This window comes from Chryseobacterium arachidis (assembly GCF_900129245.1).
Lineage (GTDB): Bacteria > Bacteroidota > Bacteroidia > Flavobacteriales > Weeksellaceae > Chryseobacterium > Chryseobacterium arachidis.
The window spans coordinates 1-57142 of record NZ_FQUT01000009.1; the positions used below are offsets into that span (position 1 = coordinate 1).

63 protein-coding genes (1 of these 63 cut by a window edge) are annotated in these 57142 nt (G+C 35.6%); 26 read left to right on the plus strand and 37 right to left on the minus strand.

All coding sequences use genetic code 11. The features are described from left to right. The 8 genes from BUA89_RS23570 to BUA89_RS14940 all read right to left on the minus strand — a co-directional run. Window positions 1-140, minus strand: a 140-nt coding sequence (locus BUA89_RS23570) for an IS1/IS1595 family N-terminal zinc-binding domain-containing protein (RefSeq protein WP_455423254.1), incomplete at its 3' end; no start/stop codon positions are given. A gap of 47 nt (window positions 141-187) precedes the next feature. After that, window positions 188-688, minus strand: coding sequence for a hypothetical protein (locus tag BUA89_RS14910; RefSeq protein WP_072959684.1), 501 nt, complete (start codon window positions 686-688; stop codon window positions 188-190). A gap of 128 nt (window positions 689-816) precedes the next feature. Further along, window positions 817-1371, minus strand: coding sequence for a DUF4256 domain-containing protein (locus BUA89_RS14915; RefSeq protein WP_072960271.1), 555 nt, complete (start codon window positions 1369-1371; stop codon window positions 817-819). Between the two features lie 57 nt (window positions 1372-1428). Further along, the gene (locus BUA89_RS14920) at window positions 1429-2013 is read right to left on the minus strand and encodes a YdeI/OmpD-associated family protein (RefSeq protein ID WP_072959687.1); all 585 of its coding nucleotides are present in this window, start codon (window positions 2011-2013) and stop codon (window positions 1429-1431) included. Window positions 2014-2075: 62 nt separating this feature from the next. Then, window positions 2076-2552 (minus strand): SRPBCC family protein, encoded by a 477-nt coding sequence (locus BUA89_RS14925; RefSeq protein ID WP_072959690.1) that lies wholly within the window; start codon window positions 2550-2552, stop codon window positions 2076-2078. 4 nt (window positions 2553-2556) lie between these two features. Then, window positions 2557-2880 (minus strand): metalloregulator ArsR/SmtB family transcription factor, encoded by a 324-nt coding sequence (locus BUA89_RS14930; protein ID WP_072959693.1) that lies wholly within the window; start codon window positions 2878-2880, stop codon window positions 2557-2559. Window positions 2881-3286: 406 nt separating this feature from the next. Next, window positions 3287-3856 carry a 3'-5' exonuclease gene (locus BUA89_RS14935; protein ID WP_072959697.1) on the minus strand — a complete coding sequence of 190 codons (570 nt, stop codon included), beginning with the start codon at window positions 3854-3856 and terminating at the stop codon, window positions 3287-3289. A 181-nt stretch (window positions 3857-4037) separates the two neighbouring features. Continuing rightward, complete coding sequence (locus BUA89_RS14940; RefSeq protein WP_072959700.1) at window positions 4038-5531, minus strand: BspA family leucine-rich repeat surface protein; 1494 nt, start codon at window positions 5529-5531, stop codon at window positions 4038-4040. Between the two features lie 246 nt (window positions 5532-5777). On the opposite strand from BUA89_RS14940, the gene BUA89_RS14945 reads away from it, so the two are divergent. Next, window positions 5778-6458, plus strand: a complete 681-nt coding sequence (locus BUA89_RS14945; RefSeq protein ID WP_072959703.1) for an XRE family transcriptional regulator — start codon at window positions 5778-5780, stop codon at window positions 6456-6458. A gap of 73 nt (window positions 6459-6531) precedes the next feature. Here the strand turns inward: BUA89_RS14945 and BUA89_RS14950 are convergent, their stop codons facing one another. The 3 genes from BUA89_RS14950 to BUA89_RS23185 all read right to left on the minus strand — a co-directional run bounded on the left by BUA89_RS14950 (window position 6532) and on the right by BUA89_RS23185 (window position 10364). Beyond that, on the minus strand, window positions 6532-8679 hold the full coding sequence (locus tag BUA89_RS14950) for an NHL repeat-containing protein (protein WP_072959705.1): 2148 nt from the start codon (window positions 8677-8679) through the stop codon (window positions 6532-6534). Between the two features lie 159 nt (window positions 8680-8838). Then, window positions 8839-9888, minus strand: a complete 1050-nt coding sequence (locus BUA89_RS14955) for an alpha/beta hydrolase (protein WP_083531692.1) — start codon at window positions 9886-9888, stop codon at window positions 8839-8841. Between the two features lie 191 nt (window positions 9889-10079). Continuing rightward, on the minus strand, window positions 10080-10364 hold the full coding sequence (locus BUA89_RS23185) for a bacteriocin-like protein (RefSeq protein ID WP_072959709.1): 285 nt from the start codon (window positions 10362-10364) through the stop codon (window positions 10080-10082). Between the two features lie 517 nt (window positions 10365-10881). On the opposite strand from BUA89_RS23185, the gene BUA89_RS14965 reads away from it, so the two are divergent. Both BUA89_RS14965 and BUA89_RS22970 read left to right on the plus strand, forming a co-directional pair. Beyond that, the gene (locus BUA89_RS14965) at window positions 10882-11682 is read left to right on the plus strand and encodes a Cof-type HAD-IIB family hydrolase (protein ID WP_072959714.1); all 801 of its coding nucleotides are present in this window, start codon (window positions 10882-10884) and stop codon (window positions 11680-11682) included. Between the two features lie 90 nt (window positions 11683-11772). Beyond that, window positions 11773-11943: a lmo0937 family membrane protein gene (locus BUA89_RS22970; RefSeq protein WP_143152357.1), complete on the plus strand. Its 171-nt coding sequence runs from the start codon at window positions 11773-11775 to the stop codon at window positions 11941-11943. An 88-nt stretch (window positions 11944-12031) separates the two neighbouring features. Here the strand turns inward: BUA89_RS22970 and BUA89_RS14970 are convergent, their stop codons facing one another. Both BUA89_RS14970 and BUA89_RS14975 read right to left on the minus strand, forming a co-directional pair. Beyond that, the gene (locus BUA89_RS14970) at window positions 12032-12604 is read right to left on the minus strand and encodes an OmpH/Skp family outer membrane protein (protein ID WP_072959717.1); all 573 of its coding nucleotides are present in this window, start codon (window positions 12602-12604) and stop codon (window positions 12032-12034) included. Window positions 12605-12951: 347 nt separating this feature from the next. Further along, a complete protein-coding gene (locus BUA89_RS14975; RefSeq protein WP_072959720.1) occupies window positions 12952-13941 on the minus strand; it encodes an aldo/keto reductase in 990 nt (329 codons plus the stop codon). 150 nt (window positions 13942-14091) lie between these two features. On the opposite strand from BUA89_RS14975, the gene BUA89_RS14980 reads away from it, so the two are divergent. Next, window positions 14092-15360 (plus strand): NAD(P)/FAD-dependent oxidoreductase, encoded by a 1269-nt coding sequence (locus BUA89_RS14980; protein ID WP_072959724.1) that lies wholly within the window; start codon window positions 14092-14094, stop codon window positions 15358-15360. Between the two features lie 62 nt (window positions 15361-15422). Here the strand turns inward: BUA89_RS14980 and BUA89_RS14985 are convergent, their stop codons facing one another. From BUA89_RS14985 to BUA89_RS14995, 3 genes are all read right to left on the minus strand, one after another. Continuing rightward, a complete protein-coding gene (locus BUA89_RS14985; RefSeq protein ID WP_072959728.1) occupies window positions 15423-16367 on the minus strand; it encodes an aldo/keto reductase in 945 nt (314 codons plus the stop codon). A gap of 159 nt (window positions 16368-16526) precedes the next feature. Beyond that, window positions 16527-17336: an anti-sigma factor gene (locus tag BUA89_RS14990; RefSeq protein ID WP_072959731.1), complete on the minus strand. Its 810-nt coding sequence runs from the start codon at window positions 17334-17336 to the stop codon at window positions 16527-16529. A 1-nt stretch (window position 17337) separates the two neighbouring features. Next, window positions 17338-17907, minus strand: coding sequence for an RNA polymerase sigma factor (locus tag BUA89_RS14995; protein WP_228420567.1), 570 nt, complete (start codon window positions 17905-17907; stop codon window positions 17338-17340). 274 nt (window positions 17908-18181) lie between these two features. Here BUA89_RS14995 and BUA89_RS15000 point away from each other — a divergent pair, with 274 nt between their 5' ends. From BUA89_RS15000 to BUA89_RS15010, 3 genes are all read left to right on the plus strand, one after another. Further along, entirely contained in the window at window positions 18182-18751 is a 570-nt protein-coding gene (locus BUA89_RS15000) for a fasciclin domain-containing protein (RefSeq protein ID WP_072960280.1), read from the plus strand. A 93-nt stretch (window positions 18752-18844) separates the two neighbouring features. After that, the gene (locus tag BUA89_RS15005) at window positions 18845-19552 is read left to right on the plus strand and encodes a ferritin-like domain-containing protein (RefSeq protein ID WP_072959734.1); all 708 of its coding nucleotides are present in this window, start codon (window positions 18845-18847) and stop codon (window positions 19550-19552) included. 24 nt (window positions 19553-19576) lie between these two features. Next, a complete protein-coding gene (locus BUA89_RS15010; protein ID WP_072959738.1) occupies window positions 19577-20395 on the plus strand; it encodes a ferritin-like domain-containing protein in 819 nt (272 codons plus the stop codon). Between the two features lie 82 nt (window positions 20396-20477). Here the strand turns inward: BUA89_RS15010 and BUA89_RS15015 are convergent, their stop codons facing one another. The 4 genes from BUA89_RS15015 to BUA89_RS15030 all read right to left on the minus strand — a co-directional run bounded on the left by BUA89_RS15015 (window position 20478) and on the right by BUA89_RS15030 (window position 23582). Further along, on the minus strand, window positions 20478-21389 hold the full coding sequence (locus tag BUA89_RS15015) for an oxidoreductase (protein ID WP_072959741.1): 912 nt from the start codon (window positions 21387-21389) through the stop codon (window positions 20478-20480). Window positions 21390-21511: 122 nt separating this feature from the next. After that, on the minus strand, window positions 21512-22264 hold the full coding sequence (locus tag BUA89_RS15020; protein WP_072959744.1) for an SDR family oxidoreductase: 753 nt from the start codon (window positions 22262-22264) through the stop codon (window positions 21512-21514). A gap of 223 nt (window positions 22265-22487) precedes the next feature. Then, window positions 22488-23120, minus strand: a complete 633-nt coding sequence (locus BUA89_RS15025) for an FMN-dependent NADH-azoreductase (protein WP_072959747.1) — start codon at window positions 23118-23120, stop codon at window positions 22488-22490. Between the two features lie 30 nt (window positions 23121-23150). Further along, window positions 23151-23582: a GNAT family N-acetyltransferase gene (locus tag BUA89_RS15030; protein ID WP_072959750.1), complete on the minus strand. Its 432-nt coding sequence runs from the start codon at window positions 23580-23582 to the stop codon at window positions 23151-23153. A 126-nt stretch (window positions 23583-23708) separates the two neighbouring features. Here BUA89_RS15030 and BUA89_RS15035 point away from each other — a divergent pair, with 126 nt between their 5' ends. Continuing rightward, entirely contained in the window at window positions 23709-25169 is a 1461-nt protein-coding gene (locus tag BUA89_RS15035; protein ID WP_072959753.1) for an aminotransferase-like domain-containing protein, read from the plus strand. Between the two features lie 171 nt (window positions 25170-25340). Here the strand turns inward: BUA89_RS15035 and BUA89_RS15040 are convergent, their stop codons facing one another. The 8 genes from BUA89_RS15040 to BUA89_RS15075 all read right to left on the minus strand — a co-directional run bounded on the left by BUA89_RS15040 (window position 25341) and on the right by BUA89_RS15075 (window position 32582). Next, a complete protein-coding gene (locus tag BUA89_RS15040) occupies window positions 25341-26048 on the minus strand; it encodes a DUF421 domain-containing protein (RefSeq protein ID WP_072959757.1) in 708 nt (235 codons plus the stop codon). A gap of 221 nt (window positions 26049-26269) precedes the next feature. After that, window positions 26270-27082, minus strand: coding sequence for an alpha/beta hydrolase (locus BUA89_RS15045; RefSeq protein ID WP_072959761.1), 813 nt, complete (start codon window positions 27080-27082; stop codon window positions 26270-26272). Between the two features lie 129 nt (window positions 27083-27211). Beyond that, a complete protein-coding gene (locus tag BUA89_RS15050) occupies window positions 27212-27748 on the minus strand; it encodes a GNAT family N-acetyltransferase (RefSeq protein WP_072959767.1) in 537 nt (178 codons plus the stop codon). A gap of 52 nt (window positions 27749-27800) precedes the next feature. Next, window positions 27801-29084 carry an adenosylmethionine--8-amino-7-oxononanoate transaminase gene (gene bioA, locus BUA89_RS15055; protein ID WP_072959770.1) on the minus strand — a complete coding sequence of 428 codons (1284 nt, stop codon included), beginning with the start codon at window positions 29082-29084 and terminating at the stop codon, window positions 27801-27803. After that, window positions 29077-30090, minus strand: a complete 1014-nt coding sequence (bioB, locus tag BUA89_RS15060) for a biotin synthase BioB (RefSeq protein ID WP_072959773.1) — start codon at window positions 30088-30090, stop codon at window positions 29077-29079. Before bioB ends, bioA begins: the two co-directional genes overlap by 8 nt. Window positions 30091-30100: 10 nt before the next feature. Continuing rightward, window positions 30101-30736 (minus strand): dethiobiotin synthase, encoded by a 636-nt coding sequence (gene bioD / locus BUA89_RS15065; protein ID WP_072960284.1) that lies wholly within the window; start codon window positions 30734-30736, stop codon window positions 30101-30103. 120 nt (window positions 30737-30856) lie between these two features. Further along, window positions 30857-31966 carry an aminotransferase class I/II-fold pyridoxal phosphate-dependent enzyme gene (locus tag BUA89_RS15070; RefSeq protein ID WP_072959776.1) on the minus strand — a complete coding sequence of 370 codons (1110 nt, stop codon included), beginning with the start codon at window positions 31964-31966 and terminating at the stop codon, window positions 30857-30859. Next, window positions 31956-32582 carry a hypothetical protein gene (locus BUA89_RS15075; RefSeq protein ID WP_072959780.1) on the minus strand — a complete coding sequence of 209 codons (627 nt, stop codon included), beginning with the start codon at window positions 32580-32582 and terminating at the stop codon, window positions 31956-31958. The genes BUA89_RS15070 and BUA89_RS15075 overlap by 11 nt, the downstream gene beginning before the upstream one ends. 65 nt (window positions 32583-32647) lie before the next feature. Between BUA89_RS15075 and BUA89_RS15080 the strand changes: the two genes are divergently transcribed. From BUA89_RS15080 to pdeM, 5 genes are all read left to right on the plus strand, one after another. Next, entirely contained in the window at window positions 32648-34135 is a 1488-nt protein-coding gene (locus tag BUA89_RS15080) for an aminotransferase-like domain-containing protein (protein WP_072959783.1), read from the plus strand. Window positions 34136-34193: 58 nt separating this feature from the next. Further along, window positions 34194-35210, plus strand: coding sequence for a ligase-associated DNA damage response exonuclease (locus tag BUA89_RS15085; protein WP_072959788.1), 1017 nt, complete (start codon window positions 34194-34196; stop codon window positions 35208-35210). 241 nt (window positions 35211-35451) lie between these two features. After that, the gene (locus BUA89_RS15095; protein WP_072959794.1) at window positions 35452-37032 is read left to right on the plus strand and encodes an ATP-dependent DNA ligase; all 1581 of its coding nucleotides are present in this window, start codon (window positions 35452-35454) and stop codon (window positions 37030-37032) included. Between the two features lie 156 nt (window positions 37033-37188). Further along, window positions 37189-39636: a ligase-associated DNA damage response DEXH box helicase gene (locus BUA89_RS15100; RefSeq protein WP_143152358.1), complete on the plus strand. Its 2448-nt coding sequence runs from the start codon at window positions 37189-37191 to the stop codon at window positions 39634-39636. A gap of 161 nt (window positions 39637-39797) precedes the next feature. Continuing rightward, window positions 39798-40442, plus strand: a complete 645-nt coding sequence (gene pdeM / locus BUA89_RS15105; protein WP_072959798.1) for a ligase-associated DNA damage response endonuclease PdeM — start codon at window positions 39798-39800, stop codon at window positions 40440-40442. Window positions 40443-40445: 3 nt separating this feature from the next. On the opposite strand, the gene BUA89_RS15110 is transcribed toward pdeM, so the two are convergent. Genes BUA89_RS15110 through BUA89_RS15125 form a run of 4 tightly spaced genes read right to left on the minus strand, consistent with a single transcriptional unit; the run spans window position 40446 to window position 43509 of the window. Further along, on the minus strand, window positions 40446-40967 hold the full coding sequence (locus BUA89_RS15110) for a GNAT family N-acetyltransferase (protein ID WP_072959801.1): 522 nt from the start codon (window positions 40965-40967) through the stop codon (window positions 40446-40448). 9 nt (window positions 40968-40976) lie between these two features. Further along, entirely contained in the window at window positions 40977-41558 is a 582-nt protein-coding gene (locus tag BUA89_RS15115) for a 5'-methylthioadenosine/S-adenosylhomocysteine nucleosidase family protein (RefSeq protein WP_072959804.1), read from the minus strand. Between the two features lie 12 nt (window positions 41559-41570). Next, on the minus strand, window positions 41571-42269 hold the full coding sequence (locus tag BUA89_RS15120) for a DsbA family oxidoreductase (protein WP_072959807.1): 699 nt from the start codon (window positions 42267-42269) through the stop codon (window positions 41571-41573). Window positions 42270-42324: 55 nt separating this feature from the next. Next, window positions 42325-43509, minus strand: coding sequence for an MFS transporter (locus tag BUA89_RS15125; RefSeq protein WP_072959812.1), 1185 nt, complete (start codon window positions 43507-43509; stop codon window positions 42325-42327). Window positions 43510-43598: 89 nt separating this feature from the next. Between BUA89_RS15125 and BUA89_RS15130 the strand changes: the two genes are divergently transcribed. Further along, window positions 43599-44369, plus strand: coding sequence for an MBL fold metallo-hydrolase (locus tag BUA89_RS15130; protein ID WP_228420569.1), 771 nt, complete (start codon window positions 43599-43601; stop codon window positions 44367-44369). A gap of 12 nt (window positions 44370-44381) precedes the next feature. Here the strand turns inward: BUA89_RS15130 and BUA89_RS15135 are convergent, their stop codons facing one another. The 3 genes from BUA89_RS15135 to BUA89_RS15145 form a co-directional block, all read right to left on the minus strand. Beyond that, complete coding sequence (locus BUA89_RS15135; RefSeq protein ID WP_072959816.1) at window positions 44382-44723, minus strand: helix-turn-helix transcriptional regulator; 342 nt, start codon at window positions 44721-44723, stop codon at window positions 44382-44384. Window positions 44724-45341: 618 nt separating this feature from the next. Further along, window positions 45342-45968, minus strand: coding sequence for a chloramphenicol acetyltransferase (locus tag BUA89_RS15140; protein WP_072959820.1), 627 nt, complete (start codon window positions 45966-45968; stop codon window positions 45342-45344). Between the two features lie 65 nt (window positions 45969-46033). Then, window positions 46034-46873, minus strand: a complete 840-nt coding sequence (locus BUA89_RS15145) for a helix-turn-helix domain-containing protein (protein ID WP_072959823.1) — start codon at window positions 46871-46873, stop codon at window positions 46034-46036. 258 nt (window positions 46874-47131) lie between these two features. On the opposite strand from BUA89_RS15145, the gene BUA89_RS15150 reads away from it, so the two are divergent. From BUA89_RS15150 to BUA89_RS15205, 12 genes are all read left to right on the plus strand, one after another. Continuing rightward, entirely contained in the window at window positions 47132-48115 is a 984-nt protein-coding gene (locus tag BUA89_RS15150) for an aldo/keto reductase (RefSeq protein WP_072959826.1), read from the plus strand. Between the two features lie 99 nt (window positions 48116-48214). Then, entirely contained in the window at window positions 48215-48505 is a 291-nt protein-coding gene (locus BUA89_RS15155; protein ID WP_072959829.1) for a DUF3861 domain-containing protein, read from the plus strand. 50 nt (window positions 48506-48555) lie between these two features. Then, window positions 48556-49404 carry an NAD(P)-dependent oxidoreductase gene (locus tag BUA89_RS15160; RefSeq protein ID WP_072959832.1) on the plus strand — a complete coding sequence of 283 codons (849 nt, stop codon included), beginning with the start codon at window positions 48556-48558 and terminating at the stop codon, window positions 49402-49404. Window positions 49405-49500: 96 nt separating this feature from the next. Next, window positions 49501-49893, plus strand: coding sequence for a MauE/DoxX family redox-associated membrane protein (locus tag BUA89_RS15165; protein WP_072959835.1), 393 nt, complete (start codon window positions 49501-49503; stop codon window positions 49891-49893). 106 nt (window positions 49894-49999) lie between these two features. Then, window positions 50000-50443 (plus strand): nuclear transport factor 2 family protein, encoded by a 444-nt coding sequence (locus BUA89_RS15170; RefSeq protein ID WP_072960295.1) that lies wholly within the window; start codon window positions 50000-50002, stop codon window positions 50441-50443. Window positions 50444-50576: 133 nt separating this feature from the next. Then, window positions 50577-51488: a helix-turn-helix domain-containing protein gene (locus BUA89_RS15175; RefSeq protein WP_072960298.1), complete on the plus strand. Its 912-nt coding sequence runs from the start codon at window positions 50577-50579 to the stop codon at window positions 51486-51488. Between the two features lie 229 nt (window positions 51489-51717). After that, the gene (locus BUA89_RS15180) at window positions 51718-52296 is read left to right on the plus strand and encodes a Crp/Fnr family transcriptional regulator (RefSeq protein ID WP_072959838.1); all 579 of its coding nucleotides are present in this window, start codon (window positions 51718-51720) and stop codon (window positions 52294-52296) included. An 88-nt stretch (window positions 52297-52384) separates the two neighbouring features. Next, window positions 52385-53458 (plus strand): SDR family oxidoreductase, encoded by a 1074-nt coding sequence (locus BUA89_RS15185; RefSeq protein WP_072959841.1) that lies wholly within the window; start codon window positions 52385-52387, stop codon window positions 53456-53458. Between the two features lie 90 nt (window positions 53459-53548). Next, complete coding sequence (locus BUA89_RS15190) at window positions 53549-54139, plus strand: TetR/AcrR family transcriptional regulator (protein ID WP_072959844.1); 591 nt, start codon at window positions 53549-53551, stop codon at window positions 54137-54139. A 69-nt stretch (window positions 54140-54208) separates the two neighbouring features. Continuing rightward, entirely contained in the window at window positions 54209-54670 is a 462-nt protein-coding gene (locus tag BUA89_RS15195) for a hypothetical protein (RefSeq protein WP_228420571.1), read from the plus strand. A gap of 2 nt (window positions 54671-54672) precedes the next feature. Beyond that, entirely contained in the window at window positions 54673-54975 is a 303-nt protein-coding gene (locus BUA89_RS15200) for a DUF3817 domain-containing protein (RefSeq protein ID WP_072959851.1), read from the plus strand. Continuing rightward, a complete protein-coding gene (locus tag BUA89_RS15205; protein WP_072959854.1) occupies window positions 54972-55349 on the plus strand; it encodes a rhodanese-like domain-containing protein in 378 nt (125 codons plus the stop codon). Before BUA89_RS15200 ends, BUA89_RS15205 begins: the two co-directional genes overlap by 4 nt. Before the next feature lie 131 nt (window positions 55350-55480). Here BUA89_RS15205 and BUA89_RS15210 read toward each other — a convergent pair whose 3' ends face one another. Next, the gene (locus BUA89_RS15210) at window positions 55481-56305 is read right to left on the minus strand and encodes a tyrosine-protein phosphatase (RefSeq protein WP_072959857.1); all 825 of its coding nucleotides are present in this window, start codon (window positions 56303-56305) and stop codon (window positions 55481-55483) included. A 9-nt stretch (window positions 56306-56314) separates the two neighbouring features. Beyond that, window positions 56315-57142 carry the final stretch of a TonB-dependent receptor gene (locus BUA89_RS15215; RefSeq protein ID WP_072959860.1) on the minus strand. Its footprint extends 2091 nt past the window's final position, so the window shows 828 of its 2919 coding nt (coding positions 2092-2919); its start codon lies beyond the right edge, outside the window; its stop codon occupies window positions 56315-56317.

Sequence of the window (57142 nt, forward strand, 5' to 3'; positions counted from 1 at the left end):
CTCCTTTGTTCAAGACTTTTTACATCAGATTTACTTTCAACACTAAAATAGCAACCACAATCTTTGCACTTATATCTTTGTAAGCCTCTTGTAAAGCCAGCTTTAACTTTATTCTCTGATTGACATTTATAACATTTCATAAAACTAATTTATGAAATATATTTTAATTTAACAATACCAATTAATTTTATTTTACGGCCTCTGCAACAGTTTTACAGTCAGCTGTTTTCAAAGTTCTTCCTCCGGCATATTTAATCTTTTTATCGTTGGCATATTTGGTTCCGGTTTCTGCATCTCTTTCACCAATTCCTTCTACCAGACCATCCTTTGTCTGAAGAAAATAGATGTCATTTTTATTTCCGGAAACTCCTTCTGATGCAAAATCATAAGTCAGTTTTAGAGTATCACCGGCTTTAAACCCGTTTAAATCTCCCTTATTGCTGTCTTTTTCACTGTTTTTGGTTGCCATTTTTCCCGTTATAGTTCCCAAGTTGTCATCAATAGTTACATACACCGTATCTTTCCCGGTAACTCCCATATAGCAGAAAGATTTTGAGCCCAGCGTATCAATTACTTTTTCGGTTGCAGTAGTATCAACAGAAGTGATTTCTGCAACTGGAGCTTCCGGCTTTTTATTACAGTTCAACAAAAGAACAGGTAATATTCCCAATAAGATTAATTTTTTCATTCCTAATTTATTATATGTATATCAAAATTTCTATAATGCTAAAATAACAATACTATTTTTATATGAAAAGAAAAATATATTTAAATAAAGGATAATTTTTGTATTTAATCGATTCGTAAATTAGATTTTTAAACTTTTAAACAACCTCTGAAACCTCTAGCAGCATAATAAGAATCGGCACCATTGTGATACATAAAAACGGTATCGTATCGGCGGTCGCAAAAAATTGCACCTCCCAACTCTCTGATATTCTCAGGCGTTTTTACCCAGCTTGAAGTTTTCAGATCAAATTTCCCTAGTTCCTGAAGGTTTCTGTATTGTTCTTCCGATAAAAGTTCGATCCCCATTTCTGCGGCTTTGTCGACGACATTACTTTCCGGTTTATTGGCTTTTCTGGCTTCCCAGGCAGGATAATCATAGCATAAACTTCTTCGCTTAGGGCTTTCCTGGGAACAATCGAAGAAAATAAATTCATCTGTTTTTCCATCATAGCCAACAACGTCAGGCTCGCCTTCAGTTGCTTCCATTTCATTTAATGACCACAGCTTTTCCGGGTTTTTCTCTAATTTTACTTGAATTTCTTCCCAAATTAAATCTTTGTGGCGGTTTATATTTTTTTCAAACCTTATTTTAAGAATCTTTAAAAGTTCTTTGGCTTGTTCTGATGTAAGTTTGTTTTTCATATTTATTTCTTTCTGGGATTTATTTTGTGCTTCCATTTTTTGTGATTTTTTAAAATTTTAATCATTTAAGCCTTTTCCATTCAGAATTTCAGGAATATATTTTTCAACTCGTGATTCTCTGGTTTTAGTTTGTTTTGCAGAAGAAAAATAGAGTAAGTAAGCGTGTTGTCTTCCCGGTGTTAAAGCTTCAAAAGCTTTTTTTAATAAAGGGTTTTCATTTAATTTTTGCCGAAACTCTCCAGGCATTTCGAATTCTTTGGTTTTCTTCATTTCAACCTTTGCTCCAGATTCTTCAACTTCAACAGCTTGAAACATATATTCTTTTAAAATCTTTTCTAAATCATTGATTTGCTGAATGTTTGCAAAGCGAATCTGCCTTGCAGCCTGTACATTTTCAGTCTGTTGAATCAGAATGTTTTCGGGATCTTTCATCAAAGCACCTTTAAAAAAGAGTAGTGCACAGTACTCTTTAAATCCATGAATTAAGAAAATATTTTTCCCTTCATACGTATAACAAGGACATCCCCATTTCAAATTTTCTACAAGTTCGGTCTTTAGGGCGATTGTTCTTAATTTTTCAAATTCTTTCTGCCATTGTTTGGCTTTATCAAAGAAAAAATCAACTTTTGAATTCGTATTCATGGATAGTAATATTTGTGAATGATGAATGGTTAATTGTTAATTTTACAACTAACAACTAACAACTAATTTATAGTTTCTAACTTCTGAATTATTTCCTGCAAACGGTTGTGAGCCATATTGATGCCTTGTGCGAAAGGTAATTTCAACATCTGATCTCTGAAATCTACAGATTTATAAATTGTTTGAATCGTGATTCTGCTGGCTTTTTCAGTTAATTTTTGAAACTCTAAAAACTCAATCTGAACGGGAAAGGGAGTGTTTTCCATTTGAAACGTTCGGGTAATTTTCTCATTCTGAACAATTTCATGAATGGTTCCATTTGCACTGAAAACTACGTCTCCTTGAGGATTTGATGTTTCAAAACGGTAGCTTCCATGTTGTGTATTGTCAAATTTGGTTACTTTGGTTCCCATCCATTGCTCAAAAAGATCTGCTTCTGTATAGGCTTTGAACAATAATTCGACAGGCAGATCAAACTCTCTGATAATGAAGATTTCCTGTTTTCCGTCTTCAGCGTGTATTTTTGTTTTCAATTCCATATTTCTATTTTTTTGATTGGTAATTTTTCATTAAATCTTCCAGTTTATTAAATCTGTCATCCCACATTTTACGGAAAGGTTCGATAAAATCTGCAATTTCCTGCATTTTTATGGGATTCAAATGATAGATAATTTCGCGGCCGTTTTGTTCAGATCTTAATAATTCACATTCTGTCAATATTTGAAGATGCTTTGAAACGGTAGGTCTTGCAGTATCAAAATTCGAAGCAATAGCACCAGCCGTCATAGATTGAGCTGCCACCAGCATCAATATTGACCTTCTTGTAGGATCGGCAATTGCCTGAAATACATCTCGTCTTAAATTCATTATGTAGCTATTTGACTACAAATTTAAATGAAGTTATTTGACTACGCAAATATTTTAATATCAATTTTATTCAGACAAAATTTTTTACACGCTGACAACCAAATTAAAAGATGAATAATTAAAAATTTATGGTGAGTATGAAAACAGAGGAATAAGCTGATTTTATTAGGTTTAAGAAAGTTTAAATTAACCTTCGTAGCTAAGATTGTATATTAATAAAGAGCCCGAATTAAGGGCTAATTTAAGAAGTTTGAAATCAAGGTAATTCTCCACTTTTAAAGAATAAATAAATCCTATAATTTATATTATGTTAAATAAAATGTGTTTTTCATTTTGACTCGGGATTGAATCCTTCATATGAAATAATACTTTCCGCCTGCTATTTATCGTTCCTATAAACAGAAGCTTATTCTTCCTTCAGAATCTGCTGTAATATTAATGCAGTTGCTTTTGCGTCGTCTAAGGCCCTATGAAATTTAAAATCTTCCCTTAGATTCATTTTTTCTAAAACTCTTTCTATTGAAATTCCAGATGTAGAAATATTTTTTTTCGCTAACCAACAAATACCTAATGCTCTGATATCAAAGCCTCCACCTACAAAATATTTATTATAATCAAGTCCAAATTCTGTAAATTCCTTTCTTAAAAGCGGTAAATCATAATACAATCCCCAACCCGCTAAAGTCGATTTGTTTTTTTCTCCGTACCAATCTAAAAATGAGATGATTGCTTCATCGAAATACTTTTCATTTTCAACCATTTCATTTGTAATATTGGTAATCTCTGTGATTTCTGGTAAAATTGGAAAATGTTTTGGTTTTATTAAGATTGAAAATTCGCTTTTTATTTCAAAAGTTTTCCTGTCTAATTTTACAGCGCCTAATTCTATTATATTCGTTTCATTTATTTCATTTTTTCCAAAAGTTTTGCAACTCCCTTCCAAATCATAAATTACCAGATCACTTGAAAATTTCATATTATCGTTTTTAGATGTTCTTAAGTTGGCCTACCACTCACCTTTTTTCAAATTAACACGTTTTGCCAACTCTGAATAGCAAAGATATGTTTTTACTACGCAATCTATTGGCGTATATCAAAAGACCGATTATCATAATCGGTCTTAAAACTTTTATTTACTTAAAAAATGTATATCTCATCTATTTCTTAATTATTTTAGAGAAAGTGGTATTGCCTTTTAGTAAATAATTCCCTGAAGGATATTCAGAAAGATCAATGCTGTTTTTTCCTTTATTTAAAGTCATATTTTTGATTATTTTGCCTGTGATGTCATATAAATAAACATTTTCATTGACGGATAACTCAATAGTTATCACGCCTGTAGTCGGATTTGGATAAGCCGGAATTTTCAATTTTGCTGGAGTTTCTGCTGTTGACAAGTTTGTAGAACAGCTGGCATTATAAGTATCTCCAATAATATTAAATCCTTTATTCATCAACTGAGCTCTTGCTAAAATAGCCTGAGGTGTAGAATAATATAATCCCGTTGCGTCTATGGTTCCCGATGTTATTGTAGAACCCGCCAAGGTAGGATTATTATTGAGAGCAATTAAAAATTTATTATAATTAGTACATGATAAACCGGCATTTTTAAAACCGAAAGTTACAGAATTCCAAAAAAAATATTGAAACTGCATATTCCAGGCTGATATATCCTGATCAAAATTCGTGGCACCATTAAACATATTAAAACCCGCAAAATAATTTACCATACTAACATCCCAGTTTCCAATCGGCTGATTGAATGATGTTGCATTTTCAAACATATGCTGAAAATCTGTTCCTTTACCTGTCTGCCAATGATGAAGGGGTTGATTAAAAGAAGTCGCATCCATAAATACATATCTGAAATTGGTCACATTTTCTGTATTCCATGAATTCAATGGCTGATTAAAAGCAGATGCAGACCTGAACATTCCAAAAAAAGTGGTTGCTGAAGCGGTATTCCAGGCTCCAATATTCTGATTAAAAGCAGATGCATAAGCAAACATATTGCTAAAATCTGTTACATTGGTAGTATTCCAACCTCCGATATTCTGATTAAATAAAGAAGCCCCGTTAAACATACCGCTCATGTTGCTCACGGTGCTTGTATTCCAATTTGAAAACGAATTATTACCAATTAAAGATGAGCAATTCAAAAACATTTGCGATACATTACTGATCTGCGTAAGATTTGGCGTATCGGTAGCAGTTACATTAAGGTTGGGACAGTTTGCAAATCCCCTGTCAAATTGCTGAAGCCAGGTGATATCTCCCCATTGGCTGATTTCAACAAGTTTTTGATTGATATTAAGATTACTTGTATTAGCTTTAAATCCATAAAATAATCCACTCCCATTAGATGCTTTTACCTTGTAAGTTGCCTGGATAGGATTTGTATTTAAAGAGCTGCCAAAAGAAATAATGGTAGGATTGCTGCTATTGGATGTAACAGAAGTAAGAACGCCATGATGTTGAGGATACCCGACTTCTTCCCATTGAATGATGTAGCTGGTTCCGGTGCCACCAAAAGATATTGTATTATCGATTGTGCCATTGATATTGGGTTTCCACAAAGTGATAAATTCATTCTGCGCATAAGACATGAAAAAGAAAAAAAGAAAAATGATTACTAGTCGTTTTTTATCCATAATTTAAAAAAGGTTATATAAAAGGTTAATATTGGGTTTGGTAAGACAATAATTTCCCGGGATTCTTATCTTATCTCTTACACAAAGATATAGGTACACGGCGCCAGAACATGTCGTAATAAAATCAGATTTAAATAAATGAATATTATAAAAGCCTTTCTATTAGCAGGATTTGAAGATTATTTTCGGTAAAAAATGGTCAACTCATCCAAACAATTTGTATTTTTACCATTCTAATCTTTTATAATGTCAATTTTTTCAGAAAACATCAGGCTTCTGCGAGGAAAATTAGGAAAAACCCAGCGCGAATTGTCTGAACAGATACAGATCACCCCTTCACGATACAGTTCTTATGAAAACGGAAAATCTAAACCTCCTGTAGATGTATTGATAAGGATTTCAAGAATATTTAATGTAAGCATAGATCTTTTGTTGTCGATAAATCTTACCAAGCATTCTTTGGAAGATATGCTGAAACTTCCTGATAACAGAATTGTACTGCCGGTTATGGTAGATCAGGACGGAAATGAAAGTATCGAGATTGTTCCTCAGAAAGCATCAATGGGATATTTAACGGGATATAGCGATCCTGATTATATTGAAAGTCTTCAGAGAATCTCTTTACCATTTCTTAAAAACGGCAAATTCAGAGCATTTCCTGCGGATGGAGATTCTATGCCTCCCTTTAAAGACGGTTCGTTTATTATCGGAAAATATATGGAAGGTCTGAATGATCTGAAATCAGGAAACACATACGTTTTTATTACTTTAAATGACGGAATTACCTACAAACGCCTAAAATCTAAAAATAAAACTTCTCTTACCGTTGCGGCAGATAATACGTTTTATGAGCCTTATGATATTCCTTTCAACGAAATTGTTGAAGTCTGGCAATACGCAACCGGAATTTTTCCGGAAGATTTTTAATCGTTTAAAATCATCTCCAATAAAAAATCCGAAGAAATTTTCATCTTCGGATTTTCTGATCTATTTTGTTTACTTATTCAGGTTCTGCAATTCCTAAGAAAATCACAACGCCATCACCTCCAGGATTGTCCAGAACATCTACGATGGCTGAAGGTTTCCAGTTATTCATGCACCAAAGATTTCCTGCACCGTCGATATTGGTTGATGTTAGTCTCATAATCGGCTGATAACAGTGCATCTGTACGGGCTCATGTCTGGACTGATGTAATTTTGGTTTAGTTTGTGTTCCATATAAAGGGAATCCATTGGCTAAAGTTACCTCGGATCCGCCGGTAGGGACAGTTAAAAGCTTTGCAGATTCAGGTTGTGATGGATTACGAAGCATAGTTACTCCAAAAGGTCCCTGCATATCCAATGTCGAATGATCCTTTACATCTGTTTCATGACCAAAATTAGCAAGATATACAGATTGTTTTTTATCAATTTTAATCCCCCACGGTGCATAAGTATTCACATCATAATAGCCTTTCACTGTAGAAAGATCATGGCTGAGAATGGTTGCCCGGTCACTCGTTACCCCTACGACAATAACATCTCCTTCCCCATTGATGGTTACCTGGCGAAGTGATTCATAGCCCTGCTGACCATTGGCACTTCCTGAATAATCGCTGAACCAGCTGTTCTTTACAACCAGTGTATTATCTTCAATGGCTACTTTATAAACGGCGGAAAAAGCACAGTTTTCAGGAACATCTTTATCGTAATTCCCGATACATGATACATAGGCATTTCCTTTTTCATCCGGAGTAACATGAAATATTTTAAGATATGGCGTTTTCATCCAGACAGGCTCCGAATCCGGTAACTGCTTTACAGGAAATTCATTACAAATTAAAGTAAGCTCTGGCGTAGGTCCTTTAGCAAAGTCACCATTTTCCGGTTTAAGATAAACCACAACCGCACTTGGTTCATTTTCGAAAGGATAAACTCCTGGTTTTGATGGTGCAAATGGCTCCTGACAACCAACAGAAGCCATCCAAAGATTGCCCTTGTTGTCATATTGCATCCCTTGTACACGCGAAAGCCCTAAGGTAAAGCCGTTGGATGAACTTACAGGTTTTCCGTCCTTATAATAAAATCGGGAAATACTCCCTTCTTGCGGATTGTTGAATTCAGGTCCCCAACCAAAATTTCCAAAGGAAATATATTTCTTGTCTGGGCTTACTGCTGCACCAAATGCTACGCCTAATAACCCTCCGCCCTGTACCGGTGAAAAATCCGCGGGCGTTGCATCATATTTATAAACAGGGCAATGGGTTCCGGAATCTGCTGATCCCGCGCGGAAGTTATTGGCAATCCATGCGTTATCATCTGCATCAAAAACCACAAATGCCGATCCGCTTGGCAGGAAATTCTTAGCACCTGATGAATTGCTTTTTAAAGTTAATGTCCAGTTATTGGGCGCTTTTTGATCATCATTTACATTTTTCATGGAAACCAGAGAATCTCTGTAGATCTCTTCCATTCCGACAAGCATTTTATAGATATTTTCTGCATTGGTAAACGGATCGTAAAGAATATTTCGGATAGCCTGAAGGAAATTCTGGTTGGGTTGATCTGATTCGTGCCACGCATAGTCCAAAAACTGATCGTAAAAAGGCTTTCCTGTGTTCGAAGGGGGATTGGTAAGACTGTAGTAATATAAATTACATAAAGAATTAAACATTGGATAGCTGTTGGTTTCAAACCCATTGGGTGACGTACTGATCATCTCTCCCATTCCACCTTCAGTTTTATAAAGGTTATTTTTCATTCCGTAAGCAATTTTCATATTGCGTTCGGTTCCTTTCATGTGAACAGTTCCGTCATTATCTACGTGAGTCATTCTTGCAAAGGTGTATATGGATGCAATAGAAGACTCCGGATTTATTCTTACAATATCATTAACGTTAGGCAGATATAATGTTGCCAGAAAGCTTATCGGCTTTTCTCCGGTCTTATAATTGATGCCTTCGAGTATGTACTCATCAATCCAAACGGTTACTGAATAATATTGAGACTCATTTTCTTTAATTTCTGCTTCGAAAGTATTGTTTTCAAAAGGTGTTTTGTTATTGACGACACCTACATGATTTTCAACGATTCCGAAGACCTGAAAACTACCTGATATGATTTTTAAATGGTTCACATCGACACTGAACTGTACTGTTTTTGTTGACATAATATTTGATGGTTTAGAGTTTAATTAGATAATCATCGCCCAAATTTCCGAATATCAGACTGATTTTTATTAAGTAGAAATACGGTACTCATAATGGACATGCACAAAAAATTCTCACCGGTAAACGATAAGAATTTTTTAAATTTCCTGTTAAATAATTTATTTTGCAAATAAAGCCTGCTTTAAGATGGCAGCTGCATCGAGAACAGATTCCTGTACTGCCGGGATGTGTGCAAGCGGATTCAGCATTCCGTAATCATGGATAAATCCTTTATACTCCGTAATCGTTGTAGGAACTCCTGCTTCATCCAGCTTTCTTCCGTATGCAACTCCTTCATCGTGAAGAATATCATTTTCTGCCACCTGAATCAATGTTGGAGGTAGTCCCTTCAATTCTTCCAAAGAAGCCTGTACGGGAGATGCATATTTGTTTTTTCTGGCACTGTGATCCGGCAAATAATTATCCCACATCCACTGCATTAACGGAGTGGTTAGAAATCTTTCCTGTGCAAATTTCGTGTAAGATTCTCTGCTGAAATCAGCGTCAGTTACAGGCCATAGCAGAATTTGCTGGGATATTTTCGGACCGCTTTTATCTTTTGCCATTAATGCAACCACCGCTGCCATATTCCCTCCTACGCTATTTCCTACTACGGCAAGCTTTTCCGGGTTTACTCCTATCGATTTACCGTTTTGGGCAACCCATTTTGTTGCGGCATACGCCTGATTAATAGCCACCGGAAATTTTGCGTCCGGAGAAGGAGTGTAATCCGGGAAAACAGCCACTGCTCCACTATTTACTACCAGGTCTCTTACCAGTCTTTTGTGGGTAGGATAATCTCCCAGAACCCATCCTCCTCCATGGAAAAACATGAATACGGGTAGTCCTGCTTTGGCACCTTTAGGCTTTACAATATGTACTTTTACGGTCTGCCCGTCCTGGGTGATTGTTCTTTCAGTTTCTTCAATATCAGAATAATCGAATGGTACGGATTTTTGGGCCCCGACTAAAACAAGTCTGGCATCTTTAGGAGATAGAGTTTCCAGAGGCTTTCCGTCTCCGCTGTTCAAAACTTTTAAAAACCCACGGATGTCTTTAGAAATATTAGGATCTTCTGAAGCCGGATTTTGTTGTGCAAATACATTAGATTGTAAGCTAAAAAATGTCATTGCTGTAAGTGCGATTGTTTTAATAAATGTTGTTCTCATAATCAATAGAATTTAAATTATTTTTTGTTTGATTTCTATGAGACAAAGGTATGGTGGATTCCTTTCCAATGTAAAGCATTAAAGTGCCTGATTATTGTACTTTTTTCCTTAGATGAGATTTGTTGTTTTTTATGCATAAAAAACCGCTCTTTTTTCAAAGAGCGGTATACCTTATATACTTGACTAATAATTTAGCAAGTAGATCCGCAAGAAAGTAATTTAACTGTAACAACACCGTTTACTACGCACTGTACCTGGCAAAGAGTGCTTTCTACAACTCCTCCTAAACCAACTACTGTACCAGCAACAGCACCACCAACTCCATTTACAGTATTAGCAACAACACCACCAACTCCGTTGATCGTATTGCCTACTACACCACCAAGACCAACAACAACACCCGTGATGTTATCGAATAATCCGTTTCCGCTGATAGTTTTCAACTCGTTTCTGTTCAATTTTTTTAAGTTTTTCATGAATGCAATATTTATATGATTAATACATCACTAAGATATGAATAATTTCCATATTCCAATATTGTTTTCAAAAAAATATTAAAATATTTTTATCATTTAATATTTCATTAATATAAACGTTATTTTATGAGATATTCATTATTAATTATATTTTATTGATATTGTTAATATTATACACTTTCATTGTGAAACACATAATGTGGAGTTATTTTTTCTCTTTCTTATAAAAATTTGAAGTGTTAATATTTATTTTACACTGTTTTCTTATAAAACCGGCCGTTTTAAAGGGAAATTTATCTCCATAGAGCAACATTTTATTTAAAATTTTGCGAGCAAAACTTAAAAAGCATAAGAAGTATGTTTAAATATTACGGTTTCACCTTGAATAATTGATTAAAAATCGGAAAGAATCTTCGAGCATAATATCTTCTTCCTAATATATAGCTTAAACCATTAATCGTATCTTTATTAATAGTAATTTTATAGCTGAATCCAATAAATAAGTAAGATAATAAGTATGACAACAAACAAAGATTCTATAAAGATTAAAGCTGTATTTTTTGATATCGACGGAACTTTAATCAGTTTCAAAACAGGAACCATACCCGATTCTACTCAACATTCTATAAAAAGGCTTAGAGAAAAGGGCATAAAAGTAATTGTTGCTACAGGACGCTCCATTAATAGCCTTACACACATTTCCCACATCGACTTTGATGGTTTTATTACTTTCAATGGCGGATACTGCGCAACCACTGAAGGCGAAATTTTATCTAAGACAACAATTGATTCAAAAGATATACAGGCTTTAATTCATTATGCAGAAGAATTTCCATTAAGTTATTCTTTAATGTATGATCATAAAGTGGAAATCAATGACGCTACTCCTGAAGTTGTGGGGATGTATGCCCATGTTAATCTTCCTGTGCCACCCATACATCAAAAGGATAATATTGATATGGAAAATGTGCTTCAGGCTAATATTTTTCTGAGACCGGAAGCAGAAAAAGAATTTATGGAAAACGTTATGCCGAATTCCATATCCTCCCGATGGACTCCTTTATTTGCCGATGTTAATCCGGGAGGTATCAGTAAGCGTGCGGGAATAGAAATTTTTTGCGATTATTTTAATATTGATTTCGAAGAAACCATGTCTTTCGGAGACGGAGGAAACGATATTACCATGCTGCAGTTTACAAAAATCGGTATTGCAATGGGCAATGCAAATGAACAGCTTAAAGAAGTCGCAGATTATATTACAGACGATGTAGACAGCAATGGTATTGAGAATGCTTTGTTGTATTTTGGACTGCTGTAAAATAAATGTGGTATCTGTTTTTTTGAGTGTTTTAAAAAAAGGCACAATATGTGTATTTACTAAATCAAATCACTTAAAAAAATATTAGTTATGAGAAGTTTATTATGGTTAGTTGCAGTCATATGCATCGTAGTTTGGCTATTAGGAATGTTAGGAGTTGTGCCCGGTATGAGCACAGGATATTTAGTTCATGTACTCCTTGTAATAGCAATTATTGTAATTCTTTACAATATCATTACAGGCCGAAAGCCATTAGATTAATGATTTTTTTAAACAGAAGATAGAAAGCTGGAAATGGGAAGACATACATTCTTAATTTCCAGCTTTTTTATGTCTGTAGGTTTCAGCCTTATTTTGCTGCAGGTTTTGCAGTTCCGGCCGTAGCTCCCAATTTAGATTTCACTGTAGGTGTAATATCTTCACCACCATCCATATAAGCGATACTGCTGTTTCCCTGTGAAGCGGCAATATCGAATACATAAGCCAGTCCTTTTTCTTTGGCCACTGCAGAGATAGTAGTGCTCACTTTCTTTTGAATAGGTGTAAACAGTTCAGTTTGCTTTTTAGAGACATCCTGCGCCGCTTTCGTTCTTGCCGCTTCAATATCTTTTCCTAAAGTTTGTAATTCTGTCTGTGCAGCCGTTAATTCTTTAATTACTGTTTCCTTGTTGGCCTCACTGATCGTTTTTTCTTTATCCTGAGCCGCTTTTAATTTAGTCTGGTAAGAAGTGATCATCTTTTCAATTTCTCCCTGTTTTGTCTTTGTGAAAGTATCCAAAGAAGCTTCTGCCGTTTTAGCTTCAGGAAGATTTGCAAAAATATCATCTGAATTTACGTGTCCGATTTTCTGTTGTGCATTGGCAAAGTTTGAAGTAAGGAACAAACCTGCAGCGAAAGAAAATGCAACAATTACCTTTTTCATGTTTTTATATATTTTTAAATTACTTAAACGTTATCTGTTTTAAAGGCAACAAATATAGTAAATATAACTACATTGGTAGTGATATGAATAAAAAATAAAAAAAGTCCGGAATTTTTTCCGAACTTTTAATAGGCAGAATTTACCCAATATAACTTTTGATCTTTCTGAAGCTTATTCAGATCTGTTTAAGTTTTTTAAACATTAAATTTAAGCTTAAAAACTTAATAAAAATCAATTTATTGATTTCTCAATCCGTAATAATTGAATAATTTCTTAAATTCTTAATGGTTAAATAAAGAATAAGCTGTGTTAAGAAATTTAAATTAAAATTTAAAAATACTCTTAAATTAAACCGGAACCTTAGCTTTTTCATAAATCAGTCCTTCCGACTGCAGTTCTTTCCAAAAATCTGCCGGAATATTTTTTTGCAAAGCATTTATGTTGTCTTCAATCTGCTCCGGTTTGCTCGCCCCGGGAATTATAGAGACAAACTCGTCAGCCGCCAAAACAAAGTGTAAAGCCGCCTGTACGATATCAATATTGTACTTTTTTGCAATTTCACTTATTCTGTCCCGTTTTTCAGTCATTCCTTTTGGGATTACCTCTTTATAATTATACCTCGGTCTTCCGTTAATAAAACCTGAATTATAACCCGCTCCCGATACCAGTTTTACACCTGCTTTTTTTAATGCAGGAAGCAATCTGTCCACCGCATCTTCATGATCAAGAATAGAATACTGCGTTGCAGAAAGGCAGACATCCGGATCGGCAGATTCCAGACAGTCTAAAATCGGTTCAATTTTATTGACACCCATTCCCCAAGCTTTGATAACGCCCTGACCTCTTAATTCGGATAAAACTTTAAATGCTCCTTCCCTTGCCTGCTTCAGAAAATACGGATATCGGTCACCGACCTGATCCTCTGATAAATCATGAACGTAGACAATATCAATATGATTTAATTTTGTTCTCTCCAAACTGTCCTCAATAGACCTTTTGATAGCATCTGCAGTATAATTGTGTTCAAAATCATAATGAAGAGGTGCTTTCCACATGGTAGGCGGTACTTCATTTTCAAGAACTTCCCAGAATAACCTTCCTACTTTTGTAGAAAATACAAATTCATTTCTGCTTTGATTTTGCAAAAAAGATCCGAATCTTCTCTCACTTTTGGTGAGTCCGTACCAAGGAGAGGTATCATAATATCTTATTCCTAAATCCCAGGCTTTCTGTAAAACGCTGTACGATTCTTCATCTGTGAGTGCTTCAAAAGCTGTCCCGATGGCAACACCTCCCAGTCCCAGTCTGTGTTTTTCTGTTAAAATGTCTGTTTTCATACTCTATTATTTAAGATTTGGCTGTAATAAAGGATACAAACATCGTGCAGGGAATTTGAAACAGTTACATAAGACATAAGAATGTATAACCCGAAAACTTTTGGCTCTATTATTGAAGCTGTAATACTACCATCACAACATCAATAGTATATGAAAAAGCACATCGTTATTGTAGGCGGAGGATTTGCAGGAATCAACCTTATAAAATCTCTGGTAAATGATAATAGATTCCGGATTACCTTGGTCGACAAAAATAATTATCACTTTTTTCCGCCGCTTATTTATCAGGTAGCCACTTCATTTATTGAGGCTTCCAACATCAGTTATCCTTTCAGAAAACTCCTGTCCAATTACCGGAATGTGAATTTTCACATGGGAAGCCTGGTTAAAGTGAATCCCGACAGTAATTCAATAGAAACAGATCATGGAATTCTTCAGTATGATTATCTGGTTTTGGCATTGGGAACAGAATCTAATTTCTTCGGGATGGAAAATGTAAAACAATGTTCACTTCCTATGAAAACCATTGATGAAGCACTCTACTTAAGAAATTATATGCTCTTAACTCTTGAAGAAGCAGCCCGAAACAAAGATATCAAAGAGGCACAGAAATTACAGAATATAGTCATCGCAGGAGGTGGCCCGACCGGTGTAGAACTTGCCGGAATGATCGCTGAAATGGGAACCTACATCGCTGAAAAAGAATATCCCGAAATGAAACTCAGCCTTTCAAGTATTTATCTGATCGATGCGCTTCCTACTCTACTTTCTCCCATGAGCAAGATGGCTCAGGAAGCAGCATACAACAAGCTTAAAAGCCTGGGTGTGAAAATCATTCTGAATACAGCCGTAAAGGATTATGTCGATAAAAAAGTAATTTTAGCGGATGGGAAGACCATCGAAACAGAAACATTAATCTGGACTTCCGGTGTAATCGGTCGTGAAGTTCCAGGAATTCCTGAAGAAAGCCTTGGTAAAGGCAGAAGATTATTGGTAGATGCCTATAATAAAGTACAGGGAACCAAAAACATTTATGCCTTAGGCGATATTTCTTTACAAATGACTGACGAAAACTTTCCTAAAGGCCATCCACAATTAGCCCAGGTTGCGATTCAGCATGCGAAAAACTTAGGTAAAAATTTGAAAAGAATAGAAGATGAAAAAGTTTTGATTCCTTTTAAATATAATGATAAAGGAAGTATGGCGATCATTTCCAAGTTTAATGCGGTAGTAGATCTTCCGAAATTTTCATTTAAAGGATTTTTAGCTTGGTTAACCTGGCTTTTCATCCATATAATTCCTTTAATCAGCTTTAGGAGCAAGGTTCGTCTGGCATTCAACTGGCTGAGGCTGTTCATTACTAATAATCCTTCTATCAGATTGATTTTAAGACCAAAAAAAGAATCAAATAATGAATAAACAAAAATCCGTTCAATCAAGACTGAACGGATTTTATGATAAGAAAAAATAAAGCTTACAAATTAATTGCTTGCTGTGTTCAATAACTCAACATCCTTATGAGTGAGGTTAATTTTCGGAGCTGCAAACAAAGTTTCAAGTTGAGATTCACTCGTCGCACTTACAATAGGAGCCGTAATTAATGGATTTTCCAATAACCAGGCCAATGCAACGGCACCTTGCGTTGTATTATGTTTTGCACTGATCTCATCCAAGGCTTTTAAAACTTCAAGGCCTTTTGGATTGAGATATTTTCTTACGCCTTCCCCTCGTTGGCTTTTCGATAAATCTGCTTCATCACGGTATTTTCCTGTCAAAAATCCGGCAGCCAAAGACCAATACGGGAAAACACTCAGATCAAATTCTTTAACCAGAGGAGCATACTTCTGTTCAAAACCCTCTCTTTCCAATAAATTATAATGAGGCTGAAGCGCAACATATTTCGGGAAACTATTTTCTTCAGCTGCTTTAAAAGACTCTTTCAATCTTTCAGGCGATACATTAGATGCTGCGATATAACGCACTTTACCTGCCTTTACAATCTCATCATAAGCGGATAATGTTTCTTCAACAGGCGTTTTATTGTCGTCGAAATGAGTATAATACAAATCAATATGATCGGTCTGAAGCCTTTTTAACGACTCGTCTACCGATTTTAAAATATGCTTTTTAGTAATATCATAGCCATGTTCTTTTGTTTCAGAACCTACTTTTGTAGCGATAACCAGGTCATTTCTGTTGCCACGGCTTTTCATCCATTTTCCGATAATTTCTTCGGATTGGCCGCCGACTCCGTTTACCCACCAAGAGTAAGTGTCGGCTGTATCTATAAAATTAAAACCTTCTGCGCAAAATTGATCCAGAATATCAAAAGATTGTTTTTCATCCAAGGTCCATCCAAAAACATTTCCTCCAAAATTGATCGGCGCAATTGATAAATCGGTATTTTTAATTTTTCTTTTTTCCATAAAATTATTTTAGATTAAAGATTTATTATTGATAACCTTAAAGGTAGAAAATTTTATATTGCTTAATGGTTTAATCTTTCTATGGAATTCATACTTTTTCTCAATGAAAAAAGACCAGCTTTATAGGCTGATCTTTATATTATAAGGTCGAATTTCAGATTAAATTTCGCCCATCACAAACATATTTTCCATGGTTGGAACGAGGCTTCCTCCCTTCTTTTCCAAAGTGATTGCAAAAGCCTGTGCATTCGGGATGTTTGCCAGAGCAATTTTACTGTCTTTGTCTTCGGTGTACATTCCTGCATTTACAGGTTTTCCATCGGCAATTGCCCAAAGCTGATACTGCATTCCTTCCGGCGCTTTTGGCAGAGTTTCAGCATTTAAATACACTTCTTTTGTTTTGGTATCCCAGAAGACTATGGCTTTAGAGTCCGTATGTTTTTCAACACCTTTCAGCTTTACCATTTTCATATCAGGATTGGAAATCATTTCCATCTTCTGATTCATTTTCTGCATTGCCAGATCCTGAGATGTTTTCTCAGTCTGTAACTTGGCAATTTCCTGCTTTGTTTTAGCCTGGTCATTCATCCATAAAAGATTTCCGGCAACACTTATTAAAAATAAAACAGAAGCTGCCATTGCAAAAGCTTTCCAGTTGCTGTTACCCTGTATTTTAATTTCTTCCTGAGGTTTAGCCGCCGGAATGTCCGCAGAAACTACAGGTTGTATTTCCTCAGCAGTCTGCTCCTGCTGAATTTTATTCCAGATTTTTGATTTTAAATCGCTTGGAGGAGCTACAGCCTGAATAGTAGCCAAATCTTCCAAAGTTTTTTGTGCTTCCTCAAAAGCCGCTTTTACTTCAGCATTATTCTTCATCACACACTCCAAAATCCCTGCTTCCTCGGGAGAAGCAAGACCTAGAATATAAGATTCTATAATTCCGGATGATATGTATTCTTTTGTGTTCAATTTATTGATAATCTTTTAGCAAATCTTTTAATTTCATCAGCGCATTCCGCATTTTGGTTTTTACCGTTCCCAGAGGTATTTTCAGCTTTTCGGATATTTCATTTTGTGTATATCCCTGATAATACGCGAGATCGATAAGTTCCTGCTTGTCAGTTTCCAGATTTTCCAACACTTTGTTAAATCCTATAAAATCAGATGAATTATTTGTCGTTGAAAGTTCTGCAGAATTATATACGAAATCCGGAAGCGGTTGGTTTTTCAACTCGTTTTGAAAACCTTTTGATTTTAAGTAGTCTATTGCCGTATTCCTTGCAATATTGATCATCCAGGTATAAAACCTTCCTTTTGCCGGATCATACTGATGAATGGAATTCCAGATTTTAACGAAAACATCCTGAATAATTTCTTCAGTATATTCTTTAGATTGAACGATTCGGAGGATTACACCATACAATGCACCAGAATAGTTATCATACAGATTATGAAAACCGATTTCGTTTTTTTCTTTTAATAAAACGATTAGCTGCTCTTCCGAATAGGTTGTTTTAATAATGAATATTTTTCTGTTCAAATGTAATAAAATAAAACAAATAACAAACAATTTTAAAACCAACTTTTAAATTTTTAGAGAAATACCACAATTGGATTAAAATATTTAAAAGAAATATCGAAAATACAAGAAATCACTAATCCAGATTTCACTCTTCACTATGCGATGATAAAAATAATCAACTGTTAATCAATTATTTATAATAAATTTTAAAAATTTCACATCTAAACAAGAACCGTCCTCGTAAATGATTTCAGAACACAACTCAAATATAATTAACTTAAAAATCAAGGAAATGAACACAAGGTCAAAAATCGCAGTTTTAGGAATGGTTGCTTTATCATTCGCATTCAGTGGAACGGTAACGGCACAAACGATGAAAGAAAAAACGGTAATGGTAGGCGGTGCACCGATGTATCCCTCTAAAAACATTATTGAAAACGCTGTAAATTCTAAAGATCATAAAACTTTGGTAGCAGCAGTAAAAGCAGCCGGTCTGGTAGAAACTTTACAGGGAGCAGGGCCTTTTACCGTATTTGCCCCTACAGATGCAGCATTTGCAAAACTTCCGAAAGGAACAGTTGAAAGTCTGGTAAAACCTGAAAACAAGGCGATGCTGACTAAAATTTTGACCTACCATGTTCTTCCCGGGAAATTTAATGCCAAAGAAATCTGGGCAGCTGTAAAAGCCAAAGGAGGTAAAGCAATGATGAAAACTGTGGAAGGTGAAGAATTAACTTTCTGGACAAAAGGAAAAAATCTGTATGTAAGAGATGCGAAAGGAAATGACGCAAAAGTAACAATTGCTGATGTAAATCAGTCGAATGGTGTAATTCATGTAATAGACACGGTATTAATGCCGTAATGGTTTTTTAGTTCAAACAGCATAATTTGTTTATGCTGTTTTTCTTCATTTCTAAAAATAAATTAAATAACACACTTTTAAACAAATAATATTATGAAAAAAACCATTAATGTTTCTAACCAGGGAGCGACTCTGGATACAAGCAGAAGAAATTTTTTGAAACTGAGCGGTGTCGGCTTGGCGTTTGCCGGGCTTACCCTAATCGGGTGTGATGACGACGATTTTGAATTCGTTGATAATAATGTTTTTGATTTGGGAAAAGGAGATGTCGGAATTTTAAACTATGCATACGCACTGGAGCAGCTGGAAGCAGATTTTTATACAAAAGTGGTCAATAATTTCTATTCCGGAATTTCCAATGCTGAAAAAGAGATTTTTACAGACCTTTATCATCATGAAGTGATCCACAGGGATTTTTTCAAAGCGGCTATCAGCGGTGCTACTTCCAATGTATTACCGACCTTAGAATTCCAGTATCCGAATGTTAATTTTAATGACAGAAATTCCGTCCTGGCGACAGCAAAAGCCCTGGAAGACACGGGCGTTGCAGCTTATAACGGAGCCGGAAAGTATATTACCAATCCAGATTATCTGGTAATCGCCGGAAAAATTGTTTCCGTAGAAGCAAGACACGCTTCAGCCATCAGAAACCTGATTAATCCTGGAACGGCAGCGTTTTCAGGAGATGACGTGGTTGATATGAACGGATTAGATTTAGCCAAAGAGCCTAAAGAAATCGTTGCGGCGGCAGGAGGATTTTTCAAAACACCTTTTACCTGGAAAGAACAGGGAATCGGCTAATTATTCACTTCAAAAATTTACATTATGAACATTCTTAAATTACTCGATAAACTTTCTGATGATAAATTCTTTACCACAGAAGCATCCAGATTAGAAACGCTTACCCAAATTTCTGCGTTCGGAAAAAAAGCGGCTGTTGCGGCAGTTCCACTAGGCTTGGGGGCTTTAATGACAACCTCAGCGAAAGCGGAAACACCAACCACGGTTTCCGGCGGAGGAACCTATTTTAAAAATGCTTTAACGGATGCACTACAGCTAGCCTTAGTTCTGGAATATCTGGAAGATGAATACTATAAAAAAGGGCTGGACATGGCAGGTCTGATTCCTAATGGAGACAGGGCCGTTTTTATGCAGATTTCAAAACATGAAAATGCCCATGTTGCATTTTTAAAAACAACATTAACCTCTTTAGGGGTAACTCCGGGAACAAAACCCACTTTTGATTTTACGGCCGGTGGAAACTTTACTCCTTTTTCAGATTACAATCAATTTTTAATCCTCGCACAGGCTTTTGAAGATACGGGAGTAAGAGCGTATAAAGGGCAGGCCGGAAACGTGATGTCCAACAAAACAGTTTTACAGGCGGCTTTACAAATTCATTCTGTAGAAGCAAGACACGCTTCGCAGGTAAGAAGAATGAGAGCTAATAAAGGTTGGATAGAATTGGCCGATGGCGGAAGTATGCCTCCCGCCACCAATCCTGTGTATGCCGGAGAAGGCAATATAACACAAGCCGGATTTAATACAAGTACTGCGTTCGGGGCAGCAGCAGGGTCTGCAGCGTACGACGAGATTTTAAGTACAAGTGATGCTCAGGCAATTGCATCTTTGTTTATTGTCTGACTTACTTAATTTTAGCTGTTGATCCCTTTCTGATTTTAGAAAGGGATTTTTTGCTTTTATGAATTAAAATAAGAGTAATAATTTACAGCTCAAACCTTATCCCTGTAGCGTTTTCAGCATATTTCCAAAGCTTGTCTGCCAATGCCATATCGTTCATCGAAGGAGTATTGTGTTTTGAAAGTGCGGGATAGCCTGCATATTCATTTTCTCCATCCGGGCCAAAGAATTCACCGCCTTTTACCGATGGATCTGTGGCCACAAAAAGTGCAGGCAAGGCGCCCTGCCAAGGTTCCATAATTTCTTTAAACTGCTCAAACAATCCTTGCAGCTGTTCTTCAGGAATATTTCTTTGCAAATCGGTACGGGTAACTCCCGGATGTGCAGCCACAGAAACAATGCTGCTTCCCGCTTTCTTAAGTTTTCGGTCTAATTCGTAGGTGAAAAGGATATCGGCAAGCTTGCTGACAGCATATTCTCTCCAATCATCATATCCTTTTTCTAATTTTAAATTATTAAAATCTATCCCTTCCGCACGAATCGCTGCTCCACTTGACAGTGTAACAATTCTGGCATCAGCACTCTTTGACAGAAAAGGAAATAAATATCCAGTAAGCGCAAAATGCCCTATAAAATTAACACCAAACTGCAGCTCGAAGCCGTCATCTGTTTTGGACGGCGGAGGAATCATTACTCCCGCATTATTGATCAGAATATCCAGCTTTTCATGCTTTTCTGAATACCAATCTGCAAATTTTTTAATCTTTTCAAGGCTGGCAAGGTCAAGAAGCCCTACTTCCAGCGTTCCTTTTCCAGAGGCTTCTGATTCTATTTTCTTTAAGGCAGTGTGTGCTTTCTGCTCGTCTCTCGCGGCAACAATTACATGAGCTCCGGCTTCATATAATGCTTTTGCTGTCTCAAATCCTATTCCTGTATTGGCGCCTGTTACGATGGCTGTTTTCCCTGTTAAGTCCGGGATATTGTTTTTTGTCCACATAATATCTTCTTGATTTATTTGAAACAAATTTCAGAAAATTTAATGAGAGATATTTTGTTATAAAGTTCAAATATTGTTTGTTGTAAAGATCATCAGTATTATTGGACTTTTAAGCAAAGTAGTCATTTTCTTTTGTCTGATTCCAGCCATTTTTTCCAGGTAAGACCGTCTTTCTGTTTATGTTCTGTAGTCAGCTTTCCTCCATGAAAGGCCCTTCCTAACGCTCCGAAAATCGGTAAATTGATGACCAAACGTTTTTTCCTTTTCTGCAACATCCATTCTTTTGCCATCTCCTCAAAAGTATAAGCTTCTGACCCACCGATTTCATCCGTTTTATTTTCAGGCTGTTTTAATGATAATTGATAAAGCTCTTCTGCCACTTTTTCTATCTGTATGGGCTGTGCAATAATTTTTTTAGGCAACAATCCGATAGGATATTTTAAAAGTTTTGAAAAGATATCGTCAATAAACTCATGAAACTGTGTTGCTCTTAAAATAGTATAAGGAATCCCTGACCTTTTAATTTCCTCTTCAGAAGCCAGTTTCTGCTGATAATAGGCGAAAGGAACCTCATCAATCCCAACAATAGAAATGTAAACCAAATGCACATTAGCTTCTGGCTGCATCGCCTGTAATAAATTGCGGGTAGCTTCCGTATCTTTTTTCATGTCCGTAGCCAAATGAAATATGATATCCTTATCTGCTACGGCTTTTTCGATTCCTTTATTGTGAACCAAATCCATAACAGCCACATTACTTGCTCCGGATTTATTTTTACGGCTGGCAATGGTGTAAGAAATATTATTCTTATCCAAAATTTTCACGAGTGCTTTTCCAAGGTTTCCGGTACCTCCGGTGATTAAAATTTTTGACATATTATTATAATTTGATGTTATTATTTAAATCTGCTTTATTGATATTGTAAAATTAGAAGATGAGCAGCAGGAAAAAATTAAACGGGTTTAAGAAATACTTTTAAATTATGCTTAAACAAGTTTTTATTTAAATTTACTATCTAATCGATTAAATATCAATATGAATAATCTAAAAAACCACCTCCGAATAAACGGAGATGATCTACCAAACAAGTTCAAAAAATTATATCTGCAGTAGTAACAGATTATGTGCTGCTTCGGCAATCTCCTGTTCGGCTTTATATATTGCTGATTCTAGTTTTTCTTTATTGCCCCATTTTACAGGAAACACATTGACAAAATGGACATCAGTAAGACCGATAAATCGGAAGATACTTTTCAAATACGGCTGCAAATGATCAAATGACGCTATTATTTCATTAGAAAAATCCACTCCTCTGGTATTAATCACATATACTTTTTTATTGACCAACAGCCCTTCAAATCCGTGTTCCGTTCCTCTGAAAGTTCTTCCTGTCCGGGTTATAAGATCAATAAAAGCTTTGAAATTGGAGGGTATGGAAAAATTGTACATGGGCATTCCGATGACATAAATATCAGCGTCGTGTAATCGGTGGATATACTCGTCAGATTGCTCAAGCTCTTTAAGCATTTCCGCAGTTCTTTCTTCGGGAACCGTGTAAACTCCTTCTATAAAACACTCTGTAATATGATTTGGAGAATCGGTACTGAGATCCAGATAATCAACAGAGGTAATTTCATGAAAATTTTGCAATTGCTCTACCATCAGCTTAGACAGCTTCCTGGAAATTGAATATTCGTTTCTTATACTGCAATCTATATGTAATATTTTCATATCTAATACTTTTTTTATTTATGATTTTGTTTAAGACAACACTTTGATAAAGTGGTTACATCCCAGAATATATCCTTGATTTAAATATAAGCGGTGTGCATCATGAAGCATATATCCGCTGTCCAAATGAATAGACTGAAATCCGTTTTTTCTTGCTTCTTCAGCAACATGATTCAGCAATATTGCAGCATAACCTTTTCCACGGCACTCGGGAGAGGTGAAAAGATCATCGATATAAATCATTTTTCCTGTTAGCAGTCTTAGCTGAGGACGGTATCCCGTAAAAGCAACCGCTTTTGTATGATCTTCATTGGGAATATAGGCGATTTTAAATCCGTCTTTTTCCATCATTTCCATCACCAGTTCTACATAATTTTCTTCTTTTACATTAGGGCGAAAAGCAAGGATTACTTCTTTACACAGCTCGATATCGGCTTTACTTTTTACGATTTTTGGTGTCATTATTTATTATTTCTTTGTTGTTTTCTGATGGTTCAAAATTAGTACGGTAAAGAAGCAGGTATTGGAACCAGATTTATTTTAATAAGTAGTCCAGATTGTTTATATATTTGTGTATAATCAGATCATATGCTTCCTTATAAAAATCTTATCATTATTAAAGATAAATCTCAAATTCCTGTTTACAAACAGATTGCCGTTCAGTTTATCGGCTTGATTCAGGAAGGGAAACTTCCACCCGGGGCATTGTTACCAAGTACAAGATCATTGGCGTTTGATCTGCAGCTCCACCGGAAAACCATTACTGCCGCGTACGAGGTGCTTGTTTCCGAAGACTGGATAGATAATTTGCCCAGAAAAGGCTATATTGTTTCGAAGGATTTGCCTTTAGTCCGTCCCAAAACATTTAGACAAAACAGAAGCAATTCTTTTTCCGGTAAAGGTGTACCTAACTTTCAGAAATTAAACCCTGTTCTCCCCCATCATTTTAAAGAAAACAAAGGACAGATTATTATTGATGACGGGTTCCCCGATATTTCACTTCTGCAGGCGGGAGTCATCTCTAAGCAGTTTCAGAAATCTTTAGACTATTTTACCTATAGAGCCAGTTTGAGAAAGCCTGTTACAGAACATTATAATTTACAGACGTCACTTTGTAATTACCTGAAACAGACTCGCGGATTTGATATTGAAACCGAGAATGTATTTGTTACCCGAGGCGCACAAATGGCTATTTATATTGCCGCTTCACTAATCATTAGGCCCGGAGATAAGGTGATTGTAAGCGATCCTAGTTATTTTATTGCCAATGCAGTGTTTGAAAAGCTTGGAGCTCAGCTGATTCCTGTTCCTGTTGACGAAGAAGGTATGTGTACCGATATGATTGAAGAAATTCTTAAGAAAAACGATATCAGGATGATGTATGTTATCCCTCACCACCACCATCCGACAACCGTTACGATGAGTGTTGAAAGGCGGAAACACCTGCTTCATCTCATCAATCAATATGATATTGCAGTGATTGAGGATGATTACGATTATGATTTTCAGTTTAAATATGATCCTTATCTTCCATTGGCAAGCGATGATCACGGAGGTAAAATCATTTATATCGGTTCTTTAACAAAAGTTTTAGGAACTCCTTTCAGATTGGGATATATGATTTCAACAACAGAATTTTTGGAGGAGGCGAATAAAATGAGAAGAATGATAGACATACGGGGCGATGTTATTATCGAAGAAGCCGCTGCAAACCTCATCAATAATGGTGATTTAACCCGTCATATCCAGCGTTCAAATAAAATTTACGCTCAAAGGTGTGATTTTTTATCTAAACTGCTGTTTAAAGAACTGAATGACAGTATAACATTTACGAAACCTTCCGGCGGCATGGCTATCTGGGTAAAATTCAATCCTGAGTATAGTTTGGAAAAGATTGTTAATAAAGCTGAAAAAAGTGGTTTATTATTCTATGGAAGTGTGTATGCAAAAGGAGAAAAACCTCTGAATGCATTTCGTTTCGGTTTCGCTTCTTTACCTGAAGATGAATTGTCGACGGCAGTAGAAATACTTAAAAATTCAATTAATTAAAAATTCCCTATTAATCAATTATTTTTATCTATTATGATGATGAAAAAAAATTCTGACAATTTAATATGATTATGCAATGCATAATATAATTTTTATGTATATTTGTGAATCGAAATAATTTTTTTTCATCATTTGTGTTTTTTTAGGCTCCTGTTTTTCAGGAGCCTTTTTTTAGGTAATACGTAGCTTATTATCTGCAGCAACCCATTCGTCTTTTTTACACTTATTGCATATTCCTGCATTTCCGGGATGCTTTTCATCTGTATGACCACAAAATGTACACGAGTAGTATTGTTTTTTAGTAATATATTTCAAAGGATGCTCTAAAGAATCCGGCATGATAGGCAAACCATATTTCACTTTTTCATCTTCATAAAAAAATACACTGATTTCTCCGGAACTTTCCTCAATTGCTTTTTCAATCTGACCTAAATGTGAAATCCCTCTCAGTCTCAATTCAGCAAAAAATTCATCGCTTCCCAGATTTTCTTTTTTAAAATTTTCTATTGAAAACTCCCCGTCCTGAATTAAACAGATTGGTTTTCCCTCAATCAGCTGTTCAAATTTCTTATTTTTTGCAATTAAATAAGTAACAATGGTATATAAAAGAATAATAACAACAAATACCACAAGAGATGAAACGATTCCCACGTCTTTATTAAACATAGGATCTCCTGCAGCAGAACCCAAGCCTATAATTACTACGAGCTCGAAGATGGAAAGCTGTTTCACTCCCCTTTTCCCCAATACCCTGAGTCCGATGATGATGGTAAGAAACATGATAGCGGTACGCAAAATGATTTCTAAAATGAAAGACCATTCTTCGTGTCCCATAAGTAGTTCTTTCCAGTCGAGCTGCAGCAGAAATAAGGATTGCATAGACAATAATTTATTATCCGAAATTCAAAAAATACGCCAAGAAATGCAATCAGCCTATCTATTAATTGAAAAATTAAATTAGTCTGTAGTGTTTATTTACAATTTATTTCTAAGCCCATTTTCATCGGATCGGGAATATAAATCGGGAAAGCTTCAGACTTTAAAGTCCAAGTGAAAAATAAATTATAAACAAACCGTCTCACGAGAAAAGTTTAATTTATTCATATTTTGAAATAGAGATTAAATAAAGCGAGCTGGTCAGATAAAGACCGACTCCAATAGGCTGTATTATGCTCTCCTAAAGACTCAATATAAAGATGCTGGATTTTTCGTTTTGTTAGTTCCTGATGAAATTTCCGGTTCATCCCGATCATCTGCACATCTTCCGTACCACAATCGAGAATATAATGCTGTCCGGAATTTACCATACTATCAATTTTACTGTCTGTCAGATACTTGGCATTCAATGATTGAATAGGACCTAAAACTTTATCGACCTGATATTTTTCGAAATTGTTTCCAAAAGATTTAAAATCCAATGCTCCGCAAGAGCTTCCAACAATTCCAAAGGTATCTTTATACGTTACTCCAATATTAATGGCTCCATACCCTCCCATGCTCCAACCTAGAATTGCACGGCTTTTTTTATCTTTTTGGGTTGGAAAATTTTTGTCAATATAATCTACGAGTTCTTTTCCGATAAATGTCTGATATTGCGATTTTTTTTCAACAGGGCTGTCCACATACCAAGAGCTGAAATTTCCGTCTGGCAGAATGTAAATTGTGTTATAATCTTTTGCTTTTTTATCCAGCCCCGGAAGATCTTCTTTTACGAGGCGCTCAGGAGTTCCGCTGAATCCGTGAAGAATATAGACCGTTTTATAAGCAACATTGGGTTTCAGATCAGGGGTAATAATGATGGTTTTAATTTTTTTATTCATTTTAGGACTGAAAATCTCTTTTCTGATGATTTTTTGAGCATAAAGTGATGAAAAACACAGCAAACATAAAAACACACATATTATCTTTTTCATTGTTTTAAATTTTTAAAGTTCAGAATGGGTTCTATTTCGAAGTAAAATATTTATGATACAAAATTGTACCAAATAAAAAAACATCCAAATATGTGGATGTTTTTTTATTTTAAATCTTTTCAAAACAGATTATTTATTAATCCATTCTTCTTTAAGGATAGCATAAATTACATCATCAACCCAAGCCCCTTTCCAAAACAGACTTTTCTTAAACAGTCCTTCTTTGCGAAAACCAATTCTTTCCATTAGTTTAATCGAGTCCAGATTATCAGGATCCACGGAAGTCATGATTCTGTGTTTGCTGAGATTGTTAAACAAAAAATCAATAACACATTTCAACGCTTCCGAAGCAAAGCCTTTCCCGTAAAAATTTTTGTTTAAAGTAATTCCTAATTCAACCTGTACATTTTCATTTCCGAAAAAATGAATTCCGATATCTCCAATCACAGCTTTCGTTTGTTTATCCGTAATTAAAACCTGATACCAACTTTCCGGCTGATTAAATTCTGTATTATTTCTCTGGATAAAATCTTCAACATCTTTCAATGTTTCAGGAATCCAGCTTTGAAATTTGTTGGCTTCGGCATCAGAACGGTAATTAAAAATTGCTTGTTTATCATCAATCGTAATATCTCTTAAAAGTAGTCTTTCTGTAAAAAGCTGCATGATTTTAATTTAATTCAGCAAAAATAAGGTTATTCACCGAACTTTAGAAGTCTTAAACTTTAAACTGATTTAAAACTTCCAAAATATTTCGATAAATAAAATCCAACTCCTCCGAAGTAATGCAGTAAGGCGGAACGAGATATATCACATTTCCTAAAGGTCGCATGATAATTCCTCTTTTTAAAAATTCTTCATACAGTCGTTTTCCGATATCATTAAAATAAGAAGTTCCCGTTTCTGTTTTGAAATCCCATGCTAAAATGGTTCCGATTTGGCGAACATTTTCAACCTGTGACTGCTGTTTCAGAATTTTGGAAAATTGTAAGTGTTTTTCGCTGATAAGATTGATTTGAGTCAAGGTTTCTTCTTTCAGTAAAAGTTCCATACTCGCCAAAGCTGCCGTACACGCCAATGGATTTGCTGTAAAAGAATGCCCGTGAAATAAGGTTTTATATTTATCATCCGACAAAAATGCTTCGAAAATTTCATTAGAAGAAGTCGTAATTCCCATTGGCATAGTACCACCTGTCAAACCTTTTGAGAAACACATAATATCTGGTTTTTCTGATAAATAATTGGCGGCAAACAGCTTTCCTGTTCTTCCAAAGCCTGTAAAAACTTCATCCTGAATAAGTAGAATATGCAGCTCTTTGCAAAGTTTCATTAATGCTGACAAATAATCCGGATCATGCATCAGCATGCCCGCAGCACCCTGCACCAAAGGCTCGTAGATAAAACACGCAACTTCATCAGCAATATTTCTAATCTGATTTTTTAAACTTTCAAGGTTTTCAGCGGTTGGTGTATCAATAAAAATCACTTCAAAAAGCATTTCCCCGAAAGGTTTTGTCCAGACACTTCTCCCGCTCACGGACATCGCTCCGAAAGTATCGCCGTGATAAGCATTTTTAAAAGCCAGAATTTTCTTTTTTCCATTTCCCTGATTATGCCAAAACTGAATGCACATTTTCAGGGCAACTTCAACTGCAGTCGAGCCATTATCGGAATAGAAGACTTTCTCCTGATTTTCCGGCAAGAGTTTCAGCAAATTTTCAGAAAGCTGAATCGCAGGTTCATGGGTAAATCCTGCAAAAATGACTTGTTCTAAAGTATTTAACTGTTCAAAAACCCGTTGTGCAATGTACGGATTGGCATGACCGTGCAATGTAACCCACCACGAAGAAACAGCATCAATAAAAGATTTTCCCTCTTCATCAAAAAGATAGACACCCTTTCCCTTCACAATGGGAATCGCATCTCCTGTGGTTTTCATTTGCGTATAGGGATGCCAGTTGACAGCTGTGTCACGTTCCTGTAATGTCAGATTTTTAAGCATTGGCATTCCAAATTTCAAACTTTTCCAATGCTTTTTCAGATTGTCCTTTCATCGGTTTCAATCCTAAAGTCTGCAACATTTGCATATCTTCCGAAACTCCCGGATTTGGCGTTACCAGAAGGGTTTCCCTTTCTCCTGTAAATATCGAATTTGCTCCCGCCATGAAACACCAGCCTTGCTCAAACTCAGTCATTTCGATTCTTCCTGCGCTTAAACGAACCATTGATGAAGGCATAATAATTCTTGCTGTTGCGATCATTCTCACCATTTCCCACGTATTCGTTTTTTCATTATCCTGAAGCGGCGTTCCTTCGACTCTGGCCAGTGCGTTGATCGGAACGGATTCAGGATGTTTCGGCATGGTTGCCAATGTTAAAAGCATGGAAATCCTGTCTCCATGAGTTTCTCCAAGACCGATAATTCCGCCCGAACAAACGGTAATTCCTGCTTTTCTTACATTATTAATGGTATTAATTCTGTTATCAAAAGTTCTTGTCGAAATAATTTCTTCATAATATTGTTCCGAAGTATCCAAATTGTGATTATAAGCATATAAACCTGCTTCCTGAAGACGAATTGCCTGTTCTTCCGTTAACATTCCGAGCGTACAGCAAACTTCCATTCCCAATTCATTGACGCCTTTTACCATGTCGATGACTCTGTCGAAATCACGGTTATTTCGTACTTCTCTCCAAGCTGCAGCCATGCAGAAACGGGAAGATCCTCCTTCTTTCGCTTTTTTCGCATGCTCAATTACCGTTTCAGTCGGCAGCAAAGCCTGAACTTTAATATTGGTGTGATAACGAGCCGCCTGTCCGCAATACGAACAATCTTCAGGACAACCCCCTGTTTTTATGGAAAGTAAAGTTGACATCTGAACTTCTTCAGGATTGTGCCATTCCCGATGAACCGTTGCAGCTTTATAAATTAATTCAAGAAGCGGAAGATTGTAAATCTCTTCAATTTCTTCTTTAGTCCAGTCGTTTCTTAATTGGCCTTTATTCATTAGTTTATTTTTATAATTGTTTTACGATCTTTTCTATACTTTCCTTTGTAATATTTTCGATGTCCGGAATTCTTATAATTTCAGTTTCCGGTTGAATATTTTCACAAATGATTCTTTCCGTATCAAAAGGAAAATTTCCGTTAAGAATTAAATATTGCAGTTTAATTTTCTTTTGGTTTAATGCTGAAATTGACAGTAATGTATGATTGATGCATCCTAAATAATTTCGGACAACCAATGCAACGGGAATGTTTAATTTCTCAATTAAATCAATCATAAAATCTTTATCATTTAAGGGAACCATCAATCCTCCTGCTCCTTCTAAGATTAAATTATTTTGAGTTTCAGGAAGTTTAAATTCATTTAAATCAACTGTAATTCCTTCTTCTTTCGCCGATTGATGTGGTGACGCAGCCAATTGAAATCGATAGGTTTCAGGATAACAAATCGTGCTTTTTCCTGTCCATTCTCTAATTTTCATACTGTCGGAAAAATCCAGATCTCCGGACTGAACGGGTTTCCAATAATCTGCATTAAAATATTTTGTTAAAATTGCTGAACAGACGGTTTTTCCTATTTCTGTTCCAATACCTGTGATAAACAGGAGTTTTTGTTCTTTATCTTTTATATCTAATTTTGTATTCATAATTTTTTGCATCAATTTTTCCACTTCTTTTGTCATTTCGACGAAAGAGAAATCTATTTAATATTAAAATACTTAGATTCTTCACTACGCTTTGCTTCGTTCTGAATGACAGATGTAACTTTAAATAAACTCCTTAATAATTTTCGTCAAACCAATAATTTCCTCTTCTGTATTAAAACTATGCAGACAAATTCTCAACCTCTCCGTTCCTTCTTTCACAGTCGGACTGAAAACTGCATACGTCAAATATCCATTATCCAGTAAAGTTTCTTTTAAGCTTCTCAACCGATGATTATCCGGAATTATAATTGCTTGGATTGGACTATTTTCAGACGAGGGACTTTTAAGATTTTGTATACGAAAAATTTTAATGTTTTTTTCTAAATCAATTAATAATTTTTTATTTGTATTCGAAAATTCATATCCTTTAAAAATGCTCATCCACAGAAAATCATGCGCCGAAGTTGTGTATATAAAAGGGGAAGCAAAATTGATAAGGTAAGATCTTATTAAATCGCTTGTTAAAATTGCAGCACCGTGAGTTCCGAGAGCTTTTCCGTAAGTGATCACTGTTGCCAGCACATTATTCTGAAACTGAAATTTATCTACTAAACCATATCCGAAAACTCCAAAAGCATGAGCTTCGTCTACAATAAGACCGGCTTTATATTTTTCCGTAATTTTTACAATTTCCTGAATCGGCGCAATATCTCCATCCATGGAATACAGGCTTTCAATGGCAACATAACAAAGTCCGTTTTGCTTTTTTAAAATCTTTTTTAAATCTTCAACATCGTTATGCTTGAATTTCAATTTTTTAGCATTCGACATTTTACACGCATCATGCACGGAACGATGAATTTGTTCATCCACAATAATCGTATCATGACGAGTCGGAAGCGTTGAAAACAAAGCTAAATTCGTATTATAACCGGAAGGAAAAAGCAATGCTGATTCATATTGATGTTCTTTAGCAATAAATTCTTCAGCTTCAACTACAATAGAACTATTTCCGCTTATTAATCTCGAACCTGTACTTCCTGAAAGCAATTTTGGATTTTCATAGACTATTTTTAATAATAAATCCTGAAATTCTTGATTTCTCGCCAATCCCAAATAATCGTTAGAATAAAAATCTATTCCTTCCTGATTTTGCTTTAAAATTCTTAATGTGCCGTTTTTTTCTCTTTTTTCTAAAGCTTCCTCAAAATGATGAAATTTATTCAGCATACTTTAATTGTAAAACTTCTTTAGAAATAGCAATAATCCATTGTTCATGAAGCTCTTTTTCAATATTTAAAATCAGTTCAGCATGAGCTTTCCAATCTTCAGAAAATTCATCTAATTGATTAATCATTTCCTCTAAATGCCCCTCTTCTTCTAAAATAATTGACTTAACCATAATTTTTGATGAAGTTTTTGTCAAAATATCCTGATAAACCGGATACAATTCATCGGCACGAACTTCAATGGCATAAGTCACAAAAAGATAAGCTGCAAATTTTAGTTCTTCTTTATTGAGTTTAAAATTTTGCTGAAGATATTTACAGGCTTTAATATCAAGAGAATGAAGATATTGTCTCGTTGCAATTGATGCTAAAAGTTCATTTTTTTCGTAAGTTTTACAGAATTCAGGATTAATTTTTAGAATTTGCTTTTTTAAATAATATGCATGGCGATGCTCTTCCGCAGCATGTTTTAATTGAATCAAACTAACTTTCATTGGATGCTCACAAGCGGAAATTTTTCTCGCTCCTGCATTTTCCATGAACGAAAGTGTGTTCAGCCATTTTGCGTGAATTTCATCACGCTGAACTATTTTTTCTAAAAGATTGTGAAATTCCATTCCTTTTTTGTTTGGTTCAAAAGTAGTATATTGCCGGATGGTTTGTTGGTGCCAGTTTTTACATCATGAATAGTCCGGTTGAGATTCCCTATAAAAGTTTTATTAAAATTGAAAGAAATTCTGAAGTCGCAATTTATATGCAGATCACAAATCAGCTAATCAATGCGATTCAGCGTGGATTTATTCCTGTCGAAACTAAACTGCCGGGAACCAGGGTTTTAAGCCAAATTTTAAATGTTCACAGAAATACAATTGTTTCTGTTTACGATGAATTATTTGCACAGGGTTGGGTAGAAAGTCTGCCTAATAAAGGAACTTTCATTATCGGGAAAAATGAAGAAAAGCCGGTCAGTTTTAATGATTTCAGTCAAATAAATCTTAGAAATTATCCTAAGACAACAGGTTTTGCTTTTAGAACCTCCAATATTTTAGACAATCCTTTTGAACATTCCCAATGTGAATTTGTTTTCGATGACGGTATTCCGGATATCAGATTAACACAAATTGATCGGCAATCCAGAATTTACAGCTCGACGTTAAAAAGAAAAGCCCATAAAATAAGACATTACAATCAGGATGGAAGTGAGTTTTTCAAAAGTAATCTTTCCCAATATTTAAATTTATCAAGAGGGCTGCCGATTTCAAATGATAATTTATTGATCACGAGAAGTACGGAAATGAGCATTTATATCGTTTCCGAAATTCTGCTGTCTGCAGGCGATACCGTTTTAGTGGGAGCTTTAAGCTATTTTTCCGTTAATATGATCTTTCAGAAAGCAGGAGTGAATATCGTCATAATTCCGGTTGATCATGAAGGAATTAATGCAGATGAAGTCCGAAAAATTTGTAAAACTCAAAAAATAAGGATGCTGTATCTCACGCCGCACCATCACTATCCTACAACGGTTACTTTAAGTACACAACGGCGATTAGAACTGCTTAATCTTGCCAATGAATTCGGCTTTATTATTTTGGAAGACGATTATGATTATGATTTTCATTATGACAAAAGTCCTATTCTTCCGCTTGCAAGCGCAGATACAAACGGAATGGTAATTTATATAGGATCTTTTGGAAAATCTTTGGCCCCGGGTTTCCGTACCGGATTTATTGTTGCTCCCGAAAATCTGATGATCGAAATGCGAAAATATCTCGGGATTATAGATCGACAGGGAGATATTTTGATGGAGCATGTTTTAGGAGAACTGATTGCAGAAGGAGAAATTAATCGATATCTCAAAAAATCATTAAAAGTTTACCAGGAGAGACGGGATTATTTTATTTACTTAATTCAGCAAAATTTGGAAAATTTTTTACATGTTGAAAAACCTTCCGGCGGATTGGCAATTTGGGCCGAATGGAAAGTTCCAGCGAATCTGATGCAGCTCTCAAAGTATTGCGCGCAAAATAATTTATTTATTCCAAAGACCTTATTGTACCAGAATAAAAACCTTACCGCCATGCGTTTAGGTTTTGGAAGTTTAAATTTTGAAGAGATGGAAAAGTCTGTTGAAATTTTTTCAAAAAATGTAAGAAAATTAGTGTATTCTTAGCTTCAACAATAATATTGGTTAGGTTTTTGAAGGGTAAAATATAAAACCGAACACAACATTGAAACTCATTACATTCACAAACAAAGGAATTTATTGTCCTCAAGGAAAATTCTATATCGATCCGTGGCGGCCCGTCGATTTGGCGGTTATTACGCACGGTCACGCCGATCACGCACGTTGGGGAATGAAAAAATATCTTTGTCATCATTTTACCAAACCGATTTTGCATAAAAGAATTAGTGAAGATATCGAATGTCAAAGTGTGGAATATGGTGAGATCATTAATATCAATGGCGTAAAAGTCTCGCTTCATCCTGCTGGTCATATTATCGGCTCTGCACAGATCAGGTTAGAATATAAAGGTTATGTGAGTGTTATTTCAGGCGATTACAAAGTTCAGGATGACGGATTGAGTACACCTTTTGAGCTTGTAAAATGTAATGAATTTGTGACGGAAAGTACTTTCGGACTCCCGATTTATAACTGGTTGGAAGTTAATGACCTGAATAAAAAACTGCAAAGCTGGGTTCTCAGAAATCAGGAAAATCAGAAAACATCCGTTTTTATCGGCTATTCTTTGGGTAAAGCACAACGAATTATGAAAGCTGTTGAAGGCTTGGGAAAGATCCACGTTCACTACTCCATCGGCAAGCTTAATCAGGCTTTTGAAGAAGTTGGAATTGTTCTTCCTGAATATGAAATTCCTGATTTTCGGGAAAGTATAAAACACATTGCGGGAGACATTGTCATTGTACCACCCGCTTTATTGGATTCAAATGTTATTAAAAAAATTCCTGACGCTGCAACAGCTATTTGTTCAGGATGGATGCAGGTTCGCGGTGCAAGAAGATGGCGAAGCGCGGATGCTGGTTTTGCAATGAGCGATCACGCCGACTGGAAAGGTTTATTACAAGCCATAAAAGCGACCGAAGCCGAAATTGTTCACGTCACACACGGACAAACCGAAGTTTTTTCTAAATATTTAAACGAAATCGGAATAAAATCTGATGTCGTTGAGACATTATATGGAGACGATGACGAAGAGGAGAAAGAAAAAGAATTTATCAAAGATTAAAACAATGCTTGAAAAGTTCCGTAGGAACTTACTGTTAATAGCAAAAAGAATAAATAGTAAAGCGGAGCTCCGGAGGAGCGACCTGTTAATTACAGCATATAAAGCAGCGAATCTCTCGCAGCCCGACTTGAGTGGAAATCCTTTTTTTGCTAGACTAAAATTTCAATTTAATCTGAAAATGTGATGCAAAAAAAGATTGGGAACGGAAGGCGGAAATAGCTACCCAAAATATTAAAAAAAAATGAAACATTTCGCAGAACTCATCAATGCTCTCGAAAGCACCAATAAAACCAACGCAAAAATCGATGCCATCATCGATTACCTGGAACGCGCACCTGATGAAGATAAAGTGTGGTTCATCGCCTTGTTCACAGGAAAACGACCGAAACGGAATGTGAACACCAATTATATGAAAGAATGGGCGTTGGAAATTACGCAATTGCCGTTTTGGCTGTTTCAGGAGAGCTATTCTTCGGTCGGCGACTTGGGCGAAACATTATCGTTGATTCTTCCTCCACCAAAAGAAAAAATCGAACGTTCTTTATCGGAATGGATGAATGACATTATCGATTTAAAAAATAAAACAGATGTAGAGAAAAAGGAATTTGTTCTGAATTCCTGGAATGGTTTGGATTATACAGAGCGATTGATTTTCAATAAATTATTAGGCGGAAGTTTCAGAATCGGGGTTTCAGATAAAACTTTGATCAATGCTTTAACTAAATTTTCTGAACAGGAATCCAGTGCATTAATGCACAGTTTAATAGGGAAATGGTTGCCGAATGAAGTGTCTTTTCAGGAATTGATTTCAGCAGAAAACGTCAATCCCGACAATTCAAAACCTTATCCTTTCTGTTTGGCTTATCCTTTGGAAAAAGATTTGGATGAACTCGGAACACCCGATGAATGGCTGATCGAATACAAATGGGACGGGATCCGCGGACAGATTATCAAAAGGAATGATGAAGTTTTTATCTGGTCGAGAGGTGAAGAACTGATCACTGAACAGTTTCCAGAAATCAAAGATGTCGTTCAGCAGATGAAAGGAAATTTTGTCATTGACGGAGAAATTCTGGCTGTAAAAGATGATAGAGTTTTAAATTTTAATGAATTACAGAAACGTCTCAACCGAAAAACTTTAACAAAGAAAATGCTTTCTGAAATTCCGATTCAGGTTTTTGCTTATGATCTATTGGAATTGGAAGGCAATGATCTGAGGGAAAAACCGATTGCCGGACGACGTGCGATGCTGGAAGAATTGTTACTGAATGAAAATCCCGAAAATATAAAAATTTCCCAAATCATTGATTTCGAAAACTGGAACGAATTAGATCAAATCAGGGAAAATTCCAGAGAAATTAACAGTGAAGGTCTGATGCTGAAACAGAAAAATTCTCCTTACCATTCCGGGCGAAAAAAAGGCGACTGGTGGAAATGGAAAATCAATCCGCTCACGATTGATGCCGTTTTGATTTACGCCCAAAAAGGCAGCGGACGACGAAGTGCTTATTATACCGATTATACTTTTGCCGTGAAAAATGAAGATAAGTTGGTCACGATTGCCAAAGCATATTCCGGTTTGACAGACAAAGAAATCATGGAAGTCAGCAAGTTCGTGAATAAAAATGCTATCGAGAAATTTGGTCCGGTTCGAACCGTAAAACCCGAACTGGTTTTCGAAATTGCTTTTGAAGGAATCGGTTTCAGTAATCGCCACAAAAGTGGTGTTGCACTGCGTTTCCCAAGAATTATGAGATGGCGAAAAGATAAAACGGTGGATGAAATTGATGATTTGGAAGAGATTAAAAAATTGATACAGTAAAATTTAACCACAAAAGTCACAAAAGTTTTTCAAAGACTTATTGATTTAAAATTAAAGTCCATAAAGATTATACATACAACTTTTTTGAACTTTTGAATAACTTAAGCAACCACTAAAATCTTTTGTGACTTTTGTGGTTCAAAAAAATAAATAATTTTGACAACATTCGAAAATACCAACGGATTCAAGGTCATTCAGCAATGGATGGCTGATAAAGGTATTTCCCCATTCAAATTTCAGATTGATACATGGCAGAAATTTGAAAACGGATACAGCGGGATGGTTGTTGCGCCTACAGGTTTCGGAAAAACATTTTCCGTTTTTTTAGCTTTATTAACGAATTTTTTGAATCATCCCGAGAAATATAAAAAAGGATTGAAAATGATCTGGATCACACCACTCCGTTCATTGTCGAAAGATATTGCCAAAGCAATGCAGGAAGCGATTGATGAAATTGGTCTGGATTGGACAGTGGGTGTACGAAATGGCGATACAGATCCAAAAGTCCGCCAGCAGCAGGTCAAAAATATGCCGGAAATTCTGGTGGTAACTCCCGAAAGTTTACATTTGCTTCTCGGGCAGAAAAATAATGAACGTTTTTTTAAAGAAATGAAAACGGTTGTTGTGGACGAATGGCATGAGTTATTGGGTTCAAAACGCGGTGTAATGGTAGAACTGGGAATTTGCCAACTGACAAAATATGTTCCGAAAATAAAAATCTGGGGAATTACGGCAACCATCGGAAATCTGGATGAAGCTATGGAGGTTCTGATCCCTTACGATATCAAAAAGACAAAAATTACGGCAAAAGAGCAGAAAAAGATCGATATTCTTCCCGTTTTTCCTGATGAAGTTGAAATTTTACCCTGGGCTGGACATCTTGGACAAAAATTAGCTGACAAAGTTGTTCCGATTATTTTAGAGTCAAAATCGACGATTGTCTTTACAAATACGCGAAGTCAGAGCGAGATGTGGTATCAGTTGTTGTTGAATGCTTATCCTGATTTTGCGGGACAAATTGCGATTCATCACAGTTCGATTGATGCTCATTTGCGGATCTGGATTGAAGAAAATTTGAGTTCAGGAAAATTAAAAGCTGTGGTTTCTACTTCGTCTTTGGATTTAGGAATCGATTTTAAGCCTGTTGACACGGTCATTCAGGTCGGTTCTGCGAAAGGAGTCGCCAGATTTTTGCAACGTGCCGGAAGAAGCGGCCACTCCCCTTTTGAAACTTCAAAAATCTATTGTGTTCCAACCCATTCATTGGAATTAATCGAAGTTGCCGCTTTAAAGGAAGCCGTAAAACAGAAAGTGATCGAACCGCGAGATCCACAGGTTTTGTGTTTCGATGTTCTGGTTCAGTTTTTAATGACTTTGGCGGTTGGCGACGGATTTTATCCCAATGAACTGCATGAGAGAATTAAAAAAGTGTATGCATTTCAGGAAATGACAGACGAAGAATGGAAAAGCATTCTCGATTTTCTTACCATTGGCGGAAGCGTTTTAAAAAGCTACGAAGAATTTCATAAAGTTGTGGTGACAGAAGATGGTTTATACAAGGTTACCTCGAGGAAAATTGCCATGCTTCACCGTATGAATATGGGAGTCATTGTAAGTGATGCCATGCTGAAAGTGAAATTTATTTCCGGTGGTTATATCGGAATGGTGGAGGAATATTTTATTTCAAAACTCAAAAAAGACGAAAAATTTATTTTGGCGGGAAGAGTGCTTGAAGTTGCGATGATCAAAGATATGACGGTTTACGTACGCGCTGCGAAAGGAAAGGCATTTGCGCCAAGTTATCTCGGCGGAAGATTGCCTTTAAGCTCGAATTTAGGTCAGTTTTTAAGACAGAAATTATCAGGTGCGCTGAATCCGAAAGCTTCAGAAAAAGAACTGAAATTCCTGCATCCTTTATTAATTAATCAGGAAGAACGTTCTCATATCCCGAAAGACGATGAATTTTTGGTAGAACTCATCAAAAACCGCGAAGGTTACCATTTATTCATGTATCCTTTTGAAGGGAGATTGGTTCACGAAGTGATGTCGGCGCTTATTGCTTACAGAATTTCAAAGCTGGCTCCGATCTCATTTTCGATGGCGATGAATGATTATGGTTTTGAATTATTCAGTGATAAAGAAATTCCGCTGAATGAAGAAAATCTGCATAAAATTTTAACCCGGGAAAATCTCATGACTGATGTCATTTCAAGCATTAATTCTGCGGAAATGGCTCGAAGAAAATTCCGTGATATTGCGGTAATTTCCGGAATGGTGATTCAGAATTACGCAGGAAAACAACGTTCCAACAAATCTCTGCAAAGTTCTGCGGGTCTGATTTTTAAAGTTCTTGAGGATTATGATCCTAATCATTTCCTTGTAAGACAAGCTTATACAGAAGTTTTCAATGCGCAATTGCAGGAACAAAGGCTGGTTGAAGCTTTTAAACGAATCGAAAAATCAAAAATAATTCTGAAATTTGCCAATACTTTTACACCATTAAGTTTTCCTATCAAAGTTGACAGTTTGAGACAAACGCTTTCCAGTGAAGGATTGGATGCGAGAATCCAGAAGCTGATTCAGCAGGCAAGGAAAATGAAGTAATTAATTGTCAATAAGCCAAATGTAAATTTAAGCGCATTGTCATCCTGAACATAGACTGAAAGGCTACGAACGTAGTTCAGAAGTGTAGTAAAGAATCTATTTTAAATATGAGATTCTTCCTTCGTCAGAATGACAATTCCATGCTAAAGTTTTTATACCAAATGAAAATAGTAACAAAAAATATAACCATTCAGAACGAAATTTTCACCTTAACCAATCAGCGGGCTTTATTCTGGAAAAAAGAAAAAGCTTTGATTTTATCCGACCTGCATATCGGGAAAACGGCTCATTTCCGCAAAAACGGCATTGCGCTTTCTGACCAAATCTTTGAAAATGATCTGCAAAGATTATCTGTTTTGATTGAATATTTTCAGCCCGAAAAATTTATCGTTGTCGGCGATCTGCTTCATGCAGGAGATAATTCGGATGTTGATAAATTCTGCGAATGGAAAAACCAGTTTTCAGATCTTGAATTTCATCTGATAGAAGGCAATCATGATAAAATTTCCAAAAAGCTGGAATCAAAATTATGCCTGAATTTCAGGGACGAGATTCTCGAAATTGATGATTTCATGTTTGTGCATGATTTTGAAAAGAAACAACCAAAATTTCAGATTACAGGGCACATTCATCCTGGATTTATCATTAATTCTTCTGTGAAAAATATTAAACTGCCCTGTTTTGTGGTCACAGATAATCAATTATTGCTTCCAGCTTTCAGTGAATTTACAGGTTTAGATACAAAAAATCTCCCTAAAAAAGGAAGATTCTATGTTTTTACGGATGCGGAGATCTATGAAATTTAAGATTTATTCTAAAATTTTTTGCATCATAAGATCGGTTTGTTCATCGTTTCCAAGCCGGAAAATATGTTTGTCAAATTCTATAAAACCGTTCTTTTTATAAAAATTAACCGCCCTTAGATTTTCTTCCCAAACGCCTAGCCAAAGATATTTTTTCTTTTCCTGTTCAGCGATTTCCAAAGCTTTGTCATATAATAATTGTCCAACTTTTTTCCCTTGATGAGAGCTTTTTACGTAAATTCTTTCAATTTCCAATGAAGTTTCATCCTGAAGCTCGGTTTGTGCTTTTCCTGAATTTACTTTCAGATAACCAATTGGTTCTTCGGCTTCATAAACAATAAAAAATTGAGAATCAGGATTTTTCAACTCATTAGTTACTTTTTCTGAAGCAAAACTTTCGGCAAGATATTGCTGTATTTGTTCTTCTGAATTATGTTTTGCAAAAGTTTCGTAAAAGGTTTCTCTTCCTAAATTTTGGATGACTTCCCAATCTTCTGTAGAAGCTTTTTTTATGATTATGACTGACATTTTATAAATTTATGAAAATAAAATTTTATTAAAAGCTTCCGAAGCCAAATGAACCTGAACTGTCCAATCGTCTGCCGCTTCGCTTCCCGCATCATCCGAGATATACTTCAGGCAAAGAAACGGAATGTTTTCTTTCATCGCAATCAAAGCCAACGGATAAGCTTCCATATCAACAATAGTATAAGCTGTTTCCGAATGATTCATTTCAAAGCTGTCGCCGCTTCCGCAGATCCCTTCAGGAAGATCATCTTTTTGCAGACCATATTCCAGAACAGGCGGAATTCCTGAAAGCGGAGTTTCGTACAAGCTGAATCCCAATCCTCTCACATCCATATCTCGCTGGATGAATTTTGTACAGCAAACTACCTCCCCTTTATGAAAATTTTTGCTTCCTGCAGAGCCTAAATTGACAATTAATTTCGGTCTATTTCTATGAATTTCTTTCGTTAATTCCATGGCTGCATTTACTTTTCCGATGCCTGTAATTAATTTGTTTTTATCATTAAAAACTTTTCCGGCCTCTGAATCCAGGGCAAAAACAAAAAGAGTTTCAGAGATGTCAAATTGATGGTCGTCGTTTATTTTAATCATTATTTTTTAACATTAAATTTCACAACCATCTGTATCACATGAAGCTCTGTTGTCTGAAAGATTTTTCAAAGGAGTAACTGTTTCATCATACGTTTGCTGAAGTGCACTCGCAAAAAGTTCAACAGGTTGGGCTCCCGAAACAGCATATTTTCCATTTAAAATAAAGAAAGGAACTCCTGTAATGCCATTATTTTTTGCTTCCAAAATATCCTGATTAACATCGGAACTGAATTCTTCAGACATCAGAACCTGCTTTGCTTCATCTTTATCAATACCTAAAGAACCGGCAATAGAAAGTAGGGTTTCAAGATCACCAACATTCTTTCCATCAATAAAATGAGCGATGAAAAGCGCTTCTTCCATTTCGTTCGCCTTGTTATATTTTTTTGCTAAATGCAACAGTTGATGAGCGGAAAAAGTGTTTGTAATTAAAGCTTTTTCAAACTTAAAATCAATTCCTGCACCCGCTCCCATCTGCTTTACCTGCCCAATCATCTGCTGAGCCTGAGCTTCAGGAAAGCCTTTCTTTTCTCTGAAATACTCAAAAGTTGTTTTCGTTTCTTTCGGATCTAAAGCTGGATCAAGCTGAAAACTTTTCCATTCCACTTCCACTTGGTCTTTAAATGGCAGTTTTTCTAATGCCTGTTCAAAATTATTTTTTCCTATATAGCAAAACGGACACATTACATCCGACCAGATTTCTATTTTCATGTTAAGTTAATTTATGTTTAAAGTTAAATTTTGTTTTTCAACAAATTCATAATTTTTAATCTAATTTTATCCTGTTACTGAATAATAAATGTGCAATCAGAGCCAGCACAGCCATTGTTGCTCCTACAAAACAAACGCCACTCCACTGCGCATATTGCCAGGCCATTGAAGCAGTCCATGTTCCAAGCGAACCGCCTATAAAATAAGAAACCATATAGACTGTATTCAACCTATTGACTGCGTTAGATTTAATTAAAAAATAATTGGTCTGATTCATGATATGGCTGGATTGCACCCCTAAATCGACCAAAATTACTCCCACAATCAAACCCCAATATGTTTCTCCTGCAAAATATGTAAAAGCCCAGCTTCCTAAAACAACAAGCAGAGCATAAAAAATAATTCTGTTTAAATCTAAATATTGCTGAAGTTTTCCGACTTTCGCAGCGGCCAGAGCCCCGACAGCTCCTGCCAGACCGAAACTTCCGACAACAGAAGATCCTGCATTAAAAGGCGGTTTCTCCATGTGAAAAACTAAAGTCGTAAATAAAGCGCACATCGATCCGAAAGCCATTGCTCCACGAAAAGAAGCCAATCGTAATACCGGCTGGGTTTTTGCCAAATGAAAAACAGATTTCATCAATTCTCCGTACGTTCCTTTGAAATTGGGCTGCAATTCAGGAAGCATTTTGTAAACCGCGATCCACACCAGAATCATCATTCCTGCCGCAATTCCGAACATGGCTCTCCAGCCCCAGACTTCACCAACGATCCCGCCTATGAAGCGTGACAATAAAATTCCCAGTAATAATCCGGACATCACGGTGCCGATATTGGATGATTTATCTTTATCGGATGACAATTCAGCGGCAATCGGGATAAATAATTGGGGAATGACAGAAGTAATTCCGATCAGTAAACTCGCAACGTATAACATCCACAATTCCTGAGCGAAAGTCATCCATAACAAGGAACCGAAAACCAAAAGAAGATCTATTAAAATTAATTTTTTGCGAAAAAGCTTGTCTCCTAAAGGAACGATTAGTAATAATCCGGCTGCATAACCTAACTGTGTAAGAACGGAAATTTTACTTGCGGCGCTTTCGGGAACCTTCAGATCATTCGAAATAAGACCCAGCAAAGGCTGGTTATAATAATTATTTGCCACAACAAGCCCTGAAATAACGGACATCAACCAAATGACAGTACGCGAAATACTGCTGGTAGAATTCAACTGCATATTTTTTATTTGATTACAAAAATACTTATTTTAAGTTTAAGCGCTCATTAAGATTTTATCGGTTTTACCGATGATCTGTATCTAAAAAAATGTTTTTCAGTATTGGAAATAATGAAGAACTTTGCAATATGAAAATTATACCATTAAAAGAAGGAAACTTTTCTACCAGTAAAACGAAAGATTTTACACTTTTAACGCATGAAAATATTGAAACAGCGAAAGGAATCAGAATGTCCGTAACTCCTTTTTTAATTATTACGGAAAAGGATACTATTCTTCTCGATGCGGGTATAGGCTGGAAAAACGAAAATGGAGAAAACGTAATTTCCGAAATTCTGAAAGCGGAAAATATTCATCCCGACCAGGTTACAAAAGTACTGCTCTCACATCTTCATAAAGATCACATTGAAACAACAATTACCAGGACAGGAAGTGGTTTTGAAGCGACTTTTCCCAATGCGGAAATCCACATTCAAAAACGTGAACTGGATTTTGCTCTAGAGAATAAAGGAAATCATTCATTTGATTTTGACACTCTGGAAAAACTGATTGAGCTTGATAACATTGTCTGGATGGATGAAGACAAAGGCTTCATTACAGATCAGATTTCGTTTGAAGTTGTGGGCGGGCATACTCCATTTATGCAGGTTTTCTGGATCAGAGAAAATAATGAAACCGTTTTCTACGGAGCCGATGATCTTCCGCAGGAATCTTATTTAAAATACCATCTCGCTTACAAAAGTGATTTCGATGGCAGAAAAGCGATGGAGCTGAGGCTGAAATGGCAAAAGGAAGCCTTGGAAAAACATTGGAAAATCCTGTTGTACCACGATCTTGAAAAGGCTGTTTTAGAATTTTAAATAAAAAATGGTTTAAAGATCATTAAACCATTTATAAATATCAACTTCAGATGCAATATTCAGTTTTTTCCTGAGTCGGTTTTTTCGGTTCTGAATAGCTTTAGGAGTTACAAACGTATACGTTGCAATTTCTTTAGTTGTTAAATTAAGCTTTAAATAAATACAAAAAATAAGTTCAGAATTTTTTAGATTAGGCTGAATAGCAGACAGTTTACTAAAAAAACCAGGTTCAACTAGTCTGAATTTGTTCAGCAGACGAGGGGAATTCTCTTTCGCTAAAGTTAAAATTTCGTCCTGCACAAAAATCTTTTGGTTTAAATCTTCTAAATTAAATTCAGTTTTTTCGTTTTTCATAATTTTTTTCTCATCTCTACTAATTTCTGTTGCTCAATAATAAAGCTCCAGCATTAAAATCACTCTTCGCACTTCACTTTGATCTCAGAGTTTTAAACTCAGATTTATCAAAGCATTTATTTGACTATTTAATATGCTATCATTATGATAATATCTTTCTATTTACGTTTTTTCTTAGTTTTTGGATTTCAGATTAAAAATATTTATCAAAACATGTAAATATATTTTTACCCAAAGACAAAGAAAGAAAAAATGATTAAAATTTTACCGAATTGAAATACCACATACATACCACGTGAGCTCATTTAATACAGCAAATTTCTTTTTAGATAAGGCATTCTACATATTTCAATTATCTGAGAACAAAACTAAAGAATATTAGATTTTTTTTTTATGATTACAATCAATTGAGCCTAAAAAATGTGAATTTTCAAATAAGAGATGATAGGAGAAATCTTTTATTATTTATACAATGCAAATATTCCAGTATGTTTGCCATACTGCAACAATCAAACATTCATTAGAAATTTTAATAAAAATGAAAATCCATTAAAAATTTAAGACACTATAAAAATATTCTTTACGGAAGACCATGAAGAATACATTTTAATAATTGCTCTAAAGATCTAATTGTTTCTGAAACTCTTCAACATATTTCGCCAAATGAAGTCCATCTGCCAAACCATGGTGTGCTTCAATTGAAACCGGCATCATTTTTTTTCCAGCTTTAATGCTGAATTTCCCGAAAGCAATTTTCGGAATACATTCTTTCGGATCAAAATTAGTAGGATGTAAAATTGTGGTAAATGAATTCCACGGAATTGTCGTATGCCTGATGTGATTGATTGGTAAAACATCATTGCTGATTCCCAAGCCTGTAGAATTTTGAACAGTACGAACCTGATCCTGCAATCTTTTGTTAAACGTTTTAAAATCCTCAGAATAATGAAAAAAAGAAAACCCGAATGTTCCATCTTCCCTTCCAATCGTGCTTCCGACATGAACTTCATCAAATAAAATAATCTGGTCGTCTACCATTCTCAACTTCAGTTCGTCCACCGTGTTAATCGCAACCATCGATTTATAAAGATAATAAGCAAAAAAAGAATACCCGTTTTCCTTTGCATCGTTATAAGCTTTTGTACAATCCACTTCTGTTGTAAACCCGAAATACGGACTTTTCATCTTAGAGAAAAATTCAAAATGCTCTTTTCTGTTCCAACTTTCAATATCAATTACCGTCATTACTTTATTTTTTGCAAATTTCCGTAAGATTTATTGATTTAAAAAATTACGGACAAGGAGATTAATCATAAAATCTGTTGAAATTTATAATCGGAAGGATTCATATTCATTTGTTTTTTAAAATAATTGGTTAAATGACTTTCATCTGTAAAACCAAACTCAAAAGCAATCTGTTTCATCGTCATCTGTCCCGCCTGAATTCTTTTTTCAATAAGTTTTAACTTATAATCGGTAATGTATTTTCGGTATGAAACTTCAAAATTTCTTTTAAAATAAGAGCCGAAATACGTTTTAGAAATATTGAAATGTTCAGAAATATTCTGAATTCTGATCTTCTCAGGACTGTAAATATTCTGATGGATAAATGTTATCAAATCCTCTTTTTTAGGAATTCCGCTGTTTATTTTGAGATTCATTTTTACGGAAGCTTCCCGGATCAACCCGAAAATCGAAAGAATCTGAAAAAATATAATCGGAGAATCTGAAATTTTATGAAATTGGTTGTAATCAAAAATATTTTCAACTGTTTTTTGAAGGATTGTCTTACAAGGTTCATCAAATATTAATTTTTCTTCTTTCAGGTGAGTATTCCTCATAATATCGTTTGGCGAAGCAGTGATCAGATTGTCGGGAACAAGATGTTTATTGCTTTCAAAATAACCGTCATTAAATTTAATGAAACAAAATCTGGTTGACTTTCTGATGTCAAAAAAATGCTCATCATCAGGAGAAATCAGGAATAAATCTCCCGTTTTATAAGGAATGATAATTTTATTGATATGATGATTTCCAGAACCTTTGAAAATGTAAACCAATTCATAATACGTATGGCTGTGTTTTGGAAAAGGATACTCCAAAGCTTCAAAAGTATCAATTTCTAAAGGCTCAAACTGTTTTCGTTTCATCTTTTAAAATTACAATTTGTTAAGCGATTTTTACAACCTTAAAATGATTTTTTTTAACAAAATTTGTATAAGTCTTGAGATATTTATTTAAATCTACAATTCTCTCTTTTAAATTAAATCTTAAAAAATTTAAATATGAAAATCTTAAAAAAATATCCAGAGCTTGGTTGGGCAGTCTTTTGCTTTTTTCCTGCAATTAGAAGAATAAAGACAAAAAATTGACTATTCACAATTCACAATAAAAATAAAATAAAATTTATGCAATACAGAAAATTAGGAAACAGCGATTTAGAAGTTTCAGCAATTACCTTTGGAGCTTGGGCTGCAGGAGGTTGGATGTGGGGAAGCACAGACCGAAACGATGCGATTGAAGCAATAAAAGCATCTTACGACGTTGGTGTAACATCGATTGATACGGCACCGATTTACGGACAAGGAACGAGCGAAGAGATTGTGGGTGAAGCAATTAAAGGAATTTCACGGGATAAAGTTCAGATCCTGACGAAATTTGGAATGCGTTGGGATCTGGCAAAAGGCGATTTTGCCATGCACAGCAAAGATAACAGCGGAAATGCAATTGATGTATACAAATTTGCCGGAAAAGACAGCATTATCTACGAATGCGAACAAAGTTTGAAACGCCTGGGAACAGATTATATCGACCTTTATCAAATTCACTGGCCGGATTCTACAACTCCGATTGATGAAACTTTTGAAGCCGTGTCAAGGCTGATCGAACAAGGAAAAGTCCGTTTTGCCGGAGTTTGCAATTACAGTGCGCAGCAAATGGCGGAAGCAGAAAAAACATTAAGCTTAGTATCCAATCAAATTCCGTTCAGCATGGTAAACCGCGGAATTGAGCAAGAGACAGTTCCTTACTGTATCGAAAATAATAAATCAATTTTAGCTTACAGTCCTTTGGAAAGAGGTTTGCTGACAGGGAAAATTACATCTGATTATAAATTCCAGGAAGGCGATCATCGTGCTGGTCATAAACATTTTCAGCCTGATTTTATTGAAAAAACGAATCAGCTTCTGGATAAAATTAAACCTATTGCAGAGAAACATAACGCAAGTTTGGGACAGTTGGTTCTTCGCTGGACGATCGAAAGACCGGGAATTACGATTGCTCTGGCTGGGGCAAGAAATGCAGAACAGGCGGTTCAGAATGCAAAAGCGATTGATATTAATGTAAGCAAAGAAGAATTAATCACAATAAACGATTGGGTTAATCAATTTTAAATAATAACGGTCAATTGTGAATTCGCTTCGCTTGTCAATGGTCAATTTTAAAATTCCTTGCGAAGCAAAATTCACAATTGACCTTTCACTCTTATAACAATGGAAAAAAGAAACAACACCTATCATTTAGAGCTCAGAGAATTATCGTTAAAAGACGGTTCTGAAGGCACAAAAGAGTTGAACTTTGATTTTGATAATCATGACAACTTATTCCAGATTTTTGAAGTCATTACATCAAAGAAAGTTTTTGACAATGAACAAACTGCGCACGAATTTGCTTTAGGTTTAAAACTTTTCACCGAAGTCATGCTTAAAAATAAAAAGCATCCTTTATTTGAAGAATTAAGACCTGCCATCATGGAATTTATGAAGAAACTGAAAAGTTATTAATAAATTTATGACAGATTTTAAATAAACTGTTTAATTTAAATAAAAATAAAGTGAACGAAGAAAAAATAGGATTTATCGGATTGGGAAACATGGGACATCCGATGGCGAAAAATCTTGAAAAAGCAGGATTCCAGCTTTCTGTTTTTAACCGGACAGCGGAAAAAGCGGAAGATTTTAAAGAAAGATCCATTGTTCGAAATACCGTTTCTGATGTTGTGAAAAACAGTGATGTTATCTTCACCATGCTGACGAATGATGCAGCTGTAAAAGCGGTTTATGAAGAAGTGCTGACCCAAAATATTTCAGGAAAATTATTCATCGATATGAGCACAATTTCACCTGAAGCAACGAATGACATTTCCAGTGCTGTTAAAATTAAAGAAGCCGGATTTCTCGATGCGCCGGTTGCCGGAAGTACAAAACCTGCTGCGGAAGGGACTTTGATCATCATGGCTGGCGGCGATGAAAAAGATCTTCAGCGTGCTGAACCTTATCTGCAAAAGCTTGGAAAGCAGATTAAACATTTAGGTGAAAACGGAAAAGGAATTGCTGCAAAACTGTCGGTAAATTATTTCCTTTCAACGATTTATCAGGGATTAGCGGAAACTATTCTGTTATCAGATAAATTAGGGATCAGCAGAAAAGATATGCTTGAAATCATCAATGAGAGCGCGAGCGGAAGCGGTGCAACCAAAGTAAAAACGCCTTTGCTGACCGATGAAAATTACGATCCTGCTTTTGCTTTAGACTTAATGCTGAAAGATATTTTGCTGGCAAAAGATGCGGGTGCCAATTTCCCATTGTCAAAAACTTTAATTGAAACCTATCAGTCGGCTCATGACGACGGTTTTGGAAAAGATGATGTAATTGGGATTATTCAGTATTTAAGTAAAAAGTAATAAAGAACCAAATTAAAAGTTTAAGATAGGATAAATTAAGATGTGAAAATGTCATCAAACTTCTAACATCCCTCTCCCATCCAAAAATATTAAACTATGAAAGATTTCAAAACTGCATTTTTCTTTTTACGGCTTCCGGTTGCGGTGTCGCTGTTTGGGCACGGCTTGGTTCGCCTTCCCAAGCTTCAGACCTTCAGCGAATGGATGTTGACAACCATGGAAAAATCAGCAATTCCCTCAGTACTGATTGTTCCGTTCAGCTATATTTTGCCCATTGCAGAAGCCATTCTGGGGATTTTATTGTTGATTAATTTTAAAACAAAGTATACTTTATATGTAAGCTTAGCTTTAATGAGTATTCTGATTTTCGGAAGCTGTTCCATTGAAAACTGGTCTGCTATTGAATCCCAGCTGTTGCACTCATTTTATCTTCTTGGATTGTTCTGGTTCTATGAAAAATTTAAAACAGAGCATCAAACTTCAAATTGATTGATTTTTGAAAGTTCCCGTTTGATTTTTTATAATCTCAAGGCCTGTCTCAAAACTAATTTTGTATCAGAAATTTAAAACAACAATCAATACAAAATTTAACATTATGAGTACACAAGAACAAATCAGAAATGCAGCACAGGCAACATTCAAAAATCATTTAGAATTTCTTTCTTCGGGTGAGATCGAAAAATGGGTAGATCTTTTTGAAGAAAACGGGATTCTTGAATTTCCCTATGGACCTGCGGATTTCCCGAAACAGGTAATAGGAAAAACAGAGCTGTATGAGTATATGCAGAACTTTCCAAAACATTTTTCAGTCAGTTTTGAAAATCTGCATTTTCATGCTACCGAAAGCCCAAATGTGGTTATTGCCGAATTTACGAGCAACGGAAAAGCCATCAGTACCGATAAACCTTACAACCAGCAGTATATTTCTGTGGTAACAACCAATGATGATGGTAAAATCTTGAAATATGTTGATTTCTGGAATCCATTGGTCGCAATGGAGGCCATCAATGCGCCGCTCAGCAATTTTGTGAATCAGTAAAATATACAACAGCCATGATCTCAGCAGATTGTGGCTTTTTCTTTAATTTATGTCTGTTGTAGACGATTTATTATCCATTTATACTACATTTGTTATGCTTGAAAAAATAAAAAGATATTTCAAAAATCTGGTCATGAAAAAACCTGAAACACTGGAAGAATTTTATGCGAACCGTCCTTTTCTGAAAACTTTTGATTTGTCTGATAATCAAGAACATTTTAATGTTTTGGCCATTGAAAAACAGAAGCAGATGGAAGGCAATGCAGCCGTTTCTTTCGGGAGGAAAAATTATTTTAAGATTTGTTTGGTTTCCGGAAACAGCAAAATCCATTACGCCGATAAAAGCTTTGAAATCCTGAAGCATGGTCTCCTGTTTGCCAACCCGCTGATTCCTTATGATTGGGAAGCCATTTCCGGTGAACAGAAGGGTTACAGCTGTATTTTTACAGAATCGTTTACCGAAGGTTTCGGCCATATTAAAAAATATCCATTTTTCCAGCCGGATGGTTATCCTGTTTTTGAACTCACAGAAGAAGAAAAATTCATGTTGGAAAATATTTTCGTACAGATGCAGAAAGAACAGTCTTCTGAATTTGATTTCAAAGATGATGCGCTGAAAAACCTTATTTTCCAGCTTATTTTTGCTGCTCTCAAAATTCGCCCCTCAACACAAATTACAACAGAAAAAGTAAATGCAGCCGGGAGAATCACTTCCTTGTTCTTGAATTTACTTGAAAGTCAGTTTCCGATCAGCAATACGATTAATGGGATTGGGCTGAGAAGTGCTTCAGATTTTGCAGATCAGATGTCGGTTCATGTAAATCATCTCAACAAATCGGTGAAAGAAACCATGATGAAAACCACTTCGGAGCTCATCAGCGAAAGGATTTTGAAAGAGGCTAAAATCATGCTGCAGCACAGTTCGTGGGCCATTTCAGAGATTGCATACAGCTTAGGCTTTGAGGGGCCTGCACACTTTAGCTCATTTTTCAAAAAACAGGTTCATGTATCTCCGAGCCAGTTTAGAAGTGAAAAAATTATGTAAAAAATATTAATCACGACAAATTGATTTATTTCTTATTGTCCGCAATAGGTTATAATTAAATGTTGTTTCTGTAATCATGATTATTTTTTTACCATGTACACTGAGGTTATCCACAAAGCTTACAACTATTGTGTTCCTTGTGAAATCTTTAGTGCCCTTCGTGGTTAAAATCCAAGTATGATAAATAACGGATATTTGAAATTTATTTTTAGAACGAAATTTTATTGATATGTTTGATACGCTCCTTTCCCATATTCAGAATAAAGTTGATATAAGCGAAGAACAAAAAACTGAATTGCAATCATTTTTTATGCTTAAAAAACTTCGGAAAAAACAATATTTGCTGCAGGAAGGAGATGTCTGCAAATATCTATCTTTTGTAAGCAAAGGGTTGTTAAAGTCTTATTTTTTGGATGAAAAAGGTTCGGAGCATATCAATATGTTTGCTTTTGAAGGCTGGTGGATTTCCGATTTCAACAGCTTTATCAATCAGGAAAAAGCGGTTTTAAACATTGATGCCATCGAAGAAACTGAATTGCTGATGATTACCCGGGAAGATTATGAAAATCTGATGCTGAAAATACCTGTAATGGACCGTTATTTCAGAATTTTATATCAGAACAGTCTGGTTACCAAAGATTATCGACTGATTGTTTCCAACAGCTTTACTGCGGAAGAAAAGTATACTCAATTTGCTCAGAAAAACCCTGATATTATCCAAAGAATTCCGCATAATCTTATCGCTTCATATCTTGGCTTGGCGCCTGAAACGGTGAGCAGAATCCGTAAAAAGATTTCACTGAAGTAAACTTGATCCAGATCAAGAAAAATGCGTGATACAGGTCAAGTGATATGAATTCCTATCTCCATAGTTTTGTAAAATAAACTTTAGCATTATGGAAAACAGAAATATTGCACTCGTTGTCGGGGCTACCGGAATTACAGGGAGTAATCTCGCAGAAGAGCTGATTTCACAAGATTGGACAACTTATGGATTGTCCCGAAATCCAAACGATACAATTAAAAATTTAATCCCGATAAAAGCTGATTTGCTGGATATTCAAAGTCTGGAAAACGCATTGGAGGGCACCTCTCCTACTCACATTTATTTTACAACATGGATGCGAAATGATACGGAAGAAGAAAATATTCGTGTAAACAGTGCTTTGGTAAGAAATCTATTAGATGTACTTTCTCCGAAAAAATCGGTAAAACATGTTGCTTTGGTAACAGGTTTGAAACATTATCTAGGACCATTCGAAGCCTATGCAAAAGAAGGAAAGCTTCCTGAAACTCCTTTGAGAGAAGAACAGCCGAGACTTCCGCTGCCTAATTTTTATTATGCACAGGAAGATGAAATGTATAAAACTTCGGAAAGAGACGGTTTCACGTGGAGCATTCACAGACCGCATACCGTTGTGGGATATGCCGTTGGAAATCTCATGAATATCGCTTCTACATTGGCAGTCTATGCGAGTATTTGCAAAGAAACCGGAAGAAAAATGATCTGGCCGGGATCTTCTGAACAGTGGAACGGACTTTCCGATGTTACCGACGCGGGAATTTTAGCTAAACAATTGGTTTGGGCTTCCACAACAGATTCTGCGAAAAATACGGCTTTCAATATTGCAAATGGGGATGTTTTCCGTTGGAAATGGCTTTGGTACAGACTTGCAAATTATTTCGGAATTGAAGCTGTCGGTTTTGAAGACACTATCAGGCCTCTGGAAAAAGAAATGGAAAATGATCATGAGATTTGGAAGAATATTGCACAAAAGTATCAATTAAAAGAAGAAAATTTGCAGCGATTAGCTTCAGCATGGCATACTGATCTTGATTTGGGCAGACCGCTTGAAGTAATGACCGACATGACAAACAGCCGAAGTTTGGGTTTTAACGAATATCAGAATACGGAAAAATCTTTCATTGAGGTGTTTGAAAAACTAAAGGCGGAGAAAATTATACCTTAAATTTATAATTTGAAAGGAGTTGTTGTGAGCAGCTCCTTTTTTGTTTAAATAATTTATCGTTCCTTTGTAAAAAGACCAACCGGTATTTTTATGAAAAAATCAGAAGCCACCCGTTTAGACATCCTACAAAAAGCATTTGAATTAATTTACACTAATGGTTATCAGACCACCAGTGTAGATGAGATTATTGCGACGACTCAGGTGACAAAAGGTGCCTTCTATTATCACTTTAAAACGAAGGACGAAATGGGTTTAGCGATCATTAATGAACTTATGATTCCCAACTTCAAAAATACTTTCATTGAACCTTTTCAAAATATTGTAAATCCGTTAGATGCAATTTATGATTTAATGTATAATTTACTAATGGAAAACGACACGCTAAAGGTTGAATATGGCTGTCCGGCTTCCAACTTTACCCAGGAAATGGCGCCCTGGAACATTGATTTTACCAAGGCTTTGAATACACTTTCCTTACAATGGGAAAACACAATGATTGAAGCGATTGAAAAAGGCAAAGAAAAAGGTTTGTTGAAAGCTGATGTTGAGGCAAAAGAAGTTGCCGTCTTTGTACTGTCTGGTTATTGGGGAGTAAGAAATTTAGGAAAATTAGAGAATTCAAAATCCATTTATCTTGTTTATTTAAAAGGACTTAAGTCGTATTTTGAAACCCTGAAATAATTTTTTTGATTAAAAACATACTAATTAGTATGTTTTTGTTTTACCTTTGTCTCATTATTAAAAAAATTAATGATGTATCAGACATTGACTTTTCTGCATTCTACTTTTCTGTGGTTGGTTCTATTGAGTCTAATTTTCTCGATTTTCAGGGCTTACAAAGGATATTTTTCAAATAAAGAATTCTCAAAAACAGACAATTCCGTGAGGCATTGGACGGCAACGATTGCTCATATTCAATTGGTTCTGGGAATTACTTTATATTCTCAAAGTCCGATCATTAAGTACTTTTGGAACAATTTTGATGAGGCTAAAAAGTCGTTTGATCTTTTATTTTTTGGATTAATTCACATTTTTCTAATGCTTTTTTCCATTATTTTAATTACGATTGGCTCATCTGTTTCGAAACGAAAAATAACTGGTAAAGATAAGTTTAAAACAATGCTGATCTATTATGCCATTGCTTTGATTATCATTTTTATAGCCATTCCGTGGCCATTCTCTCCTCTTGCTAACAGACCTTATTTCAGATAATTATGATTAATTTATTTAAAACTAAAATCGGACGGTTAAGAATTATTGCGATTCTTGAAGGAATATCATTATTAACCTTAGTATTTATCGCAGTCCCGTTAAAATACGGCTTTGATAATCCGGCTTTTGTAAAAATGATGGGACCGATTCACGGGTCGTTATTTCTACTTTTTTTATTCAACACTTTGAGCGTCGGTGTCGAACAGAATTGGAAGTTTAAAGAAATAACCTGGAAAGTGCTTTTAGCCTGCATTATCCCGTTTGGAACATTTTATATTGACAGAAAAATTTTAAGCAAACTATGAAGAGTCTAATAATTTTATGCGGAATCATTCTTACCATTTATGTCGTGTACAGGGTTTATAAATATCAAACTTTAGATGATGGTTTACATAAATTGATAAAAAATGGCGCCATTATTCTCGATGTAAGAACGGAAAAAGAATTTGAAACGGGTCACATCGCCGGTTCTCAGAACATTTCTTTAGGAACAATCCGTGAAAGATACACAGAACTTGATCCTAATAAAATCTACATTACCGTTTGCTCTCATGGTTTGAGAAGCGTAAAAGTGGAAAATATTTTAAAGGAAAAAGGCTTTAAAAAAGTTCATAACGGAGGAGCGTGGAGTGATTTACAGAAAAGCTTGGATTTAAAAATCTCTGATGAGAAAAAATAAGCCATCTCAATCTGAGACAGCCTATTCTATTTAAATCTAACTGAGTATTGTGAAAATCAGTTTTGCTTCGCTCATGATGAATTTTATGAGGATGCTGTTTGAAAGAATTAGCAAGCGAAGCAAATTGATTTTTATTTTAAATATTTCTGTTTCAGAACCGCAATTTCTCTCGGTCCGATTCCCATTTCAACCTGGAAAAAATTTTCTACACTTCCGTATTTTTTGTTGATCGCATTGAAGAAATTCCTGATGAGTTCCGGTCTTAGTTCCATTTGCTGTTTGATTTCCGCTTCCGTCATTCCCGACATTTTAGACAAACCTGAATACATTCCTCTCATGGTCGGATTTTTAGCTAAATAATAATTGGAAGCTACATAATCATTTTCAATCATATCCTGTGGAACTCCTAAAATTTTCAGAAATAATGCCGAGGCCATTCCGGTTCTGTCACGTCCACCCGTACAGTGGAAAAGCAAAGCTTCATCCGGTTTTAAAGTCAACAGCTGAACGAATAACGATCTGTATCTTTCCCCGAAATACGGAAGGCCACCCTCGCCATACATATCAAACAGGAAGTTTTTGTCTTTTAGAAATTTTGCCATATCCTGTGCCGTCGGAAGATTGTTGCTTCCCGCCGGACAAAGAAGATAATTGGTGTTTTGCGGAAGTCTGTCCGGAGCTTTTTTTGCTTCCTCAATTCCTCTGAAATCTACCACCGTCACTATTTTTTTATCCTTAAAAGTTTTTAAATCCTTATCCGATAACTTATCAATCGCATCACTTCTGAACACTTTTCCAAGTGCCACTTCTCTTCCGTCAATAGTTTTGTAACCTCCTGTATCCCTGAAATTGTAGGCGCCTTCCATTTTTACTACACGACGAAGGCTGTCTGTAATTTGCGCATTTGCTGTTGCTCCGAAAGCAATAATTGCCATTGTTAATACTAATTTTTTCATATATAAATTTTAAAATATTTGCCAGCGAACTCCCATTTGCCCTCTGCTTCCGTACCATTCGTTGGATGTAACTCTTTTTTTATTGTCGCCCATATAAAGTCTTAGGCTCTCGTTGCTTAGATTGTTTAATTCAATAAATAATTTAACTTTTTTGCTGATGTCGTAGCTTGCAGAAAAATCAAGGGTGAAGTTTTTATCTGACCAGATATAATACTGAGGTCCAAGCTTTTCGTTAATGGTTTCAATGGATTTCCCTCTGTAATTTCCAGCAAGACGAATCATTACTTTATTGCTTTCGTAGTAAAGAATTGCATTGAAAAGGTTTTTAGACTGATTCGGAAGCGAAGTTCTGTCTGTTGTAATTAAATTTCCACTTGTATCTGTTCTTGCCACATCGACTTTAGAGTCGATATAGGTATAATTAAATTCTACTCCGAAACCGTTCCAGAAACCTGGCAAAAAGTCAAGACGTTTATTAATTCCCATTTCAAAACCAAGAAGATTAGAGTCTTTAAGGTTTTTCGCCTGAGTAATCATATAATCCGTTCCGTTAAGATTCGTAATGGAAGTATCCTGGAATACAATATCTGAAATCTTTTTATAAAAAACACCACCGGAAAGAATGCCTATATTGTTGAAGTAATATTCACCCATTAAATCCAAATTGTGACTGAAAGTGGGCTTCAGATCAGGATTTCCTCTCGTAATTCTGTTTGGAGTTGTGGTATTGTCAATGCTTGAACCCGGCGACATATCTCCGAAATTAGGTCTGATAAATGACTTTGTATAGGCAAATCTTAAACTTGCTTTTGGCGAAAAATTATACTTTAAATGAAG

Coding starts and splice junctions, on each gene's coding strand:
- BUA89_RS14970 (WP_072959717.1), bottom strand. CDS start 12,604: ATGAAAAAGGTAATTGTTGCATTTTCTTTCGCTGCAGGTTTGTTCCTT.
- BUA89_RS15095 (WP_072959794.1), top strand. CDS start 35,452: ATGAAACATTTCGCAGAACTCATCAATGCTCTCGAAAGCACCAATAAA.
- BUA89_RS14945 (WP_072959703.1), top strand. CDS start 5,778: ATGTCAATTTTTTCAGAAAACATCAGGCTTCTGCGAGGAAAATTAGGA.
- BUA89_RS15040 (WP_072959757.1), bottom strand. CDS start 26,048: ATGCAATCCTTATTTCTGCTGCAGCTCGACTGGAAAGAACTACTTATG.
- BUA89_RS15130 (WP_228420569.1), top strand. CDS start 43,599: ATGTTTTTCAGTATTGGAAATAATGAAGAACTTTGCAATATGAAAATT.
- BUA89_RS15025 (WP_072959747.1), bottom strand. CDS start 23,120: ATGAAAATATTACATATAGATTGCAGTATAAGAAACGAATATTCAATT.
- BUA89_RS15140 (WP_072959820.1), bottom strand. CDS start 45,968: ATGACGGTAATTGATATTGAAAGTTGGAACAGAAAAGAGCATTTTGAA.
- bioA (WP_072959770.1), bottom strand. CDS start 29,084: ATGCTTAAAAATCTGACATTACAGGAACGTGACACAGCTGTCAACTGG.
- BUA89_RS15180 (WP_072959838.1), top strand. CDS start 51,718: ATGTTTGATACGCTCCTTTCCCATATTCAGAATAAAGTTGATATAAGC.
- BUA89_RS15020 (WP_072959744.1), bottom strand. CDS start 22,264: ATGTCAAAAATTTTAATCACCGGAGGTACCGGAAACCTTGGAAAAGCA.
- BUA89_RS15145 (WP_072959823.1), bottom strand. CDS start 46,873: ATGAAACGAAAACAGTTTGAGCCTTTAGAAATTGATACTTTTGAAGCT.
- BUA89_RS15165 (WP_072959835.1), top strand. CDS start 49,501: ATGAAAGATTTCAAAACTGCATTTTTCTTTTTACGGCTTCCGGTTGCG.
- BUA89_RS15205 (WP_072959854.1), top strand. CDS start 54,972: ATGAAGAGTCTAATAATTTTATGCGGAATCATTCTTACCATTTATGTC.
- BUA89_RS14965 (WP_072959714.1), top strand. CDS start 10,882: ATGACAACAAACAAAGATTCTATAAAGATTAAAGCTGTATTTTTTGAT.
- BUA89_RS15080 (WP_072959783.1), top strand. CDS start 32,648: ATGAATAGTCCGGTTGAGATTCCCTATAAAAGTTTTATTAAAATTGAA.
- BUA89_RS14930 (WP_072959693.1), bottom strand. CDS start 2,880: ATGAATTTAAGACGAGATGTATTTCAGGCAATTGCCGATCCTACAAGA.
- BUA89_RS14920 (WP_072959687.1), bottom strand. CDS start 2,013: ATGAATACGAATTCAAAAGTTGATTTTTTCTTTGATAAAGCCAAACAA.
- BUA89_RS15175 (WP_072960298.1), top strand. CDS start 50,577: ATGAAAAAACCTGAAACACTGGAAGAATTTTATGCGAACCGTCCTTTT.
- BUA89_RS14950 (WP_072959705.1), bottom strand. CDS start 8,679: ATGTCAACAAAAACAGTACAGTTCAGTGTCGATGTGAACCATTTAAAA.
- BUA89_RS15010 (WP_072959738.1), top strand. CDS start 19,577: ATGAACATTCTTAAATTACTCGATAAACTTTCTGATGATAAATTCTTT.
- BUA89_RS15015 (WP_072959741.1), bottom strand. CDS start 21,389: ATGTGGACAAAAAACAATATCCCGGACTTAACAGGGAAAACAGCCATC.
- BUA89_RS15125 (WP_072959812.1), bottom strand. CDS start 43,509: ATGCAGTTGAATTCTACCAGCAGTATTTCGCGTACTGTCATTTGGTTG.
- BUA89_RS15170 (WP_072960295.1), top strand. CDS start 50,000: ATGAGTACACAAGAACAAATCAGAAATGCAGCACAGGCAACATTCAAA.
- BUA89_RS14980 (WP_072959724.1), top strand. CDS start 14,092: ATGAAAAAGCACATCGTTATTGTAGGCGGAGGATTTGCAGGAATCAAC.
- bioB (WP_072959773.1), bottom strand. CDS start 30,090: ATGAATAAAGGCCAATTAAGAAACGACTGGACTAAAGAAGAAATTGAA.
- BUA89_RS15155 (WP_072959829.1), top strand. CDS start 48,215: ATGGAAAAAAGAAACAACACCTATCATTTAGAGCTCAGAGAATTATCG.
- BUA89_RS14925 (WP_072959690.1), bottom strand. CDS start 2,552: ATGGAATTGAAAACAAAAATACACGCTGAAGACGGAAAACAGGAAATC.
- BUA89_RS15150 (WP_072959826.1), top strand. CDS start 47,132: ATGCAATACAGAAAATTAGGAAACAGCGATTTAGAAGTTTCAGCAATT.
- BUA89_RS15210 (WP_072959857.1), bottom strand. CDS start 56,305: ATGAAAAAATTAGTATTAACAATGGCAATTATTGCTTTCGGAGCAACA.
- BUA89_RS15050 (WP_072959767.1), bottom strand. CDS start 27,748: ATGCAGCTTTTTACAGAAAGACTACTTTTAAGAGATATTACGATTGAT.
- BUA89_RS14975 (WP_072959720.1), bottom strand. CDS start 13,941: ATGAAAACAGACATTTTAACAGAAAAACACAGACTGGGACTGGGAGGT.
- BUA89_RS22970 (WP_143152357.1), top strand. CDS start 11,773: ATGAGAAGTTTATTATGGTTAGTTGCAGTCATATGCATCGTAGTTTGG.
- BUA89_RS23185 (WP_072959709.1), bottom strand. CDS start 10,364: ATGAAAAACTTAAAAAAATTGAACAGAAACGAGTTGAAAACTATCAGC.
- bioD (WP_072960284.1), bottom strand. CDS start 30,736: ATGAATACAAAATTAGATATAAAAGATAAAGAACAAAAACTCCTGTTT.
- BUA89_RS14910 (WP_072959684.1), bottom strand. CDS start 688: ATGAAAAAATTAATCTTATTGGGAATATTACCTGTTCTTTTGTTGAAC.
- BUA89_RS15000 (WP_072960280.1), top strand. CDS start 18,182: ATGAACACAAGGTCAAAAATCGCAGTTTTAGGAATGGTTGCTTTATCA.
- BUA89_RS15110 (WP_072959801.1), bottom strand. CDS start 40,967: ATGTCAGTCATAATCATAAAAAAAGCTTCTACAGAAGATTGGGAAGTC.
- BUA89_RS15045 (WP_072959761.1), bottom strand. CDS start 27,082: ATGAAAAAGATAATATGTGTGTTTTTATGTTTGCTGTGTTTTTCATCA.
- BUA89_RS15185 (WP_072959841.1), top strand. CDS start 52,385: ATGGAAAACAGAAATATTGCACTCGTTGTCGGGGCTACCGGAATTACA.
- BUA89_RS15190 (WP_072959844.1), top strand. CDS start 53,549: ATGAAAAAATCAGAAGCCACCCGTTTAGACATCCTACAAAAAGCATTT.
- BUA89_RS15005 (WP_072959734.1), top strand. CDS start 18,845: ATGAAAAAAACCATTAATGTTTCTAACCAGGGAGCGACTCTGGATACA.
- BUA89_RS14985 (WP_072959728.1), bottom strand. CDS start 16,367: ATGGAAAAAAGAAAAATTAAAAATACCGATTTATCAATTGCGCCGATC.
- pdeM (WP_072959798.1), top strand. CDS start 39,798: ATGAAAATAGTAACAAAAAATATAACCATTCAGAACGAAATTTTCACC.
- BUA89_RS14915 (WP_072960271.1), bottom strand. CDS start 1,371: ATGAAAAACAAACTTACATCAGAACAAGCCAAAGAACTTTTAAAGATT.
- BUA89_RS15035 (WP_072959753.1), top strand. CDS start 23,709: ATGCTTCCTTATAAAAATCTTATCATTATTAAAGATAAATCTCAAATT.
- BUA89_RS15070 (WP_072959776.1), bottom strand. CDS start 31,966: ATGCTGAATAAATTTCATCATTTTGAGGAAGCTTTAGAAAAAAGAGAA.
- BUA89_RS14935 (WP_072959697.1), bottom strand. CDS start 3,856: ATGAAATTTTCAAGTGATCTGGTAATTTATGATTTGGAAGGGAGTTGC.
- BUA89_RS15075 (WP_072959780.1), bottom strand. CDS start 32,582: ATGGAATTTCACAATCTTTTAGAAAAAATAGTTCAGCGTGATGAAATT.
- BUA89_RS15120 (WP_072959807.1), bottom strand. CDS start 42,269: ATGAAAATAGAAATCTGGTCGGATGTAATGTGTCCGTTTTGCTATATA.
- BUA89_RS15135 (WP_072959816.1), bottom strand. CDS start 44,723: ATGAAAAACGAAAAAACTGAATTTAATTTAGAAGATTTAAACCAAAAG.
- BUA89_RS14955 (WP_083531692.1), bottom strand. CDS start 9,888: ATGAGAACAACATTTATTAAAACAATCGCACTTACAGCAATGACATTT.
- BUA89_RS14940 (WP_072959700.1), bottom strand. CDS start 5,531: ATGGATAAAAAACGACTAGTAATCATTTTTCTTTTTTTCTTTTTCATG.
- BUA89_RS15030 (WP_072959750.1), bottom strand. CDS start 23,582: ATGACACCAAAAATCGTAAAAAGTAAAGCCGATATCGAGCTGTGTAAA.
- BUA89_RS15195 (WP_228420571.1), top strand. CDS start 54,209: ATGATGTATCAGACATTGACTTTTCTGCATTCTACTTTTCTGTGGTTG.
- BUA89_RS15115 (WP_072959804.1), bottom strand. CDS start 41,558: ATGATTAAAATAAACGACGACCATCAATTTGACATCTCTGAAACTCTT.
- BUA89_RS15200 (WP_072959851.1), top strand. CDS start 54,673: ATGATTAATTTATTTAAAACTAAAATCGGACGGTTAAGAATTATTGCG.